At 67.5% G+C, this 56,908-nt stretch carries 52 protein-coding genes, 1 tRNA gene and 1 pseudogene; 19 read left to right on the top strand and 35 right to left on the bottom strand.

Features of this window, described 5'->3' with window-relative positions:
- Positions 1-120: 120 nt before the first annotated feature.
- Positions 121-843 (top strand): L,D-transpeptidase family protein, encoded by a 723-nt coding sequence (locus ASE86_RS09395; RefSeq protein ID WP_056425081.1) that lies wholly within the window; start codon positions 121-123, stop codon positions 841-843.
- A 28-nt stretch (positions 844-871) separates the two neighbouring features.
- Here ASE86_RS09395 and ASE86_RS09390 read toward each other — a convergent pair whose 3' ends face one another.
- The 3 genes and pseudogenes from ASE86_RS09390 to ASE86_RS09380 all read right to left on the bottom strand — a co-directional run.
- On the bottom strand, positions 872-1,396 hold the full coding sequence (locus tag ASE86_RS09390; RefSeq protein WP_056425078.1) for a gamma carbonic anhydrase family protein: 525 nt from the start codon (positions 1,394-1,396) through the stop codon (positions 872-874).
- A gap of 4 nt (positions 1,397-1,400) precedes the next feature.
- Positions 1,401-2,408, bottom strand: coding sequence for an inorganic phosphate transporter (locus tag ASE86_RS09385; protein ID WP_056425076.1), 1,008 nt, complete (start codon positions 2,406-2,408; stop codon positions 1,401-1,403).
- A 10-nt stretch (positions 2,409-2,418) separates the two neighbouring features.
- Positions 2,419-3,066: pseudogene (locus ASE86_RS09380) on the bottom strand (DUF47 domain-containing protein); the annotation flags it as partial.
- 199 nt (positions 3,067-3,265) lie between these two features.
- Here ASE86_RS09380 and ASE86_RS09375 point away from each other — a divergent pair.
- Positions 3,266-3,341 (top strand) — tRNA-Lys (locus tag ASE86_RS09375).
- Positions 3,342-3,446: 105 nt separating this feature from the next.
- On the opposite strand, the gene ASE86_RS09370 is transcribed toward ASE86_RS09375, so the two are convergent.
- From ASE86_RS09370 to ASE86_RS09340, 7 genes are all read right to left on the bottom strand, one after another.
- Positions 3,447-4,394, bottom strand: coding sequence for an FAD:protein FMN transferase (locus tag ASE86_RS09370; protein WP_321162985.1), 948 nt, complete (start codon positions 4,392-4,394; stop codon positions 3,447-3,449).
- Between the two features lie 14 nt (positions 4,395-4,408).
- Complete coding sequence (locus ASE86_RS09365) at positions 4,409-5,251, bottom strand: DUF4198 domain-containing protein (RefSeq protein ID WP_056425070.1); 843 nt, start codon at positions 5,249-5,251, stop codon at positions 4,409-4,411.
- Between the two features lie 34 nt (positions 5,252-5,285).
- Positions 5,286-5,765, bottom strand: coding sequence for a DUF2271 domain-containing protein (locus ASE86_RS09360; RefSeq protein WP_056425067.1), 480 nt, complete (start codon positions 5,763-5,765; stop codon positions 5,286-5,288).
- 12 nt (positions 5,766-5,777) lie between these two features.
- Positions 5,778-6,404 (bottom strand): PepSY-associated TM helix domain-containing protein, encoded by a 627-nt coding sequence (locus tag ASE86_RS09355; RefSeq protein WP_056425064.1) that lies wholly within the window; start codon positions 6,402-6,404, stop codon positions 5,778-5,780.
- Positions 6,401-7,084: a Fe2+-dependent dioxygenase gene (locus ASE86_RS09350; RefSeq protein WP_056425061.1), complete on the bottom strand. Its 684-nt coding sequence runs from the start codon at positions 7,082-7,084 to the stop codon at positions 6,401-6,403. Before ASE86_RS09350 ends, ASE86_RS09355 begins: the two co-directional genes overlap by 4 nt.
- An 18-nt stretch (positions 7,085-7,102) precedes the next feature.
- Complete coding sequence (locus ASE86_RS09345; protein WP_056425059.1) at positions 7,103-9,475, bottom strand: TonB-dependent receptor; 2,373 nt, start codon at positions 9,473-9,475, stop codon at positions 7,103-7,105.
- A gap of 84 nt (positions 9,476-9,559) precedes the next feature.
- On the bottom strand, positions 9,560-10,621 hold the full coding sequence (locus ASE86_RS09340; protein WP_056425055.1) for an endonuclease/exonuclease/phosphatase family protein: 1,062 nt from the start codon (positions 10,619-10,621) through the stop codon (positions 9,560-9,562).
- Positions 10,622-10,876: 255 nt separating this feature from the next.
- On the opposite strand from ASE86_RS09340, the gene kdgD reads away from it, so the two are divergent.
- The 3 genes from kdgD to ASE86_RS09325 are packed head-to-tail and all read left to right on the top strand — an operon-like array spanning position 10,877 to position 14,235.
- Positions 10,877-11,791, top strand: a complete 915-nt coding sequence (kdgD, locus tag ASE86_RS09335) for a 5-dehydro-4-deoxyglucarate dehydratase (RefSeq protein WP_056425052.1) — start codon at positions 10,877-10,879, stop codon at positions 11,789-11,791.
- Positions 11,792-11,809: 18 nt separating this feature from the next.
- Complete coding sequence (locus ASE86_RS09330; RefSeq protein WP_056425049.1) at positions 11,810-12,700, top strand: LysR family transcriptional regulator; 891 nt, start codon at positions 11,810-11,812, stop codon at positions 12,698-12,700.
- Positions 12,697-14,235 carry a carboxylesterase/lipase family protein gene (locus ASE86_RS09325; protein ID WP_056426944.1) on the top strand — a complete coding sequence of 513 codons (1,539 nt, stop codon included), beginning with the start codon at positions 12,697-12,699 and terminating at the stop codon, positions 14,233-14,235. The genes ASE86_RS09330 and ASE86_RS09325 overlap by 4 nt, the downstream gene beginning before the upstream one ends.
- Positions 14,236-14,328: 93 nt before the next feature.
- Here the strand turns inward: ASE86_RS09325 and ASE86_RS09320 are convergent, their stop codons facing one another.
- Positions 14,329-16,152: a hypothetical protein gene (locus tag ASE86_RS09320; protein WP_056425046.1), complete on the bottom strand. Its 1,824-nt coding sequence runs from the start codon at positions 16,150-16,152 to the stop codon at positions 14,329-14,331.
- Positions 16,149-17,459, bottom strand: coding sequence for an MFS transporter (locus ASE86_RS09315; protein WP_056425043.1), 1,311 nt, complete (start codon positions 17,457-17,459; stop codon positions 16,149-16,151). The genes ASE86_RS09320 and ASE86_RS09315 overlap by 4 nt, the downstream gene beginning before the upstream one ends.
- 355 nt (positions 17,460-17,814) lie before the next feature.
- Between ASE86_RS09315 and ASE86_RS09310 the strand changes: the two genes are divergently transcribed.
- The gene (locus ASE86_RS09310) at positions 17,815-20,694 is read left to right on the top strand and encodes a TonB-dependent receptor (protein WP_056425036.1); all 2,880 of its coding nucleotides are present in this window, start codon (positions 17,815-17,817) and stop codon (positions 20,692-20,694) included.
- Between the two features lie 25 nt (positions 20,695-20,719).
- On the opposite strand, the gene ASE86_RS09305 is transcribed toward ASE86_RS09310, so the two are convergent.
- Entirely contained in the window at positions 20,720-21,394 is a 675-nt protein-coding gene (locus ASE86_RS09305) for an arylesterase (RefSeq protein WP_235524027.1), read from the bottom strand.
- Positions 21,395-21,444: 50 nt separating this feature from the next.
- Here ASE86_RS09305 and ASE86_RS09300 point away from each other — a divergent pair, with 50 nt between their 5' ends.
- Both ASE86_RS09300 and ASE86_RS09295 read left to right on the top strand, forming a co-directional pair.
- A complete protein-coding gene (locus tag ASE86_RS09300) occupies positions 21,445-22,143 on the top strand; it encodes an ABC transporter ATP-binding protein (protein ID WP_056425034.1) in 699 nt (232 codons plus the stop codon).
- Positions 22,140-24,677 carry an ABC transporter permease gene (locus tag ASE86_RS09295; RefSeq protein WP_056425031.1) on the top strand — a complete coding sequence of 846 codons (2,538 nt, stop codon included), beginning with the start codon at positions 22,140-22,142 and terminating at the stop codon, positions 24,675-24,677. Before ASE86_RS09300 ends, ASE86_RS09295 begins: the two co-directional genes overlap by 4 nt.
- Here the strand turns inward: ASE86_RS09295 and ASE86_RS09290 are convergent.
- From ASE86_RS09290 to ASE86_RS09260, 7 genes are read right to left on the bottom strand one after another with little or no spacing between them, the layout of a single operon-like run.
- The gene (locus ASE86_RS09290; RefSeq protein WP_056425027.1) at positions 24,674-25,249 is read right to left on the bottom strand and encodes a hemerythrin domain-containing protein; all 576 of its coding nucleotides are present in this window, start codon (positions 25,247-25,249) and stop codon (positions 24,674-24,676) included. The two genes, ASE86_RS09295 and ASE86_RS09290, sit on opposite strands and share 4 nt — an antisense overlap.
- 7 nt (positions 25,250-25,256) lie before the next feature.
- Complete coding sequence (locus ASE86_RS09285; RefSeq protein WP_056425023.1) at positions 25,257-26,093, bottom strand: 3'-5' exonuclease; 837 nt, start codon at positions 26,091-26,093, stop codon at positions 25,257-25,259.
- A gap of 4 nt (positions 26,094-26,097) precedes the next feature.
- On the bottom strand, positions 26,098-27,219 hold the full coding sequence (gene rodA, locus ASE86_RS09280; RefSeq protein ID WP_056425020.1) for a rod shape-determining protein RodA: 1,122 nt from the start codon (positions 27,217-27,219) through the stop codon (positions 26,098-26,100).
- Positions 27,216-29,267, bottom strand: a complete 2,052-nt coding sequence (gene mrdA, locus ASE86_RS09275; RefSeq protein ID WP_056426935.1) for a penicillin-binding protein 2 — start codon at positions 29,265-29,267, stop codon at positions 27,216-27,218. Before mrdA ends, rodA begins: the two co-directional genes overlap by 4 nt.
- A gap of 44 nt (positions 29,268-29,311) precedes the next feature.
- Positions 29,312-29,827 carry a hypothetical protein gene (locus tag ASE86_RS09270; RefSeq protein ID WP_056425018.1) on the bottom strand — a complete coding sequence of 172 codons (516 nt, stop codon included), beginning with the start codon at positions 29,825-29,827 and terminating at the stop codon, positions 29,312-29,314.
- On the bottom strand, positions 29,824-30,699 hold the full coding sequence (mreC, locus tag ASE86_RS09265) for a rod shape-determining protein MreC (protein WP_056425015.1): 876 nt from the start codon (positions 30,697-30,699) through the stop codon (positions 29,824-29,826). Before mreC ends, ASE86_RS09270 begins: the two co-directional genes overlap by 4 nt.
- 26 nt (positions 30,700-30,725) lie before the next feature.
- Entirely contained in the window at positions 30,726-31,769 is a 1,044-nt protein-coding gene (locus tag ASE86_RS09260; protein ID WP_056426932.1) for a rod shape-determining protein, read from the bottom strand.
- 146 nt (positions 31,770-31,915) lie between these two features.
- Between ASE86_RS09260 and mutL the strand changes: the two genes are divergently transcribed.
- Both mutL and map read left to right on the top strand, forming a co-directional pair.
- Positions 31,916-33,694 carry a DNA mismatch repair endonuclease MutL gene (gene mutL, locus ASE86_RS09255; protein ID WP_056425013.1) on the top strand — a complete coding sequence of 593 codons (1,779 nt, stop codon included), beginning with the start codon at positions 31,916-31,918 and terminating at the stop codon, positions 33,692-33,694.
- Positions 33,694-34,461, top strand: coding sequence for a type I methionyl aminopeptidase (gene map, locus ASE86_RS09250; RefSeq protein ID WP_056425011.1), 768 nt, complete (start codon positions 33,694-33,696; stop codon positions 34,459-34,461). The genes mutL and map overlap by 1 nt, the downstream gene beginning before the upstream one ends.
- Before the next feature lie 187 nt (positions 34,462-34,648).
- Here map and ASE86_RS09245 read toward each other — a convergent pair whose 3' ends face one another.
- From ASE86_RS09245 to ASE86_RS09225, 5 genes are all read right to left on the bottom strand, one after another.
- The gene (locus ASE86_RS09245; RefSeq protein ID WP_056426925.1) at positions 34,649-35,734 is read right to left on the bottom strand and encodes a 2OG-Fe(II) oxygenase; all 1,086 of its coding nucleotides are present in this window, start codon (positions 35,732-35,734) and stop codon (positions 34,649-34,651) included.
- Positions 35,735-35,828: 94 nt separating this feature from the next.
- The gene (gene rplI, locus ASE86_RS09240; RefSeq protein ID WP_056425008.1) at positions 35,829-36,425 is read right to left on the bottom strand and encodes a 50S ribosomal protein L9; all 597 of its coding nucleotides are present in this window, start codon (positions 36,423-36,425) and stop codon (positions 35,829-35,831) included.
- A 13-nt stretch (positions 36,426-36,438) separates the two neighbouring features.
- On the bottom strand, positions 36,439-36,663 hold the full coding sequence (gene rpsR / locus ASE86_RS09235) for a 30S ribosomal protein S18 (protein ID WP_056425007.1): 225 nt from the start codon (positions 36,661-36,663) through the stop codon (positions 36,439-36,441).
- Positions 36,663-37,097 carry a 30S ribosomal protein S6 gene (rpsF, locus tag ASE86_RS09230; RefSeq protein WP_056425004.1) on the bottom strand — a complete coding sequence of 145 codons (435 nt, stop codon included), beginning with the start codon at positions 37,095-37,097 and terminating at the stop codon, positions 36,663-36,665. Before rpsF ends, rpsR begins: the two co-directional genes overlap by 1 nt.
- Before the next feature lie 174 nt (positions 37,098-37,271).
- Positions 37,272-37,652: an RcnB family protein gene (locus ASE86_RS09225; RefSeq protein WP_056425001.1), complete on the bottom strand. Its 381-nt coding sequence runs from the start codon at positions 37,650-37,652 to the stop codon at positions 37,272-37,274.
- Between the two features lie 201 nt (positions 37,653-37,853).
- Between ASE86_RS09225 and fabD the strand changes: the two genes are divergently transcribed.
- The 6 genes from fabD (at position 37,854) to mltG (ending at position 42,807) form a co-directional block, all read left to right on the top strand.
- Positions 37,854-38,789, top strand: a complete 936-nt coding sequence (fabD, locus tag ASE86_RS09220) for an ACP S-malonyltransferase (RefSeq protein WP_056424998.1) — start codon at positions 37,854-37,856, stop codon at positions 38,787-38,789.
- 13 nt (positions 38,790-38,802) lie between these two features.
- The gene (gene fabG / locus ASE86_RS09215; RefSeq protein ID WP_056424995.1) at positions 38,803-39,543 is read left to right on the top strand and encodes a 3-oxoacyl-[acyl-carrier-protein] reductase; all 741 of its coding nucleotides are present in this window, start codon (positions 38,803-38,805) and stop codon (positions 39,541-39,543) included.
- A 2-nt stretch (positions 39,544-39,545) separates the two neighbouring features.
- The gene (locus ASE86_RS09210; RefSeq protein ID WP_156347081.1) at positions 39,546-40,055 is read left to right on the top strand and encodes a hypothetical protein; all 510 of its coding nucleotides are present in this window, start codon (positions 39,546-39,548) and stop codon (positions 40,053-40,055) included.
- Positions 40,056-40,134: 79 nt separating this feature from the next.
- The gene (locus tag ASE86_RS09205; protein WP_056424990.1) at positions 40,135-40,371 is read left to right on the top strand and encodes an acyl carrier protein; all 237 of its coding nucleotides are present in this window, start codon (positions 40,135-40,137) and stop codon (positions 40,369-40,371) included.
- Positions 40,372-40,482: 111 nt separating this feature from the next.
- Positions 40,483-41,742 carry a beta-ketoacyl-ACP synthase II gene (fabF, locus tag ASE86_RS09200; RefSeq protein ID WP_056424986.1) on the top strand — a complete coding sequence of 420 codons (1,260 nt, stop codon included), beginning with the start codon at positions 40,483-40,485 and terminating at the stop codon, positions 41,740-41,742.
- Positions 41,743-41,838: 96 nt separating this feature from the next.
- Entirely contained in the window at positions 41,839-42,807 is a 969-nt protein-coding gene (gene mltG / locus ASE86_RS09195) for an endolytic transglycosylase MltG (RefSeq protein WP_056424983.1), read from the top strand.
- Between the two features lie 140 nt (positions 42,808-42,947).
- Here the strand turns inward: mltG and ASE86_RS09190 are convergent, their stop codons facing one another.
- From ASE86_RS09190 to ASE86_RS09150, 9 genes are all read right to left on the bottom strand, one after another.
- The gene (locus ASE86_RS09190; protein ID WP_056424980.1) at positions 42,948-43,334 is read right to left on the bottom strand and encodes a hypothetical protein; all 387 of its coding nucleotides are present in this window, start codon (positions 43,332-43,334) and stop codon (positions 42,948-42,950) included.
- Entirely contained in the window at positions 43,331-43,945 is a 615-nt protein-coding gene (gene eda / locus ASE86_RS09185; protein WP_056424977.1) for a bifunctional 4-hydroxy-2-oxoglutarate aldolase/2-dehydro-3-deoxy-phosphogluconate aldolase, read from the bottom strand. Before eda ends, ASE86_RS09190 begins: the two co-directional genes overlap by 4 nt.
- Complete coding sequence (gene glk, locus ASE86_RS09180) at positions 43,942-44,916, bottom strand: glucokinase (protein ID WP_056426922.1); 975 nt, start codon at positions 44,914-44,916, stop codon at positions 43,942-43,944. Before glk ends, eda begins: the two co-directional genes overlap by 4 nt.
- Before the next feature lie 88 nt (positions 44,917-45,004).
- Positions 45,005-46,825: a phosphogluconate dehydratase gene (gene edd / locus ASE86_RS09175; protein ID WP_056424973.1), complete on the bottom strand. Its 1,821-nt coding sequence runs from the start codon at positions 46,823-46,825 to the stop codon at positions 45,005-45,007.
- A gap of 114 nt (positions 46,826-46,939) precedes the next feature.
- On the bottom strand, positions 46,940-47,647 hold the full coding sequence (gene pgl / locus ASE86_RS09170; protein WP_056424969.1) for a 6-phosphogluconolactonase: 708 nt from the start codon (positions 47,645-47,647) through the stop codon (positions 46,940-46,942).
- Positions 47,648-47,771: 124 nt separating this feature from the next.
- The gene (gene zwf / locus ASE86_RS09165; RefSeq protein WP_056424966.1) at positions 47,772-49,229 is read right to left on the bottom strand and encodes a glucose-6-phosphate dehydrogenase; all 1,458 of its coding nucleotides are present in this window, start codon (positions 49,227-49,229) and stop codon (positions 47,772-47,774) included.
- 126 nt (positions 49,230-49,355) lie between these two features.
- Positions 49,356-50,285, bottom strand: a complete 930-nt coding sequence (gene argC / locus ASE86_RS09160) for an N-acetyl-gamma-glutamyl-phosphate reductase (protein WP_056424962.1) — start codon at positions 50,283-50,285, stop codon at positions 49,356-49,358.
- Positions 50,282-51,076 carry a hypothetical protein gene (locus ASE86_RS09155; protein ID WP_056424959.1) on the bottom strand — a complete coding sequence of 265 codons (795 nt, stop codon included), beginning with the start codon at positions 51,074-51,076 and terminating at the stop codon, positions 50,282-50,284. The genes argC and ASE86_RS09155 overlap by 4 nt, the downstream gene beginning before the upstream one ends.
- Positions 51,033-51,359: a MarR family transcriptional regulator gene (locus ASE86_RS09150; protein ID WP_056426919.1), complete on the bottom strand. Its 327-nt coding sequence runs from the start codon at positions 51,357-51,359 to the stop codon at positions 51,033-51,035. Before ASE86_RS09150 ends, ASE86_RS09155 begins: the two co-directional genes overlap by 44 nt.
- Before the next feature lie 254 nt (positions 51,360-51,613).
- On the opposite strand from ASE86_RS09150, the gene secG reads away from it, so the two are divergent.
- Positions 51,614-51,997 (top strand): preprotein translocase subunit SecG, encoded by a 384-nt coding sequence (gene secG / locus ASE86_RS09145; RefSeq protein WP_056424956.1) that lies wholly within the window; start codon positions 51,614-51,616, stop codon positions 51,995-51,997.
- An 86-nt stretch (positions 51,998-52,083) separates the two neighbouring features.
- Positions 52,084-53,718 (top strand): CTP synthase, encoded by a 1,635-nt coding sequence (locus ASE86_RS09140; protein ID WP_056424953.1) that lies wholly within the window; start codon positions 52,084-52,086, stop codon positions 53,716-53,718.
- A 90-nt stretch (positions 53,719-53,808) separates the two neighbouring features.
- Here the strand turns inward: ASE86_RS09140 and ASE86_RS09135 are convergent, their stop codons facing one another.
- The gene (locus ASE86_RS09135) at positions 53,809-54,276 is read right to left on the bottom strand and encodes an Hsp20 family protein (protein WP_056424950.1); all 468 of its coding nucleotides are present in this window, start codon (positions 54,274-54,276) and stop codon (positions 53,809-53,811) included.
- Between the two features lie 259 nt (positions 54,277-54,535).
- Here ASE86_RS09135 and ASE86_RS09130 point away from each other — a divergent pair.
- The coding region (locus ASE86_RS09130) for a TonB-dependent receptor (protein WP_235524026.1) at positions 54,536-56,908 on the top strand (2,373 nt) is incomplete at its 3' end.

Here is a 56,908-nt window from a genome sequence, read left to right as displayed (position 1 = left end):
ACCGGCTCGGCTCGGCGTAGCGTCGTATCCGTCAGGTCCCGCGGCGGGACCACGGCGCTCGCCTTAAACCCCAATATCGGTTAGGAAAATCACGGTTAACGGCGCGGGAAGGGCGGCCATATGGCGATCCGGGCGGCAATGATGGTGACGCTGGCGATGGTTGCAGCCGATTCGGCCGCAGGCGGCGTATCGGAACCACGCGTCGCGATCGTCCCGGCGTCGCTCGCCGCGGCGGCGGAAACGCTGCGGCCCGGACAATATCTGTGGCGCGACGACGACCTGTCGCTCGGCGACATCTCGGTCGTCATCGACCGATCGGCGCAGGTCGCGCTGGTCTATCGCGGCAGCACGCTGGTCGCGGTGTCGAGCGTGTCGACCGGCAAGCCCGGCAAGCGCACCCCGCTTGGCGATTTTACGATACTTCAGAAGAAGGTCTGGCACCGCTCCAACCTCTACAGCAACGCGCCGATGCCCTACATGCAGCGGCTGACGTGGGACGGCATCGCGCTCCATGCCGGGGTCAATCCGGGGTATCCCGCGTCGCACGGCTGCATCCGCCTGCCGAGCGGATTCGCGCAATTGCTGTACGGCGTGACGAAGATGGGTGCCGCGGTCGCGGTGATCGACGACACATCGGCGGCACCGGTGCCGCGCGAACGCTTGCCCCTGATCATCGCCGATGTCGGCGGACTCGACGGCGCCGCGTTCGAGCGGGTGACGTGGACGCCGGGCGTCGTCCCCGCGACCGAAGTGCGCGGGTCGACCGGGCTGGCGGTACTCGGCGACGAGTGGATGGTGCCGGACAGTCCGTTGCTGGTGCCGACCGGGCGGCGGCGATCCTGAGACTCCTCCCCGGCATGGGGCGGCCTGCCTAGTCGACCCGCGTCAATCCGGCGGCATACTCGGCAGCCTTTGTAACATAGACCGCTGCCGACGCGCGCAGCATCGCCTTGGCGGCATCATCCAGCGTCCGCACGACGCGCGCGGGGCTGCCGACGATCAGGCTACCCGAAGGGAAGCTTTTGCCCTCGGTCACCAGCGCGCCGGCGCCGACGATGCAGTCCTCGCCGATCACCGCGCGGTTGAGCACGATCGCGCCCATGCCGATCAGGCTCCGCGCGCCGACGGTGCAACCGTGCAGGACGGCGTGATGGCCGACCGTGACGTCCTCGCCCACCGTCAGCGGCGCACCGGGGTCGCTGTGGAGGGCAGCGCCTTCCTGCACGTTGCTGCGTGCCCCGATGATGATCGGCGTGTTGTCGCCGCGGACGACCGCGCCGAACCATATGCTGGCCTGCTCGCCCAGTTGCACATCGCCGATCAGGTCAGCACTCGGCGCGACCCAGGCGCCATCGCCCAGTGTCGGCGCGTGACCGGCGATGGCGTAGAGCGGCATCCTGCTATCCGCCCAAGCCTGGAATGACGCCCGCGGCGTAATAGGCGACCGCCGCCATGGCGGCCGACGCCGGCAGCGTGACGAACCAGGCGAAGACGATGTTCGATGCCACGGCCCACCGCACCGCGGTCAGCCGCTTGGCCGCCCCGACGCCGACGATCGCGCCCGTGATGGTGTGCGTTGTCGAGACAGGTACGCCGATATGCGTCGCCAGGAACACCGTCAGCGCGCCGCCGGTCTCCGCCGCAAAGCCCTGCGCCGGGGTCAGCCGTGTGATCTTCGATCCCATCGTATGGACGATCCGCCAGCCGCCCGACATCGTCCCGATCGCAATCGCGATGTAGCAGGACACCGCGACCCAGCCGGGGACGGCGAATTCGGCGATCATGCCCTGCGAATAGAGCAGCGCGGTGATGATCCCCATCGTCTTCTGCGCATCGTTGCCGCCGTGGCCGAGCGAGTACATCGCCGCCGACACGAGTTGCAGCTTGCGATAGCGCTTGTCGACACCCAGCGGCGTCAGGCGAATGCTGGTCCACGCCACCGCCAGCACGATCACCAGGGCCAGGGCTAGGCCGAGGGCGGGCGAGACAAAGATGCCCGCCACCGTCATGATAACGCCCTTCCAGACGATCGGGTCGGTGCCGGCCTTGACCAGTGTCGCGCCGAGCAGTCCGCCGATCAGGGCATGGCTGGACGACGAGGGGATGCCGCGAACCCAGGTGATGATGTTCCAGGCGATCGCGCCGCACAACGCGCCGAAGATGACGCGCGGGTCGATGACGCTCGCATCGACGATGCCCTTGCCCACGGTCTTGGCGACCGCGGTCCCGAACACGAAATAAGCGGTGAAGTTGAAGAAGGCCGCCCAGATGACGGCAACCACCGGCGACAGCACGCGCGTGGCGACGACGGTCGCGATCGAATTGGCGGCGTCGTGCAGGCCGTTCAGGAAGTCGAACAACAGCGCGACGACGATCAGAACGACCAGCAGGGTGAAGGAAATGGTCACGCGCCGGGCCTCAGGCGTGGTCGATCACGAGACCCTGGATCTCGTTCGCGACATCCTCGAACCGGTCACAGACGCGCTCCAGGTGGCTGTAGATCTCGCGACCGATGATGAAGGCCATCGGGTCGGCCTTGGTCTTGCCGAACAGCGCGCGAAGCCCGGCATCGTGCATGTCGTCGGCCTTGCCCTCGATACGGACCAGGCGCTCGGTCAGATCGTGCAGGCGGCTGGCGTTCGGGGCCAGGTTGCGCAGCAGCGGAATGGCCTCCGCGCAGGTCTGCGCCGCTTCCACGATCGCCTCGCTCATCGCCACCATCTGCGGCTCGAAGCTGGTCACTTCGTACATCGCGATGGTGTTGGCGGTCTGGTGCATCTGGTCGATGGCGTCGTCCATGACGCCGATCAGGTCGGTGATCGCGCTGCGGTCGAAGGGCGTCACGAACACGCGGCGCACATCCACCAGCACTTCGCGGGTGACGTCGTCGGCCTCATGCTCGCGGCGCACGATCTCGGCGATGTGGTCGCTCAGCGTGCCGTGCCCGTGGAACAGATGCGACAGCGCCTCGGAACCGGCGACGACGACGCGCGAATGCGCTTCGAATTGATCGAAGAAACGCCCCTGGCTGGGCATCAACTTCTGGAACCAGCCCAGCATGGGCGTTTCTCCTGGGTGAGGTGAGTCGCCGCGCCCGTACACCGGTTGCGGGGGCGCGACAATCAATGGCGGCATCCGAGGTGCCGCGATGAAAAAATCGCGGGGGCGACAAACAAACCGCTTGCACGCCGCGCGATCGATGATATTGGGCGCCCTCCCGATCGGGACGCGGCCCGCAGCGGTCGCCTACCAATCCGATCAGTGTGGACGCATAGCTCAGTTGGTAGAGCAGCTGACTCTTAATCAGCGGGTCCTTGGTTCGAGCCCAAGTGCGTCCACCACCTTTTCCTCTGAAGCTCAATTAAACGGGTCTCGGCCGCCATCTGTACGGCGAGCGTTGGCGGTGCGGTTCTGCGGCGATGCCTCGCTTTGCCGGAGACTGGCGATCACGCGACCAGCATGTCCGAGAACGCAGGGGTCAGGATTTCGCGAAAGCCTGCGCCATCGCGGACGATGATGCGCGCGGCGACGCGCATTCCTCCGGGCGCGGTTTCGGGATAGCAGACCGTCAACGCGGTCGCGAGCGCGTCGGCGAGCATTGCGCTTCCGGCGATGACGCTGACCGACAGGACGCCATTGGCCGCCGGGCGCCCCCTCCGCGGGTCGAGCGTGTGGTCGCCGCGGACATAACTGCCGGAGGTGGCGACCGCGAGCCCGTGGAGAGCGATCCGCAGGGGCGGCAACCTGCAGTCCGTCGGCGTTTCCAGGTCGACCCACCAAGGCTCGCCGTCCGGCCGGACGCCACGGCCGACCAGTTCCCCGCCGACCTCGACCAGCGCATTGGCGATACCGCGCGCCGCCAGGTGATCCGCGACGGCGTCGGCGGCATAGCCCTTTGCGATGCCGGACAGGTCGAGGGCAAGGCCGCCTGGCTGGCGCAATCGCTGCGTCGCCGGGTTCCAGCGTAGTCGGCGCCACCCCGATACCGCTCTCGCGCGGGCGATGGCGTCGTCATCCGGCTGTGGCATCGGTCCGGGTGGCCCATGGCCCCACAGGTCGACCAGTGCGCCAACCGCCGGATCGAACGCGCCGTCACTCGCCGCTGCGACCCGCAGCGCCGTGTCGATCACCGCTGCAAAGTCAGGTGGAAGCGGGACCCGATCGCCCGCCGCGGCGCGGTTGAAGCGACAAAGCAGCGAGTCCGGCGCCCAGTGGCTCATCTGTCCGACGAGCGACGCAAGCACCGCCTCGATCCCTCCACCGACGTCGTCGGCGGGCGCGTGTCCGGCGTACAGCACGCGCCACGTCGTCCCCATCGTCGGACCACCGAGTTCGACGATCGGCGCGGTACGATCGAGCCCGGCAAAGGCAGCCGAGTCGACCGTGTCGGGCAAGGCGATCCGCGGGGTCAGGGCGTCATGACCTCCAGCGTGGTCGTGTAGCTCATCCGCCGCCCGGTCGCGCGCGAGGCGGTCACCTTGGCGTCCTGATACGTCGCGTTCAGCCAGTACATGCCGGCGGCCGGCCAATCGACCGAGAGCACCCCGTCGGCGCCGGTGGTCAGCTCTCGCGCACCCTCGGCATCGCGGTAGCGCTTGCCGCCGGGGACGACCGTCACCTTAAGGCCCGCCGCGGGGGTGCCGTCGACGAGGAACCGGAACTTGGCGGGTTCGCCGGCGACCAATTCGTCCGGATGCGTGATCGCGTCGATTTCCAGGCCCTTGCCCGATGGCTTTAGGACGGTGCGGGTCGGCGCGCCGGCGGTCACGAAAATCTCGTTGCGCCCGCTGACGTCGGTGAGCTGAACTTCTGTCGCGTTGGCCGGAATGTCGGCGACGGTCAGCGGCGCGACGCGCTGGCCGTCCGGGCCCATCGCCGGGCGCCCGCCGATGCGCTTTTCGACACCGTCGACCTTGAAGCTGCCCATCAGCGCAGCGGTCTCGGTCCCGATCTTCCAAGTGCCGGGCCTGTCGAGCTGGACGTCGAAGACCGAGCGATAGCGACCGGTGGCGCCGTTCTGCACGCGACCGGGCGTCCCGTCGGGCTGCCAGACCTTCAGGCCGTCCAGCCGACCGGGTTGGTGGTCGGCGTAGAACAGGTCGTTCGACGCGGCCATGTCGACCGTCACCCAGCTGTCGGTGCCGGAAAAGATCGTACCCGACGGCAGCAGCCAGAGGCGGTGGGCGGAGAGCGCCGCGGGCGCCGACAGCAGGGCGGCGGCGACGAGCAGTTGGGTAAGGCGCGTCTTCATCAGTGGCGGTTCCTTGCGATCACGAAGGGAAGTGTCAGCGGGGCGAGAGGACGAAGGCGCCGAGCTCGTGGCTGCCGGTCGCGCGCGCTGCTTTGGTCGGTATGGTCAGTGGCACCTGCACCAGTTCGCGCCCGCCGGTTTCGCGCGCGGCCTCGACGTTCAGCGTGTACGCACCGGGTTTCAGGTCGGCGGGCAGCGGGATACTGTGGGTGCCCGGCGCGCGGGTCGCGCCGCTGATGCCGTTTGCCGGCATCTGAAGGCTGCGGCCGCCCTTGCGCCACCAGGCGCGCAGATCGGCGAGCCATTTGGTGCCGGGCTCGTTCCCGCCCTTCTTGATGTCGTACCACACCGCCAGCGTCCGTGCCGCGCCGCCGCCGGCCGGCTCGATCCAGATCGCAACGTAGGGACGGTGATATTCGGCGACGGTCAGCCGCGGGATGGTGACGCTGACTGTGCCCGCGGTCGCGGGTGCAGCCAGCACGCCGGCGAGAAGGACGGGGGAGGCGAGGTGCATGGGCGGGTCCCTTCAGTGGATCAGGAAAATGGCGATGAGAGCAGGCAGCGCGAGACCTGCGGCGACGATCGGCCAGGTGCTCGGGCGATGGCGGGCGTGAAGCTGGAGCAGCAAGAGCCCGGTCAGCGTGAAGAGAATGCAGGCGGCGGCAAAGATGTCGATGAACCAGAACCAGGCGGCGCCCGAATTGCGGCCCTTGTGCAGGTCGTTCAGGTAGCTGATCCAGCCGCGATCGGTGACCTCCGCGGTGATCGCGCCGGATGCGCGGTCGATCGACACCCAACCGTCGCCACCGGGGCGGGGCAGGGCGACATAGACGTCGCTGTCCGACCATTCGCCGGGCTTCCCCTGTGCGTCGAGCTTGACCGCGGCCTCAACCGCGTCGGCCACCGCCGCCGGCAGCGGCGCGTCGCCGGACTTGCCCCCCAGTTGCCGCAACAGCGACGGAGGCAGGGTACCCTGACGTTCGACCGTCTCCGGCGTGGCCGAGATGGTCGCGGCGTGGTTCAGCGTGATGCCGGTGACCGAGAACAGCAGCATGGCGACCAGCGAGATCGCCGCGCTGACCCAGTGCCAGGTGTGGAGCTGCTTCAGATACCAGCTGCGCCAGCGGCGCTTCGGCTTCGCGGGGGTCGTCATGCGTCGGCCCAGCGACGCAGAAGGTTGTGATAGACGCCGGTCAGTTCGACCGTTGCTCGATCGCCCGCACCTTGCGTGACGGCGACGCGCTGCACCGCGCGATCGAGGTCGAACAGGATGCGGCGCGCGCCGTCGTCGCGGACCATCGACTGGACCCAGAAGAAGCAGGCGACCCGCGTCCCCCGCGTCACCGGCTCGACACGGTGCAGGCTGGATGCGGGATAGAGCACGGCGTCGCCGGCCGCCAGCTTCACGCGTTGTTCGCCGAACAGATCCTCGACCACCAGCTCGCCGCCGTCATAGGCGCCTGGGTCTTCCAGGAAGAGCGTGCACGACAGGTCGCTGCGCAGGCGAAAGTCGGTACCGCGCTTCAGCCGGATCGCATTGTCGACATGCGCGTCGAACGCCTGTCCGCCAGCGTAGCGATTGAACAGCGGCGGAAAGATCTTGAGCGGGAGTGCGGCGGCGATGAAAGTCGGCGATCGGCCGAGCGCATCGAGCACAAGTCCGCCCGCCTCCACGGTCGCCGCCGCGTCCTCGGCCAATTGGTCGTTGCGCTTGGCCAGCGCTGCCTGCGGACCGGAGGTCGCGTTGCCGTCCCACCAGTCGCCCGCATCGATCACGCGCCGCACGCGTGCGACGCTGGCGGGATCGAGAAGGGAGGGCAGGGTCAGCAGCATCTGAAAGGGCCTAGCAGATCAGAAATTGTGGAACAGACTGAGCGTCGCCTGCCGGCGATCGCCTGGGGTCGCCCAGCCGCCGGTGACGCCGCTCGTCGTGCTGACGTTGTTGCGGACGCCGGTGACGTATTTCTCGTCGGTCAGGTTCTGGACGTTCAGCTGCACCGTCCAGCGCGCGGCAAGGGTATAGGCGGCAAAGGCGCGGTGGATGAGATAGTCCGGCGCCCGGAACTCCGTCAGCGTGCCCGCGACCGGGACGTTGGTCGAGAAGCTGCCCTGGTAGGTGAGGCCGTAGCCAAGCTCCAGCCCAAACGGAAGCTTGTAGCTGGTGAACAGGCTGCCCGAATGTTCGGGCGTCTGCACCAGCCGCCGACCCGCCTGGAGATCGACGATGCCCGCCGCCTTGTCGCGGTCGGAAATGCTCTGGCGCACCCGCCCGTCGAGATAGGTGTAGTTGGCAAAGATCGTCCACCCCGTCGTAATTGTGCCCGAGGCGCCGAGTGCGATGCCGTCGACCCGGCTGCGCCCGTCGAGGACCTGCAGATTGGCGGGCAGCGCCGGGTCGTTCGACGGCACGCGGTAGTTGGTGCGTTCGTTGCGGAACAGCGCGGCGGTCAGCTCCAGCCGGCGATTGAAGACGCCGGCCTTCACACCGACTTCGTAATTGCGTGCGGTCTCGGGCGCCACCGCACACGGATCGGCGGCGGTGGCACTGGCGGGCACGCCACAGCCGAGGCGGACGGTCGCCGAGGACGGCGTCTTCGCGTTGCCGTAGCCCCCATAGATGCTGACGTCGCGCACCGGGTGGAAGACGACGCCCGCCCGCCACGAGAACAACCGTTCGTCGCTGGTCTGCGGTCGCGCCTGGAGTGCCGTCAACGCCGTGGTGCCCGGTGGGACGAGCAGCAGGGGGACGCTGCGGAACGTCGCCTTCTGGTGCTCCCAGCGGACGCCGCCGTTCAGTTCGACGAAACGGTTCAGCTCCAGCGTATCGAAGGCGTAGAGCGCAATATTTTGCGTCTCGCCCCGCGAGATCGCCGTGGTGATGTCGTTGACCGGGCCGGTGTAGGTGGTGTCGGGATCGGCGATGCTGATGAGCGGCAGCGGCGACACCGCGACGCCGGCCGCCGTGCGCAGCAGCGATCCCTGGCGCAGCGCATAATCCTCGATCGTGCCCGACAGACCGACGTTCAGCACGTTGCGCAAGGCGCCCTTCGCACCGCGTTCCAGCCGCAGGTCGGTCTGGTTGTAGAGCAGCTGATTCTCCTGGTCGCGAACCAGGCCGCGCGGCCCGGACGGCAGGTAAAAACCGGGCGGGACAGTCGCCGGGCAGGCCGCGCCGATCGTGGCGCCGGGCGTTGCGGTCACCGGCTGGCGGCCGGTCGAGGCGAGGCAGAACAGGCCTTGGGGTGCCGAGGTAACGCTCGACTGCCCGACGCGCTGCCAGCGGCTGAGGTTGCGCACGCTGGTGCCGCCGCCGAAATCGTGGCGGAAGGTGGCGGTCAGGCGATCGACGGTGATGTCCTGGCGGTCGAGATTGACGATGCCGTAATATGCGCTGCGATCGAAGTCGGGTGCGAACCCGTCGAGCAGGCCGTTGTCGAAATACGGCACGCCGTAGATCGGCGTGTTGCGATCCTCCTGGTGGACATAGGCGAGCGTCAGGCTGGTCGGCCCGGCGATGCCGATCGTGACCGACGGCGCCACACCCCAACGCTTGAAGCGTTCGACATCGCGACCGGGTACGTCGTTGTGGTGGTAGGCGGCGTTCAGGCGGACGGCGATCAGGTCGTTCACACGGACGTTGCTGTCGATCGCACCGCGCCAGTAGCGATCCGTCCCAACCGCGCCCTGGACGATCGTCAGCGTCTCGGGCGTCGGCACCTTGCTGACCAGGTTGATCGTACCCCCGACGCTGCCCGATCCGTTGAAGACGCTGTTCGCGCCATTGTAGACCTCGACCTGCTGCAGGTTGAACGGGTCGGTCCGGCTGTACTGGGCGCTGTCGCGGACACCGTCGATGGTGACGTCGGTGCTGGCCGAATAGCCGCGCAGGTTGATCGAATCGCCATACCCGCCACCGCCTTCGCCGGCACCGAAGGTGATGCCCGGTATCGTCTGGAGCACGTCGCGCAGCGTCTGGAGGTTCTGCTTGCGGATGGTCTGTTCGCTGACGACGGTGATCGTCTGCGGCGTGTCGAGGATGGCCGCGGTCGCCTTCGGGCTTTCGACGCCGAGCGGCTTGCCCGTCTTCTGCCCGGTCACGATCACGTCGCGGATGCCGGTCGCGGTCTGCGCGGTAGCGGCCGGGATCGGATCATCGGTCGTGGCAGCGACGGCGGGCGCGGTCGCCAGAAAGCCGACGCAGCCGAGCGCGAGATAGGTGTGCATGGACGTGATCCCCTTCGCCGTGCTCGCTATTGCGAGTCGATCGCAGAGTCAACGCAATTGCAAATCGTTATCGCCTTGACGCCGTCACTCCGTCCGCTCGTCTCGATATTCCTGCAGGATTTCCTTCACGTCGCGCCGGTCCTCCTTCGACGCGGGGTCTGGCGCGCCGCCGGGCGTGGCGGCTCCCGTCAGGCACACACGCGCGTGGATCGGCAGATGATCCGATCCGACGTCTTCCAGCACGTCCAGCGTGCGCACGCGGAACTCCGGCGTCACGAACAGATGATCGAGCGGCCAGCCGAGCAACGGCACGTGCGCAGGGAAGGTCGCATAGGTCCCGCGGCCGATCCGCGCGTCGAGATAGCCGCCCACGCGCTTGAACAGCCGCGAGGTGTGCGACCAGGCGACGTCGTTGAAATCTCCCATCGCCAATACCGGTATCCGGGTACGTGCGGCGCGACGCGCGGCGATGGCGATCTCGGCATCGCGGGCGTGGGTGTCCTGTCCGGGCAGCGGCGGGCGGGGATGCAGGGCGATGATGCGGAACGGCGTGCCTGCCGACAGCACCGCATCGATCGACGGCGTGTCCCTTTCTGCGATCGTTTCGACCCGGCCGGACTGCATCGGCAAGCGCGTGGCAAACAGGATGCCGTAGGTGTTGTCGAGCGGCCGGTCGATCCGGTGCGGGTAGCGGCGCAACTGCGGCGCAAGTGCCTGCGCCCACCGTGCATCGGTTTCCATCAGCAGCAGGATGTCGGGACGGACCCGGTCGATCAGCCGCGCGGTGCGATCATAGTCGCGGTTGGTCTGAAGGACGTTGAGCGACAGCACGCTGAAACATTGCCCGTCCCTGGCCGACACGTCGTCGGCAAAGGCGAGTTCGGTCGGCGCGAGCGGTGTGTAGGGAAAGATGCGGTAGAGCTGCCACGCCGATGCAAGCGCGCAGCCGAGCCCAAGCCAGCGCCATGCGCGCCGGTCCAGCCACAGCGACAGTCCGCCCGCCACGATCAGCCCGCCCAAAATCTGCGCGCGCGGGAAGTCCCAGATCCGGATCCACCATTCGTTGGATTCGACGATGCTCAGTCCGGTGACCAGGATCAGCAGGGCCGCCACGACCCGGAGGGCGTAGATCGCGTAGGTTTTCATCGGTCGGCACGTCCCCAGAATCGAATCACTGCCGCCCCTGCAACCGGCGCCGCGGGACCATGCGGTCGCGTCCGAGTGATGGCAACGGCGCACAGGCGGTCTGCGCCAACGCGTCGTTCCAGCTAAGCTGTGCATCGATCGATGACGGCTTTGGTTTGGACCCCGCCGGACAGTCCGGATATTGCGGGGATGCAGATACGATAAGCATCGATCGTTGTCGTCGGGAGAGAATGCGTGAGCCTAGGTCCAGTCCAGATGGCAAAGACCCTCGGGGGCGGCCTGCTGTCGTTTCCCGTCACGCATTTCGATGCCTCGGGCGGGTTCGACGAAGGTCCGTACCGCGAACATTGCGCCTGGATGCTGGGGCATGAATTGACCGGCCTGTTCGCAGCCGGCGGCACGGGCGAATTCTTTTCGTTGACCCCGGGCGAAGTCGAGACGGTCGTCGGCGCGGCCGTCAAGGAAGCTGCCGGACGCCTGCCGGTCATCTCCGGCTGCGGTTACGGCACCGCCATCGCCTGCGACATCGCGCGTGGGGCGGAGCGTGCGGGGGCCGACGGGCTGCTGCTGCTGCCGCCCTATCTGGTGGGCGCGAAGCAGGAGGGGTTGGCCGCGCATATCGAGGCTGTGTGCCGCGCGACCGGCCTGGGCGTCATCGTCTACAATCGCGACAATGCGGTGGTGAACGACGACACGCTGGCGTGGCTGTGCGACCGCAACCCGAACCTGGTCGGATATAAGGACGGGGTCGGCGATATCGAGCTGATGACGCGCATCTATGCCCGCATGGGGGACCGGCTGACCTATATCGGCGGCCTGCCGACCGCGGAAACCTTTGCCGTGCCGTACCTGACGATGGGCGTCACGACCTATTCCTCGGCGATCTTCAACTTCCTGCCCGAATGGGCGCTGGCGTTCTACAAGGCTGTCCGCGCCGACGATCGTGCCGAGGTGCTCGCCCAGCTGAAGGCGTTCGTCCTGCCTTACATCGCGCTGCGCAACCGCGGGGCGGGCTATGCCGTCTCGATCGTGAAGGCGGGATGCCGGATCGTCGGGCGCGACGCCGGTGCGGTGCGGACCCCGCTGACCGACATGACGCCAGCCGAGCACGACGAGCTGGCGCAGTTGATCGCGCGCGTCCGTCCCGGAGCCCTCGCCGCCGCGGCCTGATCGCGGTAGGCTGGCGCGATGTTCGAACTGAGCCAGCTCCGCTGCTTCGTCGCCGCCGCCGAGGAACTGCACTTCGGCCGCGCCGCGCAGCGCCTGAACATGACGCAGTCGCCGCTCAGCCGGCAGATTCAGCTGCTCGAACGCATCTTGGACGTGACGCTGCTGGAGCGGACCAGCCGGAACGTCGCGCTGACCCCGGCGGGGCGGGTGTTCCTGATCGAGGCGCGGCGCATCGTTCGGCTGGCGGAAAGCGCGCAACTGGCCGCGCGGCGCGTCGCGAAGGGGGACGCGGGCAAGGTCGCGATCGGCTTCACCGCCGTCTCAGGTTACAGCCTGGTGCCGCAATTCGTCGCCGCGGCGCGCGCCGCACTGCCCAACATCGAACTCGAACTGCGCGAGATGGTGACCGGCGATCAGGTCGATGCGCTGCTGACCGGGCTGATCGACATCGGCTTCGTCCGCCCGCCGATCGACCGGCACGAATTCGAAACGATGCTGGTGCTCGACGAAGCGCTGGTCGTGGCGCTGCCGGCCGGCGACCCGCGCGCGGGGCAGTCGGTACTGGAGCCCGCCGACTTCGATGGCCAGCCGCTCATCATGTATGCGCGGCAGGGGGCTGGATACTTCCACGACATGCTGGTGCGCCTGTTCGACGACGCCGGCGTGGCGCCCGACTATATCCAGCACGTCACGCAGATCCATTCGATGCTGGGGCTGGTCCAGGCGGGGCTCGCCGCGGCGATCGTGCCGGAGGCGGCTGCCGGGCTGCACTTCACCGACGTCCAGTTCCGGCGCCTGACGACCGCGCCGGAACGCCCGGTCGAGCTGTACATGGCGTGGCGGCGAGATAACGCGAACCCTGCGCTCGCCCCGATGCGGCGCCTGTGCGCCGAGACGGCCAGGCCATGATCGATCGGCGCGGTGTGCTGGCGGGGCTGTCGGCGGTTCCGCTGGTCGCGGCGGCGCCCGGCGATCCCGTCGCGACGACACGGTGCGGCCGGGTTCGCGGCCTGCGCGAGGGCGGGGTGCTGGTGTTCCGGGGCATACGCTACGGCGCCGACACCGCCCCGCGTCGGTTTCAGCGCGCGCTGCCGCCGACGCCGTGGTCTGACATAGCGGACGCAACCCGCTATGGCCCGGCGTCGCCACAGACGAAGGCGGATGAACCGACCAGCGAGGATTGCCTGTTCCTCAACGTGTGGACCCCTGCGCTGGACGGCGGGCGGCGACCGGTAATGGTGTACCTCCACGGCGGTGCGCACGCTCATGGTTCGGGGTCGGACCCGCTGTACGATGGTGCGAACCTCGTGCGGCGCGGGAACGTGGTCGTCGTGACACTGAATCATCGGCTGGCGGGGCTGGGCTACGCCCATCTCGCCGATCTGGGTGGGCCGGCGGAGAGCGCGAACGTCGGCAACCTCGACATCATTCTGGCGCTGACATGGGTGCGGGACAACATCGCGGCGTTAGGCGGCGATCCCGGCCGGGTCATGATCTTCGGCCAGTCGGGGGGCGGCGCAAAGGTCGTTACGCTGATGGCGATGGCGCAGGCGCGGCCGTTGTTTCACGCCGCCGCGACGATGAGCGGGCAGCACGTCACCGCGATCGGCCCCAATCATGCCACCGAGCGCGCGCGGGCCTGGATGGCGGCAACGGGCGCAAAAAGCGTGGCCGAGTTGGCGGCGCTGCCGATCGGGCGGCTGGTCGACGCCATGGCGACGACCGATCCCTATGAGCGCAAGGGCGAGATCAGTTTCGCCTCGACGCTCGACCACCGCACGCTGACCCGGCATCCCTTTTACCCCGACGCCCCGCGCGAGGCGGCGCATATCCCGCTGATCTGCGGAAATACGCGCGATGAGACGGGCTATTGGCTCGGCGCGACGCTGAAGCGCGGCGACACCACCTGGGACAACCTGCCCGAACGGTTGGGACGCGAGATGGTGAAGGACGTCGGCGTGACCCACGTCATCGACCGCTACCGCGCGCTCTATCCCGACCGCACGCCGGGCCAGATCCTGCTCGCCGCCTCCACCGCCGCGCGCTCGTGGCCGGGGCACCTGATTCAGGCCGAGGAGCGCGCGAAGATCGGAGCGGCCACATGGATGTACCAGCTCGATTATCCCTCACCCGAGGCGGGGGGCGTGCTGGGGGCTTTCCACACGCTCGATATCGGACTGGTGTTCGACAATACGCGGTTGCCGGCCGCCCGGACCGGTAACGGCCCCGATGTGCGGGCGCTGGCCGGGCGAATGGCGGATGCGTTCATCCGGCTTGCGCGGACGGGGAACCCGAACGGCGGCGATCTGCCGGAGTGGCCGCAGTATGATCTCGCGCGGCGGGGGACGATGCTCTTCGACCGGCATGTCCGCGTGGAGGACGATCCGCGGCGCGAGGAACGGCTGCTGTTCGCGGTGGCACCGTATGTGAAGCCGGGGGGCTGATCGGACGTCATGCTCCCGCGCAGGCGGGAGCCCGGAGTTACGAAGTACGTCGCTTGCGGCCCTAGGCTCCCGCCTGCGCGGGAGCACGGCGGATCATCGATCCCATGGAAACGCCAGCGACGGACGGTTGGCATAGCGTGTCATCGCCAGCGTGACTCGCGCCCCGCAACCGGGCTCCAGCCGAAGCGTGAAGCTACGTCCCCCGACCGCCTGTTGCGTGCCGTCGACAGTGACCGTATCGATCCGGTGCTCGGCATAGGCGCCGCCCTGGACAATCACCGTCCGTGCCCGCGCGCCGGTGTTGACCAGCGTCATCTCGGTCGATCGATCCCCCAAAGCCGTGACGAGGGCCGCCACATCGTCGGGCACGCCCGCCCGCCGGCGATCCGCGTCGAAATAGCGCAACCGGCAGTGAAGCGGCACGCCGCCTTGCGGAGGACTGGTCGGCGACCAGGGCGGGCGGGCGATGTGCAGGCCGCCGGTCATCGTCTGGATCAGCGCGTTGGCGCTCGCCGGGTTCTTGTCGATCGGCCAGTCGGCGAGGCGGGTCTGCGGCGTCGTCCGATCGTCGCGCATCGCGGCGACGCGTTCGGCGACGCGGTCCAGGTCGGCCTTCAGCGCCGTCTCGGCATATCCCGGATTGCGACCTTCGAGAAACGCGATCCACGGATGGTCGCCGGCCGCGGCACGGTCCTCGGGCGCCTGGGTCGCGTACCAGATCTCGAAGCCGTTGGTCCGATACGCACCGGGCTTCCATCCGTACCAGCCATCGGCACCGTACATCGTCGGCGCGGACACCTCGCCGTTCACCCGTTTCGACGCGGCGTTTATCCGTGCGGACTGGCGCCGCCACAGCTCGATCAGCGCCATGTCGCCGCTCAGCAGCAGCCCGCCGAGGAACGCCGTGATCGATCGGGGCACGCGATTGCGATTCTCGCGCTCGCCGGTCTGTGGCACGATCGGCGAAAATCCCCAGCCATAGACGCCGGCCCACCAGTCGGGCGCGGCACGACCGTCCGCCGACACCTTCGACGGCAGCATATCGCCGTTCACGCGCGCCCGTTCGGCCCAGGCGCCGAGATAATCGAGCACCCACGTCCGGAACCGGTCGCCGGCGCCCAGCGCATACGCGTTGAGCGCCAATGTCGTCGCCTGCAGGTTGAGCGGACTGTCGCAGACGACGTCCTCATAGCCGGCATAATGGTCTAGCGTCTGGGCGTAGCTCGTCTCGCCATGCTCCAAGTGGAAGGGGCGGGGGTCGAACGGATCGCCTGCCCAGTCGAGCGGTGTGGCGGCGCGTAGCATCGGCCCGCGGCTCCCCGTCATCATACTGCGCATCACCCGTACGCGCGGGTCGTAGTTCGGGGCGCTCGGATCACGCCCGGTGTAGAAATCGGCGTAGCGGCGGGTGCGATCGAACAGCCGGCGGTCCTTGGGTGCGCTCAGGCCGAAGACGTTGAACGTTGTCAGCCCCTCCGAATTATGCTGCCAGTCCATCTGGACCGGAAACTCGCGGAAATACATGCCGCCCCGTGCGATCGGCACCTCGACCGTCCGCTCGGCGGTGTACTGGCGCAGATGGCCTTCCCAGAAACGCTGCGCCATCGTCAGCAGGTTGTCGGGCGCGCCCAGCGCGTGAAGCGTCACCCAGTCGTTAGTCGCCTCTGCCGCATCGTCGGGACCGTCGTTCGCGCCCCAGCGGGGAAAGACGCGCAACTCGTCCTTCGGCCCGACATATCTGGCGTAGAAAGCGGCGCAGGCGTCGGCGTGCGCGGCGAGCAACCGGCGCTGGAGCATCGCCCATGTCGGCGTCGCCATCGGTGTCGCGATGCGGATGACCTCTGCCGTAATCCGCGCCACCGCAGGCAGCGCGGCGCCGGCCGCCGCGGCACCCAGCATCGTTCGCCGGTCGATCATGCCGGCAGCTCCAGCCGGCGGATCGGACCGACCACGACCAGGAACGCGAAGATGGTCAGCAGGCAGTGCGCTCCGACGAACACTAGGGCGAGGTCGAACGATCCGGTCGCTGCAACGATATAGCCGACGACGATCGGCGTGACGATGCCGGCGATGTTGCCGAACATGTTGAAGACGCCGCCCGACAGACCGGCGAGCTGCTTCGGCGCCACATCCGCCATTACCGCCCAGCCGAGCGACGCGACGCCCTTGCCGAAGAAGGCGACCGCCATCAGCGTGACGACCAGCCACTCCGCGTCCACCCAGACGCACGCGATGATAAGCGTCGCCAGGATCATGCCGAACACCAGCGGGCCCTTGCGCGCCAGATCCAGGTTGCCGGTCGCTTTAAGGATGCGATCGGACAGGAAGCCCCCGGCCAGCCCGCCGACAAAGCCGCACAGTGCCGGGGCGGCGGCGGCGAAGCCCGCCTCCAGGATGTTCAGCCCACGCTCCTTGACCAGGTAGATCGGGAACCAGGTGACGAAGAAATAGGTCAGCACGTTGATGCAATACTGACCGAGGTAGATGCCCAGCATCATGCGGTTGGTGAGCAGGCGGTGGACGTTGGGCCAGGTGAATGTCCGCGCGCGACCGGGCTGGGCATCCTCCATATTTACCAGGCCGCCGCCTGCCTCGATCTCCGCCAGCTCGGCGGCGTTGATCGACGGGTGCCGCGACGGTGCGTGAATGAACCGCGCGAAGGCGAGTGCGGCCAGCACGCCCAGCGTTCCCATCACGAAGAACACCGATCGCCAGCCGTGTTCATGAACCAGCCACCCCATCAGCGGGGCAAAGGCGACCAGCGAGAAATATTGCGCGCTGTTGAAGATCGCCGACGCGCTGCCGCGCTCGGCGCTAGGGAACCACGCCGCCACCAGCCGCGCGTTGCCGGGGAAGGAGGGCGCTTCGCATAGGCCGACCAGGAAGCGCAGGACGAACAGGCTTGCGACGGCGGACAGCCCCGGCAGCCAGCCGACGAAGCCCTGCATCGCCGTCATGACCGACCACAGCGCGATCGCACCGACGTAGATGCGCTTCGTTCCGAACCGGTCGAGCAGCGCGCCCCCCGGTATCTGCGCCAGCGCGTAGGCCCAGGCGAAGGCCGAGAGGATATAGCCGGTCTGGATGGGCGACAGCGCGAGCTCAGCCGACGCCGCGCTGCCCGCGATCGAAAAGGTCGCGCGGTCGGCATAGTTGATCGCGGTGATGACGAAGATCAGCGCGATGATGCGCCAGCGGACGCGCGTGGGTGTCTCGGTCGCCATCGACGCCTCTCCTTCGGGCGGCTCGGGCCGCCTTTTCCTCGGGCGACGCTACCGGCGGGGACTGGACGCGTCCAAGTCGAAATGCGGGATGATCGTGCCGGATCGCGGGATGATGGCGCGCGTCCCCCAATGATCCCCCGCGCAGACGGGTACCTTGGGCCGCCAGCGAGGTCCTTGCCGGCTCTGCGCTCCCGCCTGCGCGGAAGCACGGCGACTGTATCCTGCCGATCAGTGCATCAACCGCAACGATCGATGCCCGATTGGGATTGGCCTCGACCGCACCGGACTGGCAGGCAAGGTCGACATCGAACCGGCCCGGAAACCGAGGCCCGGACATTTGAGGAGGGGAGGGCACATGGCCATCTTTACGCGCAGGCACCGCATCGCGCTCGCAGTCACCACCGCGACGCTCAGCCTTGTGCTCGCCGAGGCGGCGCACGCGCAGGCCGCGCCCGAAACCAACGTCGAAAAGGATGCGCGCGCGCCCGGCAACCAGCAATCGACCGACGCCCCTCCTGCGTCAGCGACAGTGGCAGCGGACGAGACGGCTGCGAACGAAGTCGTCGTAACCGGCTTCCGCGAGAGCCTGAACACCGCGCTCAACATCAAGCGCAATCAGACCGCGACGGTCGATGCGATCAAGGCGGAGGACATCGCCGAGTTCCCCGATCTCAACCTGGCAGAATCGCTCCAGCGCATCCCCGGCGTCGCGATCAGCCGGGTGAACGGCGAGGGCCGCAACATTTCCGTCCGCGGTCTCGGGCCGGAATATACGCGCGTCCGCATCAACGGCATGGAGGCGATCGGCACGACCGGCGGCACCGACAATTCGGGCGGCGTCAACCGCGGCCGCGGGTTCGACTTCAACATCTTTTCCTCCGACCTGTTCAACAGCCTGGCTGTCCGCAAGACCGCGACCGCCGATGTCGAGGAAGGTTCGCTGGGCGCGACGGTCGACCTCCAGACCTCGCGTCCGTTCGATTACAAGAAGCCGACCGCGGTCCTGTCGGCGCAAGTCAGCTACAACGACCTCGCGCGCAAACCCACGCCGCGGCTGTCGGGGCTAGTGACCGCCAGCAGCAAGGACGGGCGGTTCGGTGTGCTGCTGTCGATGGCCTACGAAGAACGCAAGCTGTACGAGGAAGGCGCCAACATCACGCGCTGGACGTACGGCGGCTTCAACGGCGGGTTCAATCCGGCCTCGACGCTCGCGGGCTACACCGTTGCACAGATCAACTACGGCGCCAGCGCGACCCAGACCGACTATGCCGGACAGGCGCTGTTCCATCCGCGCATTCCGGGGCTCGTCAACTACACCATCGACCAGCAGCGGCTGGGCGCGGCGGGCTCCATCCAGTTCCAGCCGACCAGCGCCACGCTGATCTCGATCGACGGGCTGTATTCGCGGCTCGATGGAAGCCGTGCGGAATCGCAGTTGCAGGCGATCAGCTTCAGCCGGTCGGGCACCGGCAAGCCGCAGACGATCATCCGGTCGGGTACGGTCGACGGCGACCGCAACATCGTCTCCGGCGTATTCGACCAGGTCGACGTCCGCTCGCAGAGCCGCTTCGACATCCTGCGAACCGATTTCTACCAGGGCACGATCAACCTCGATCAGAAGTTCGGTGAGCGGCTGAAGTTCGTCGGGACCGCAGGCTATGCCAAGTCGGCGTTCAGCAACCCGATCCAGACCACGGTGACGATCGACGCGGTCAATTCGAACAACTTCGTCTACGACTTCTCGACGCGTTTCCCGCTGATCAAGCCCGGCTTCGACGTCACGAACGTGGCCAACTACACGTTCGCCAACGGCACGTCCGAAGTTCGCGTGCGACCGCAGACGGTCGATAACAGCTTCAAGACGGCGAAGGGCTATCTGGAATTCGAGGTGATCCCGGCGATCAAGCTGAAGGGCGGGCTCGACTGGCGGGAATTCAACTATGCGTCGACCGAAGGCCGCCGCAACGCGGGCGAGACGGTCGTCCAGACGCTGACCGGCACGCAACTCGCCGCAGCCACCAAGCTGTATTCGGGCTTCGGTCGCGGGCTCGACCTGCCGGCCGGTACGCCGACCGCGTGGGTCGTCCCCGATCTCGCCGCGTTCGAAACGCTGTACGGCATCTACACCAATCCGCTCTACGCAGTCGGGCGCCTGGATAATGCGACCGCGCGCGGGTCGTTCATCACGGTGCGCGAGCGCGATACCGGCGCCTGGGCGATGACCGAATTCAACCTGCGCGACATGGGCCTGCCGATCCGCGGCGATGCCGGCCTGCGCTATGTGAAGACCGACCAGCTGTCGACCGGCTATGCCGGGCAGGGCACGTCGATCAGCCAGGTGGTGGCCGAGCGCAACTACGACCGCTGGCTGCCGTCGGGCAACATCGTCGCCGACCTGACCGACACGCTGCTGGTCCGCTTCGGCGCCGCCAAGACGCTGGCGCGCGCCGGCATCGCGTCGCTGACGCCGGGCGGCAATCTGAACATCTCGGGGTCGAACCGCGGTTTCAGCTCGGGCAATCCGGACCTGAAGCCGACTGAATCGACCAATCTCGACCTGTCGGTCGAATGGTATCCGACGCGCGGCGCGGTGTACGCCGTATCCGGGTTCCAGAAGGATATCACGACCTTCGTTCAGACGCTGAGCGTCAACGTCCCGTTCGCCGACCTGGGTCTGCCCGCATCGCTGCTTGCCGGCAGTGCTGCGTCAGCCAACGACGTGTTCACGGTGACGCAGCCGGTCAATTCTTCGGGCGGCAAGCTGCGCGGGTTCGAAGTGAACATCCAGCAGCCCTTCACGTTTCTGGGCGGAATCTTCCGCAACTTCGGCGTGCTAGCGAACTATACGCACGTGTCGTCGAACATCCGCTACCTGCTGTCGGCGACGAGCAGCGCGACCGTCACGCAGCCGCTGGTCGGCCTGTCGAAGCACGCCGCCAACGGGACGCTCTATTACGAGGACAAGAAATTCTCGATCCGCGGGTCGGTCGCCTATCGCTCGAAATACCTGACCGCAGTGCCGGGAACCGAAGGCAACAGCTACAACGGCACGAACAGCACGCTGAACGTCGATGCGCAGGCGTCGTACAGCATCACCGACCAGCTGAAGATCAGCCTGGAGGCGATCAACCTGACCGATCAGAAGAACGACCAGTATGTCGACGTCACCAATCGCCTGAACGTGCTGACGCACAGCGGCCGGCAGTACACGCTCGGCGCCCGCTTCGCCTTCTGATCCCGGCCACGGGCGGTGCTGCCGGTCAGCGCCGCCCGCGCTTCAGCGATGTGGCGACCAGCGGGGTCACCTTTGCCACGATCGCATCGATCCCGCGCGGGTTGGGATGGATGCGATCGGGCAGCATCAACGCGGGGTCGGTGACGACCCCGTCGAGGAAGAAGGGGTAGAGCGGGGCGCCATAGGTCTTCGCCAGATCGCGATAGATCGCATTGAAGGCGTCGGCGTACGTCCGCCCCATGTTTGGCGCGGCGATCATACCCGTCAGCAGGATGGGAATACCGCGGCGCTGAAGCTCGGCGCAGATCGCGGTCAGGTTGGCGCGCGTTTCCGCCGGGTCGATACCGCGCAGCATGTCGTTGCCGCCCAGATTGACCATCACCAGATCAGGTGTGCGCGGCAGGCCGTCGAGCGTAAAGGCCAGCCGGTGGCGGCCGGCCGCTGTCGTGTCGCCCGAGACGCCGGCATTACGCACCGTCGCGGCGATCCCGCGATCGGCCAGCGCCCGCTCCAACTGCGCCGGGAAGCTCTGCTGCGGCAGCACGCCGTAGCCCGCGTACAGGCTGTCGCCGAACGCCACCACAAGCCTGCCATCGACGACCGGAATGGCGGGTGCCGGCGACGGCGTCCCTTGCGTCGCAGCGGTATTCTGCTGAGCAGCATCGGGCGAACATCCGCCCAGCCCTTGGAGGAGCAGCAACGCGCCCGCATATGGGGCAAGCCTATTGGACAAGGACGTCGTCTCCACTCATGTCGAACCCAGTGCCGCGCGATATCGCAATCCGCGCCCGGAATGTCACGCTGACGCTGGGAACGCGCGCGGCCCCGACGACGATCCTGAAGGGGATCGACCTCGACATCGTCGCCGGCACCAGCGTCGCGATCCTCGGTCCCTCGGGATCGGGCAAGTCGTCGCTGATGGCGATCCTTTCAGGGCTGGAGCGCGCGACGGCGGGCGAGGTGCACGTGGCGGGCGTCAACTACGCCGACCTTGACGAGGATGGACTGGCGAAGGCGCGGCGCGGGCGGGTCGGGATCGTGCTCCAGGCGTTCCACCTGTTGCCGACGATGACCGCGCTGGAAAATGTCGCGGTGCCGCTGGAGCTGGCCGGCGCAGACGATGCGTTCGCGCGGGCGGCGGACGAGTTGAAAGCGGTCGGGCTCGGTCACCGGACGACGCACTATCCGGTGCAGCTGTCGGGCGGCGAGCAGCAGCGGGTCGCTATCGCCCGCGCCGTTGCCGGAGCCCCGAGCATCCTGTTCGCCGACGAACCGACCGGCAACCTTGACGGGGCGACCAGCGGCACGATTGTCGACCTGCTGTTCGAGCGGCGACAGGCGGCGGGGGCGACCCTGGTTATCATCACCCACGATCCTGCGCTTGCCGCCCGTTGCGACCGCGTGCTGACGATGCGCGACGGGCTGATCGTGTCAGACAGCGCGGCATGAGCGTGGCAACGGACGATCGACGGCTCGACTGGCGGACAAGCTGGCGGATCGCCCGGCGTGATCTTCACGCCGGCTTTCGGGGCCTGCGCCTGCTGGTCGTGTGCCTGTTCCTGGGCGTGGCGACGCTGGCGGCGATCGGCAGCCTGACCGCGTCGATCACCACCGAGCTGGCCTCGCGCGGGCAGGGGCTGCTGGGCGGCGATGTCGAGATCGCGATGACCCAGCGGCAGGCGTCACCGGCCGAGCACGCGGCGTTTGCCCGAGCGGGCCAGGTCAGCGACACGATCCGCACGCGGGCGATGGCGCGGCGGACGGTGCCAGCGGTGGGCACGCCGGATGCGGTCTTGACCGAACTGAAGGGCGTCGATCCGCGCTACCCGCTGTACGGCACGCTGACGCTTGCCGGACAGCCCTATCGTCCGCTGGCGCCGGATGCGGTGCTGGTCGGGCGCGCGCTGGCCGATCGCCTGTTGCTGAAGGTCGGCGACGGCCTGCGCTACGGCGACGCGGATTTCCGGGTCGCCGGTGTCATCGCCGACGAGCCCGACCGGGTCGGCGAAGGCTTCACGCTCGGCCCCGTCGCGATCGTATCGCTCGACGGGATGCGGCGGACCGGACTGCTTCAGCCGGGTGCGCTGTACGAGAGCAAATACCGCATCCGACTGGCCCCGGACGCCGCGCCCAAGGCCGTCATCGACCGGCTGAAGGCGCAGTTCCCGAGCGCCGGGTGGGAGTACAAGGATCGCGACCGCGCCGCGCCGGGGGCCACGCGCTTTTTCGAGCGGATGGGGCAATTCCTGTCGCTGATCGGCCTCGCCGCGCTGGTCATCGCCGGGATCGGCGTCAGCAACGGCGTGGCGTCCTATCTGGGGCAGAAGCGCGCGGGAATCGCGACGCTCAAGATTCTTGGTGCGGCATCGGGCGACATCGCGCGCATCTACCTGTTGCAGCTCGCGGCGGCTGCCGGCGTGGCGGTAGCGGCAGGGCTGGTCGTCGGTGCGCTGCTGCCGCTTGTCTTCATCGCGCTCGCCGGTGACCTATTGCCGGTCGCGCCTGGCCTCGGGCTCTACCCCATTCCGCTGTCGAGCAGCGCGGCCTACGGCGTGCTGATCGCGCTGGCCTTTGCCCTACCGCCGCTGGCGCGCGCGCGGACGCATCCGGCGGCGGCGCAATTGCGCAGCGGCGTCGAAGACGCCCGGCGGATCGACCGGCGGACGCTGGCGGGCGTCGCAGTCGCCGGCCTCGCGATCGTTGCGCTGGCGCTGGGCACGGCGCGGGAGCCTATCTTCGCCGCCGCCGTGCTGGGCGCGGTCGCGGCGGTGCTGCTGGTCCTGCTGCTGCTCGGCACGCTGATCCGCCGGATCGCCGCACGCCTGCCGCGACCGCGGCGCCCGCTGTTCCGGCTGGCGCTCGCTAACCTGCACCGCCCCGGCGCGCAGACCGTCGCACTGGTCATCGCGCTGGGGCTCGCCCTTACTTTGTTCGTCGCGCTGGCCGGGATCCAGACGAGCCTGACGCGCGAGATCCGCCGCGTGGTGCCCGAACGCGCACCCAACCAGTTCGTGCTCGACATCCCGGCCGAGGAACGCGCGCGCTTCGTGTCGGTCGTGCGCGGGGCGGCTCCCGAGGCCAGGCTGAACATCGTACCCTCGCTGCGCGGGACGATCACCGCGTATGGCACGCAGCGGGTTGCCGATCTGGCGACGCTGCCCGAGGGCGCGTGGTTTCTGCGCGGCGAGCGCGGCGTGACCTATGCCGCCACCCTGCCACCGGGCAGCACGCTGGTCGTAGGCGCGTGGTGGCCGCGCGACTATGCCGGCCCGCCGCTCGTGTCGCTCGACCGCGACGCCGCGCGTGTGCTGGGGGTCGGGGTGGGCGATACGCTGACCGTCAGCATCCTCGGTCGCGAGATCACCGCGCGCATCGCGTCGCTGCGGCAGGTCAACTGGGACACGATGGGGTTCAACTATGTGCTGGTGTTCTCGCCGGTGACGCTGGCCAGCGCGCCGCACAGCCTGACCTCGACGATCGATATCGATGCGCGCCACGAAGGCGCAGTGTCGCGCGCGCTGCTCGCCGCCTTCCCCTCGGCATCGATCATCGCGGTCGGCGACGTTCTGGGGCAGGTGACGACGATCCTCGACCAGATGGCGACCGCGATCCTGATCGCAGCGTCAGTCGCGATCCTGGCGGGAATCGCGGTACTGATCGGCGCGATCGCCGCGGCGCGTGAGGCACGGATCTACGACAGCGTCATCCTGAAGACATTGGGCGCGACGCGGCGACAGATCCTTGCGGCACAGGCGATCGAGTACGCGGCGCTGGCGTCGATCCTCGCCGCGCTCGCACTGGGGCTCGGCACGCTGGCGGCGTGGTACGTCATCACCGGCGTGTTCGATTTCCGCTGGTCGCCCGACTGGTGGGTGGTGCTGACGACGCTGGGGGTGGGGGCAGTGACGACGCTGGGGATCGGCCTCGTCAGCGCGCTGCCCGTCCTGTCCGCGGCACCGGCACAGGCGCTACGACGGCTCTAGCCAAGCGCGCGTTCGCCGTGCTGGAGGATGGCGGGAATGACGAGATCCTCCTCATCGGCCAGATGCGCCAGCAGAAGGGCGACGAACGCCTCGATCTGCGGGGCGTAGCCATCCGCCGCGCGGGTGGCATCCGGCCCAGCCAGTGCCTGTAGCAACGTTCGCGCTTGCGTGACCGTCGCGACCAGCTGTTCATGGATCAACGCGTGATCGGCCTCCAGCAGGTCGAAGCCGATGACCAGCCGCGGGTCGAGCTGGCGGAACTTCGGGAAGTACGCGTGATCCTCGATCCGGTGATGCTGGTCGAGATGCTGGAGGAAACGATTGAGCCTGGTCGCAAAGCGTTGCTGGAAGTCGGCCGGGTCCAGTGTTCTCGCGCGGAACGCATTCACGGTCCAGCAGACCGCATCGCCCTCCTGCCGCAGGCTGGCGTGCACGTGCAGCCAGAAATCGGCGAGCGCCCCGAAGTTTGCATGGGTGCGCCAGCCGGTCTTCGGGAACGCGGCGCGCAAGGGGGCGATGTGGTCGGGCAAGCCGCGACGCCGGCCCAGAATCAGCGCGTCGAGATCACGCATCCGCGGGTCAGCCGCCGATTCGGGCGAGGAGCGTGTCCTCTGCCACGATCTCGATCGCGGCGCCGGCGCGTTGCAGGTCTTCGGCGCGACGATAGCTTTCATGGGCATGGACGAAGCGGCCGAATGGCTGGGCGTTGCTGATGACCAGCATGGTCGACGTCGTGCCGACCGACGCGACGATCCGCGCGCCGTGTCCTGCCAGATGTCGGGCGAGCGAGCCGTCCTTTGCCGAGCCGAGGATCGCGATCCGCTGGCCCTTCAGCGGACCGACCGCGGCGGGCTTCGGCGCGGTACGCCCGCGGTTGGTGGTGGGGGACAGCCAGCCGGCGAGGTCGATTCCCGTGTGCGTCGTCGCGCGTGCGACGATTAGGCCGGCGACGCGGGCATCGCTCAGTGCGTCGTGATGCTTGTGGCGCAGCTTCAGGAACTTCGCGAGGACGTTCAGCCGATGGCTGGGCAGTTCGGGCCACGCGCGCTTGGCGACGCGCACGCTGTCGAGCCATGTCGCCTCGATCGGGGGCAGGTCGTGCGCGCGGCACGCGGCGGCCAGCGCGCCCTTGTCGAACATCGAATGCGCGACGGTCACCCGACCCGATAGGTAACCGCTGACGGCGGCGTGGACATCGGCAAAGGTAGGCTTGCCCGCGACATGGTCGCACGTGATGCCGTGAATGCGCGTGTTGAACGACGAGAATTCGTCGCACGGATCGACCAGCGTTTCGTAGGCGAAGACCTCCACCCCGTCCCGAAAGCCGACGATGCCGATCTGGCAGATACTGCTGACGCGCGAACAGGCGGTTTCGACGTCGATCACGACGAAATCGACCGCTTCGGTCACGCTCATGCCGTCACCACCCCGGCGCGCGCCGGTTCTGCCGGTCGATCGACATCAGGATGCCGATGCAGATCATCACCGTCATCTGCGCCGAACTGCCGAAGCTGATGAACGGCAGGGGGATGCCAACGACCGGGGCCAAACCCATCACCATCATCAGGTTGATCGCGACATAGAAGAAGATCGTGGTGGCGAGGCCCGCCGCGGTCAACCGTTCGAACCGTCCCTCCGCCCGCACGCCGACCATCACGCCCCAGCGGATCAGCAGCATGAATGCGATGATGATCGCGAAGCCGCCGATCAGGCCCCATTCCTCGGCCATCGTGGCGAACGCGAAGTCGGTATGACCCTCGGGCAGATAATCGAGGTGGCTCTGGCTGCCTTGCAGGAAGCCCTTGCCGGTCAGGCCGCCCGACCCGATCGCGATCTTCGACTGGCTGATGTGATAGCCCGTGCCGAGCGGATCGCTTTCGGGATCGAGGAAGATCAGGATGCGGTTGCGCTGATAGTCGTGGAGGACATACGTGATGGCGAGCGGCACGCCCGCCGCGAACGCCGCGGCGCCTGTTACGAAAAGCCGGAGCGGTACGCCCGCCAGGAACATGACGGTCACCCCGCCGAACGCGATCATCGAGCCGGTGCCGAGGTCGGGTTGCGCCATGACCAGCAGAAACGGAAGGCCGAGCAGCAGCCCGGCCGGGACCAGCGGGCCATAGCGGCGGACCTCGGCCGGGGGCAGCATGTCGTAGAACTTGGCCATCGCCAGCACGATCATGACCTTCATCAGCTCGGACGGCTGCAACCGGATGATGCCGAGGTCGAGCCATCGCTGGCTGCCGCCCTTCACCGCGCCGAGCAGCTCGACGAGGATCAGCAGGACCAGCAGGACGACATAGCCCGGCAGCGCGAGCGCGGACCAGACCTTGGGTGATACGCGCGAGATGACGATCGCCACGCACAGGAAGGCGCAGAAGAGCGTCGCCTGCTTCAGCGCCCAGGGCGACAGGCTGCCCCCGGCGGCCGAGAACAGCACGACCCAGCCGAACCCGCCGATCGCCAGCACGAGGAAGATGATCTTCCACGGCAATTGCGCAAGCGGAGCGGGGACCAGGCCGGAGACGGGCGCGCGGATCATTGCGTGTTCCCCAGCGGCTGCGGGCCCGGCGCATCGTCCTCCAGCGGCAGCTCGGCCGTTCGGCCCTCTGCGATCCCGCTGGTCGGCGTGGTCGCATTGGATTCGGCGACGGCGGCCTCGACCACGTTGCTGGCGGCCGATTCGACGTCGGCCGGCGGGGCGGCGACCGGAGTTTGCGCGGCTTCGAACGCGGCACGCTGCGCGGCCATGCGCATACGGATGTCACCGCCCCAGGTCGGCTCGACCTCTTCCAGCGCCTGGACCGCACGTTTCTTGTCGAACAGGTATGTCATGATATCGCGACCGGTCAGCGGCGTATCGAGATTGCGGACGGTATGGCCGTTGTGTTCAAGCACGACAGCCGCAGCATAGCGCGGATTGTCCGCCGGCGCGAAACAGATGAAGTGGGCGTGGTCGCGCAGCTTGAAGGGCAGCTGGCCGTTCGACAGCACGCCCGAGCGCCGCTCGGCCATGGTGATGCGGCGGACCTGCGCGGTACCGGTCTTCGCCGCCAGCGCAACGCCCGGCACGGTCAGCCGAGACGCCCCGCCGGTGCCGCCGCCGTTGACCACCGCCCACATTGCCTCGCGCACCATCGCCAGATGCTCGGGCTTGTAGGGCAGCGCCGCCGCATTGCGGCTGTCGCGCCCGGCCAGCAGGTGCGGCTGGATCATCCGGCCCGAGGCAAGCCGCGCGGCCATCACCGCCATCTGGAGCGGATTGGCCAGCACATAACCTTGGCCGATCGAGGCGTTGAGCGAATCCGCGACCGTCCAGCCGGTCTTGTACTTCTTCTGCTTCCACGCGCTGTCGGGCACGGTACCGTAACGCTGGCTGGGATAGGGCAGGTCGAACTTCTGACCCAGTCCGACCGCGCGCGCGACCGGCGCGATGCGGTCGTATCCCAGGCGGCGGATCATCTCGTAGAAATAGATGTCGCAGCTCTGCGCGATCGCCCCCTTCAGGTCCAGAGGGCCGTGGCCACGACGCTTGTGGCAATGGAACACGCCATTGCCGACGCGCAGCGCGCCCGAACAGAATACGCGCTCGCCGGGACTGACCCCGGCGTCGAGCAGCGCCAGGCCGTTCATCGGCTTCACGGTCGATCCCGGGGGATACAGGCCCTGAAGCACCTTGTTCATCAGCGGAACATGGTCGTCGTCCGACAGCATCTTCCATTCGTTGTGGCTGATACCGTCGGAGAAGCTGTTCGGGTCGTAGGCGGGCATCGACACCATCGCCAGCATCTCGCCGGTCTGGCAATCGAACACGACGCAGCTTCCCGAGTTGGTCCCCAGCCGCCGCGCGGCGTATTCCTGGAGCCCTGAATCGATATTCAGCCGGATCGTCTGGCCCGGCACGTCGGGGCGGGTTGCCAGTTCGCGGACCAGCTTGCCGCGCGCGGTGACTTCGATGCGCTTGGCGCCGGGCTGGCCGCGAAGGCGGGGCTCCAGGCTCTTTTCCAGTCCGTCCTTGCCGAGCTTGAACCCCGGCGTGACGAGCAACGGGTCGCGGGTTTCGCGATACTGTTCCGCAGTCGCCGCACCGACATAGCCGGTCAGGTGCGCGACGGCGGCACCGAGCGGATAGTTGCGCGAGAAACCCCGCGAGGGCGCGACGCCGGACAATTCGGGCAGGCGGACGCTGATCGCGGCGAACCGGTCCCAGTCCAGGTTCTCGGCCACCTGCACCGGCTGGAACCCGACCGCACGCTTCAATTCGGCATCGATCCGGGCGCGTTCGTCGGGATCGAGCGCCAGGATGTGCTGGACGATACCGAGGACGCGATCCTTGTCGTTGTCGTGCATCCGGTCGGGGATGATGTCGACGCGGAAGTCGGTACGATTGTTGGCGATGGCGTGCCCGTGGCGATCGACGATCCACCCGCGCCGCGGCGGGACCAGGGTGGTGTTTACCCGGTTGCTTTCGCTCAGCAGCGAATAGCGTTCATTCTCCGCCACCGCGAGCCAGGTCATGCGCCCGGCCAGCAGCACGCCGACGCCGATCTGCAGCCCCGACACGACCATCGCGCGCCGGGTGAAGGTCATCGCCTGGACCGCGTCGCTGGCGATGGCGAAGGGGTTGCCGATCCTCACCGCGGCTGCTGCCCGCGAGCATCGACCCAGCCGCACAGCGCCGCCGCCAGCGGATACAGTGCGATCGCGATCGCGATCTGGATGATCAGCACGGTATCGACATGGGCCCCAAGCGACGTGCCGGCAAGCCGTGCGCCGACCAGGAAGCCGGTAAGGGCCCCCGCCGCGATCAACCAATCCTGCCAGAAGGTGCGCCACACCAAGCGGTGGTCGACGACATCGATCGCCAGAAGGATGAGCGTCCAAAGCGACATCGCGCTGCCCAGCGGGTGGCCGCTCAGCAGATCATCCCACAGCCCCAGCGGTGCGCCCGCCCAGACCGGCAGGATGTCGGGGCTGCGCTGGCGCCAGGCGACCAGCAGCAACAGCCCGAGCGGCGGCAGATACGGCACGACCGCGACGACAGGCACGATCGGCAGCAGCGATCCGGCCATCACGACGGCGGCGGCGATCAGCGACCTCTGCCGTGCGCTGACCGGCTCGCCGAACTTCGACGGCCGCGGCGGCCTCACTTGCCGGGGTCCGGCGCAGGGGGCGGGGGCAGGGGCGGAAGGAACGCCTTCTGCACGACTGCGAAGTCCAGCGCGTCGGGATCGGCCAGCGGCCGGCCGACCGCGGAGTCGCGAGCCTGGGCATCGACGCGCGCGACCGGGATATTGGGCGGATAGATGCCGCCCGTGCCCGACGTCACGAAGACGTCGCCGGCCTGGAACGGCGCATTGACCGACGCGGCCGAGCGGATGTCGAGGAAGCCGTCGCCACGCCCGGCAGCGATCGCGGGGAAGCCGTCGCGCGTGCGGCGCACCGGGACGATGCTCTCGGGATCCGTGACCAGCAGGACGCGCGCCGCGTTCAGCCCGGTTTCCAGAACACGGCCGATCAGCCCTTCCGGCCCGCGGACAGGCTGGCCCGGCTCGACGCCCTGGAACCGGCCGGCGTTCAGCGTCGCGAAGCGCCGTGTGCTCGACCCGCTGGAATTGACCAGCCGTGCGGTGACGACCGGCGCCGGATCGACGTCGCGGACGCGCAGCAGCGCGCGCAAGCGGGCGTTCTCCCGATTGATCATCCGCGCGCGCTGCACGATCGCGCGCTCAGCCTCGAGCTGCTGGCGCAGCGCGCGGATCTTGTCGGCGCCGCCGAAATAGTCGGTCAGGCCGCCCGGCACGGTCGCCGCCCGGCGCAGACCATGCAACCCGCTGGAAATGGGCGTCGTCAGTTCCGCCACGCCCGATCGCAGCGCGGCAAAGGCGGGCGGATTGAAAAAGGACAGCACGACGAGGACGATGCCGAGCAGGAACCCGATCGCCGCCGCGACATAGCCGATAAAGACCCCGTACTGCGCGCGCCGCGAAAAGCCGGTGCGTCTGGCAATCGGCGGCGCCATCCGTCCGCGCCCTTCTGACTAGAGGATCAGACCTGGATCAGGACGCCGCGGAACTGCTCGTCCTCCAGCGCGCGGCCGGTGCCGAGTGCGACGCAGGTCAGCGGATCCTCGGCGACCGTCACCGGCAGGCCGGTTTCGTCGCGCAGCACTTCGTCGATGCCCTGGAGCAAAGCGCCACCACCGGTGAGCACGATGCCCTGGTCGACGATATCGGCGGCAAGCTCCGGCGCGGTGTTTTCCAGCGCGATGCGGACGCCCTCAACGATCGTGCCGACGGGTTCGCTCAGCGCCTCGGCGATCTGGCCTTGGTTGATCTGGATTTCCTTGGGCACGCCGTTGACCAGGTCGCGGCCCTTGATGTGCAGCGTCATGCCGATGCCGTCGACCGGCGGCTTGGCGATGCCGACTTCCTGCTTGATCCGCTCGGCAGTGGCTTCGCCGATCAGCAGGTTGTGGTTGCGACGGACATAGCTGACGATCGCTTCGTCCATCTTGTCGCCGCCGACGCGCACACTGGTCGAATAGGCGAGACCACGCAACGACAGCACCGCGACTTCGGTCGTGCCGCCGCCGATGTCGACGACCATGCTGCCGACCGGCTCGGTCACGGGCATGCCTGCGCCGATCGCGGCGGCCATCGGCTCCTCGATCAGGAAGACTTGGCTGGCGCCCGCGTTCGACGCGGCGTCGCGGATCGCGCGGCGCTCGACACTGGTCGACCCCGACGGCACGCAAATGACGATCTGCGGCCAGCGCATCATCGACTTGCGGCCGCCATGCACCTTGCGGATGAAGTGCTTGATCATTTCCTCCGCGACATCGATGTCGGCGATGACACCGTCGCGAAGCGGGCGGATCGCCTCGATCGTGCCGGGCGTCTTGCCCATCATCAGCTTGGCGTCGTCACCGACCGCCCGCACCTTCTTGATACCGTTCAGGGTCTCGATCGCGACGACCGACGGCTCGTTCAGCACGACGCCGCGCCCCCGGACGTATACGACGGTGTTCGCCGTCCCCAAGTCGATCGCCATGTCATGCGACATGAATTTGAAGAAACGCGAAAACATCATCGAATTAGATTCCGTCCCATGCCGGGCGTCGCCCATGCCCGGCGATTCGCACATAAGAACGTCCCCATCCTGGCGAGCCGGGGGTCCGGCTCCGGCTGTTCGGATACGGGTCGCGGGATGGCGTCGCTTGGGCTAGAGCGTCCCCCATGTCAATACGCCGTCTCCCAAGCCACCTCGTCAACCGGATCGCTGCCGGAGAAGTGGTGGAACGCCCTGCTGCCGCGTTGAAAGAACTGGTGGAGAACGCGATCGATGCCGGCGCCACCCGGATCGCGGTGAAACTGGGCGGCGGCGGGACCGATCTGATCGAAGTCACTGACGACGGCTGCGGCATGACGCCCGCCGACATGGCCCTGGCGCTCGAACGCCACGCGACATCCAAGCTGCCTGACGAGGATATCGAAGGCGTGCGGACGCTGGGGTTTCGGGGCGAGGCGCTGCCCTCGATCGCCAGTGTCGCGCGCCTGACGCTGGAAAGCCGGGTGCGCGGGGCGGATGGCTGGATGCGGCTGGTCGACAACGGCGCGGTGGAACACGAAGCGCCGGCAGCCCTGCCCCCCGGCACGCGCGTCCGGGTCGAGGGATTGTTCGCCCGCGTGCCTGCCCGCCGCAAGTTCCTGCGATCGGCCCGCGCCGAATATGCCGCCTGCCTTGAGATCGTACGGCGTCTCGCCATGGCACGCCCAGGGATCGGCTTTTCGGTCGAACATGACGGCCGCCGGACGCTGTCGGTCCAGCCGGACGAGGATCGCCCGGCCCGCGTCGCCGCGCTGACCGACCGTGATCTGGCGGCGAACAGCGTCGGCATCGATTTCGAGCGTGAAGGGCTGCGGCTGGGCGGCGTCGCCGGCCTGCCGACCTTTCATCGCGGCATCGCCGACCACCAGTATCTGTTCGTCAACGGGCGGCCGGTGAAGGACCGCCTGCTGATCGGCGCGATCCGCGGCGCCTATGCCGAGATGATGCCGCGCGACCGTCATGCGGTGGTGGCGCTGTTTCTCGACGTGCCGGCGGACGTGGTCGATGTGAACGTGCATCCGGCTAAGACCGAAGTGCGGTTTCGTGACCCGGCACTGGTACGCGGCCTGATCGTCAGCGGCCTGCGGCGCGCGCTGGACGAGGCAGGGCATCGCGCGGTCCAGCGGCCGAGTGTCGGGGCTTTGGGGGCTTGGCAGTCCGAGCCGGCGACGCCTGGCGATCCGCCGGTGTGGGGCGCCGCCGATCTGCTCGACCGGACATTCGCGTCGTCGGGCAGTGCGGTCAACGACCGCCGCCCGACCTTCGCCATGCCGCCGCCGATGGCCCGTGCAGAGCCTGCCTACGCCCCGCCGCCGGAGACGATCCAGTACCCGCTCGGCGTCGCCCGCGGCCAGGTCGCGAAGACCTACATCGTCGCGGAAGCCGAGGACGGCCTGGTCATCGTCGACCAGCATGCGGCCCACGAGCGCCTCGTGCTCGAACGGATGCGCCGCGCCATGGCAGGTGGCGGGGTCGCGTCGCAGGCCTTGTTGTTGCCCGAGGTGGTCGAACTCGACGAACCGGCCTGCGACCGCCTGGAGGCTCGCGCGGGCGAGCTCGCCGACTTCGGGCTCGACCTCGACCGCTTCGGCCCGCGGGCGATGCTGGTGCGCGCAACCCCGGCGCTGCTCGGCAGCGGCGATGTGTCCGGCCTCGTCACCGACCTCGCCGACGAACTCGCCGCCTATGACGAGGCGCTGTCCCTGCGCGAACGCCTGGACCACGTCGCCGCAACCATGGCCTGCCACGGCTCGGTGCGGGCGGGGCGCGTGCTGTCGGTCGCGGAAATGAACGCGCTGCTCCGTGAAATGGAAGTCACCCCGCATTCGGGCCAGTGCAACCACGGGCGCCCGACCTGGGTGAAACTGGCGCACGGCGACATCGAGAAATTGTTCGGACGGAAGTGATGATCAAGACAGTGGAAGACCTTGCCATCCAGCGCGAGGCGGGGCGGTTGCTGGCGCAGGTGTTCGAGATGCTCGACGGGATCGAGCTGGCGGGCGAGACGACGCTCGCGGTCAACGACCTGGTCGAGCGCTACATCGTTGAGGAGCTACACGCGCGACCCGCGAGCAAGGGGCAATACGGCTTCGCCTTCGTCCTCAACAGCTCGATCAACCACGTCGTCTGCCACGGCGTGCCGAGTCAGGACGACATCCTGCACGACGGCGATATCGTCAATCTGGACATCACGCTGGAGAAGGGCGGCCTCATCGCTGATTCGAGCAAGACGTACATGGTCGGCACCGTCTCGCCGTCCGCGCGGCGGCTGGTAACGGTCGCGCAGGAAGCGATGTGGCGGGGGATCGGGGCCGTCCGCCCCGGCGCCCGCCTGGGCGACATCGGCGCCGCGATCGAGAAGCACGCCAGGAGGAACGGCTATTCCGTCGTCCGCGACTTCTGCGGCCACGGCATCGGCCGCGAGATGCACGAGGCGCCGGATGTGCTGCACTATGGCCGGGCCGGCACCGGGCAGGGGTTGCGCGAAGGCATGGTCTTCACGATCGAGCCGATGATCAACCAGGGAACGCACAGGGTGTCGACCGAGGACGACGGCTGGACCGTGGTGACCGACGACGGACGGCTGTCGGCGCAGTTCGAGCACACCGTCGCCGTGACACGCGACGGCGTCGAGGTCCTCACGCTGCGCAGCGACGAGCGCCGTCCAGGCTGACATGCCGGCCAATTGTGCCTAAACGAGATCAAGACCGCGTTCATCTTGCGGAAACCTTTTCTCTCCGCCGCGCATTTCACGACAAAATCTCGATTGGTCGTGCAAATGAAACAGATCGTCCCCGTTGTCCTCGCCCTGATCCCGCTGGTTGCCGTCATCGGCGCCTGTGTCACCTGTCCGTGATCGTTCAGCCGGCGGCCTGATCGGCCAGATACGCGATGTTGGTGCGGCGAACGCGGGCGGCCGCTTCATCATAGAGGAACGGGAGCGTTGCATAGCGCCGGCCACGGATCATCGGCGTGGCTTCGTGAAGTAGCGAACAGGAAAAGACGACCGCACCCCCTTTGGGCGCACGATAGGTACGTTCGCCGAACTCGGGAAAGCGCAGGTCGCCGCCGTCATATGTGTCGTTGAGGTTGATCGTGACCGCGAACCTGCGGTGGGCGGTGCCCTTCGTCGTATTGTCGCGATGGGCATTGAAGAAACCGCCCTCGTCGGCATCATAGGCCGCGACGATGTACCGCTCGATCCGCGTCGCCGCGAACTGGAAGGTGCGTTGGATCGCTGGTGCGAGGCGCGTGCGAAGGCGGATCGCAAGAGCATCGCGCAGGCGCGGATCGTCGATATCGGCATCGCGGCGGCGCTTGAACGTGGGATCGGAAATCAGCGTCGTCTTGCCATCGACTTCGCGCATGAAGCCGGATTCGGTACCGCCCTGACGATCATAGACATCGATCAGCGCGGCGCAGACATCCTCTTCCAGGATGTCCGGCACCGTCAGGACCGGCGCCCAGTCCTGCGCAGGCCGGCCTGACAGCCTGTCGAGCGCAGCGAACACATCCGCCGCCGCGTCGATCGAGATCCGCGCAAAGACCTGGAGCGTACGGTCGAGCACCAGGATGTGCGGCTGGTACCTGTCGCTCCCGGGCAGCGCGGCGCCGTACAGCGTGCTGATCGTGCGGTCATAGTCGAGGAAGTGGCGGATGCCGGGCATCCGCTGCGCGATCCGTCGGTCGGCCACGTCCGCCGGATCGCACGTCACGCCGAACAGGCGAGCGCCGATGTCGTCGAACCGCTCGTGTCGAGCAAGCAAGGTCGCCAGCGCCTGCGCGACGATCGGTATGGCGGCGCTGCCCATGAAGAACAGCACGACCGGCACGCCGGCGGCGGCGCCGAACGACCAGTCGGGGCGACCGTCAAGTATCGGGGCCTTGAAGAAGGGAGCGAAATCGCCGCGGTCGAGCAGGCGGGCGGGGAGCGTCGAAACCGTCATCACAGCCATGACTATCGCGCGCCGTGCCCAAACGAAAGGAGCCGCCCGTATCGCTACGGGCGGCTCCTCGCATTTCGGCTCGGGTCGGAGTGGATCAGCCCTGCTGGGCGTCGCCCTCATCCGACTGCACGTCGGCAGTCGCGCCCGGCTCGGCGTTGGGATCGTAATCCTCGGTGAAGCCGGCTTCGTCCTTTTCGAACATCGCCGACATCACGTCGACGCCCGATGCCTGCATCTCGGCTTCTTCCGGCGAACGTGCGACGTTGACCTTGACGGTCACCGCCACTTCCGGGTGCAGCGCGACGCGGACTTCCGACAGGCCGATCGCCTTGATCGGACGGTCGAGCACGACCTGGCTCTTGGTCACCTTGTGACCATCGGCTTCCAGCGCCTCGACGATGTCGCGCACCGCGACCGAGCCGTACAGCTGGCCAGTGTTCGACGCCTGACGGATCAGGGTGACCGTGGTGTCCTTGAAGCTCGCCGCTTCCTTCTCGGCATCACCGCGACGGTTGGCGTTGTCCGATTCGATCCGCGCACGGTTCGATTCGAACACCTTCTTGTTGGCTTCGTTGGCGCGCAGCGCCTTCTTGCGCGGCAGCAGGAAGTTGCGGGCGAACCCGTCCTTGACCTTCACCACGTCGCCGATGGCGCCGAGCTTCTCGACGCGCTCAAGCAGAATGACGTCCATGACTGCTATTCCCTCACTTCACGATGTAGGGCAGCAGGCCCAGGTGACGCGCACGCTTGATCGCGGTCGCGAGCTCGCGCTGCTTCTTTGCGCTCACGCTAGTGATACGCGACGGGACGATCTTGCCACGCTCGGACACGAAGCCCTGGAGCAGACGGACGTCCTTGTAGTCGATCCGGGGCGCGTCCTTCGCGGAGAACGGGCAGCTCTTGCGGCGGCGGAAAAATGCACGAGCCATTATGCGGCCTCCTCTTGAGCGTCACGACGGGGACCACGATCACCGCGGTCGCCGCGGTCGGGGCGGTCACCGCCACGCTCGCCGCGCTCGGAACGACGCTCACGGTCGCGCTCCTGCTTGCGCATCATCACGGTCGGACCCGCTTCATGCTCTTCGACCTTCACGGTCATGTAGCGGATGATGTCTTCGTTGATGCCGGCCTGACGCTCCAGCTCGGCGACGGTGTCACCGGGGGCATCGATTTCGAGCATAACGTAATGTGCCTTGCGGTTCTTGGCGATCCGGTAGGCGAGGCTGCGAAGACCCCAGGTCTCGGTCTTGACGACCTTGCCACCCTTGTCTTCGACGATCTTGGTCGCGGCTTCCGCCAGCGCGTCCACTTGCGCCTGCGCCAGATCCTGGCGCGCAAGGAACGTATGCTCGTAAAGAGCCATGCGTCTTTCTCACTGTTGGCCGATCGCTGACATGGCCCCATGCCATGCCCCTCCGGCTGTCGTTCGTATCAAGCTGTCGTTCGTACCAGACAGCACAGGGGCGGGGGAGACTGGCTCCTCCGCCCCGGCTGACGGGCCCTTAGCTAGTTCCCGTCAAAAGGCAAGCGCTATGGCTTAGTTGAACACCCCGCCGAGCACCGCGCCGATCACGCCGCTGGCGACCGCGACCAGCACCGCATCATTGCCCGACTGCACCCACTGATAGCCGCGGGGCGGAGCGTAGAGGCGGCGGTTCTGATACTGGCGCCAGTTGCTGATCTGGCGATAGTTGCGCGCCTCCGCCCGGTTGAACCGCTGACCCTTAGCCCATTTCGCGCGGTACTGGGGGCGGGCCGGCGTCTTGCGCACCGTCTGCTTCTTCACGACGACCGTGCCGTTGGGCCTGTACTTCACGGTCTGCTGCGTCTGGTGCACCTGCGCGGCGGCGGGTGCGGCGGCGAGGACCGGAGTCGCGACCAGCGACGTGGTCAGCGCGGCGATCAGGAACTTCTTCATGTCGAAACCTCCTTGTGTCTGGTGCCGGATAGCCCGGCGTCGAGAGACAAGATGGGCAGCACCTGTCTTCCCCGTGTGTCACCCGACCGGGAATTTCGTGTCGAAATGTCGCAAGACGGCAGTTCTACTGACATCTCGTTCAGCTTGCCCTGTGGCGCCGCCGTCCCTAGTCCGCGCGGCACATTCGCTTTGGAGACGGTCATGCGCGCATTCATCTTCCCCGGACAGGGCAGCCAGTCGGTCGGCATGGGCAGCGCGCTCGCCGCGGCCAGCCCCTATGCGCGCGAAGTCTTTCAGGAAGTCGATGATGCGCTCGGCCAGCATCTCTTCAAGTTGATGTCGGCAGGACCGGACAGCGACCTGATGCTGACCGAGAACGCGCAGCCGGCGATCATGGCTAATGCCATCGCCACACTGCGTGTGCTGGAGCGGGAAGGCGGTGTGCGGTTGGCCGACAAGGCGGACTTCGTCGCCGGCCATTCGCTCGGAGAGTATACGGCGCTCTGTGCCGCAGGCGCGTTCGACCTGCCGACGACCGCGCGACTGTTGAAGCTGCGCGGCCAGGCGATGCAGGCGGCGGTGCCGGTGGGTGAGGGCGCGATGGCCGCCATCCTGGGCGCCGACCGTGACAAGGCGCAGGCGATCGCCGACGCGGCGGCCGAGGGCGAAGTCTGCACCGTCGCGAACGATAATGACCCTTCGCAGGTGGTGATTTCCGGGGCCAAGGCCGCGATCGAGCGGGCGGTGCCGTTAGCCAAGGAGATGGGGGCGAAGCGCGCGATCCTGCTGCCGGTGTCGGCGCCATTCCACTGTCCGCTGATGCGCCCCGCCGCCGATGCGATGGCGGACGCGCTGGAGAAAGTCACGCTCCAGTCGCCGCTGGTTCCCCTCTATGCCAACGTCACTGCCGCACCGGTCGCCGATCCCGCGATGATCGCATCGCTGCTGGTCGAACAGGTCACCGGCATGGTGCGGTGGCGCGAATCGGTGCTGGCGATGGTCGCGGGCGGCGTTCATGATTTCGTCGAACTGGGCGGCAAGGTGCTCGGCCCGATGGTGAAACGGACTGCCCCGGACGCGACCGCGACCAGCGTGGTGACGATGGACGACATCGAAGCGCTGCTTAAGGCGCTGTGAGGAGGTTCTGAATATGTTCGATCTGACAGGTATGACCGCGCTTGTGACCGGTGCATCGGGGGGTATCGGCTCGGCCATCGCCCGGGCGCTGGCGACGCAGGGTGCCAGACTGGCGGTTTCGGGGTCGAATGCCGAAAAGCTGGAGGCGTTCCGTACCGGGTTGGGCGGCGATCACGTCGCGGTGCCGTGCAATCTTTCGGATGCCGCGGCGGTCGACGCGCTGGTGCCGCAGGCGGTCGAGGCCCTGGGCGGGCGGCTCGACATCCTGGTCAACAACGCCGGCGTGACGCGCGACAACCTCGCCATGCGGATGAAGGACGAGGAGTGGGATCAGGTGATCCGCGTCAACCTGGAAGCAGCGTTCCGCCTCTGCCGCGCCGCGGCCCGGCCGATGATGAAGGCGCGTTTCGGCCGTGTCGTCTCGATCACGTCGGTCGTGGGCGCGACCGGCAATCCGGGGCAGGCGAACTATGCGGCATCGAAGGCCGGTCTCGTCGGCATGTCGAAGGCGCTGGCGCAGGAACTGGCGAGCCGCGGGATCACCGTCAATTGCGTCGCGCCGGGGTTCATCCGTTCGGCGATGACCGATGGCCTGCCCGACGCGCAGAAGACCGCGTTGCTGACCAGGATCCCCGCCGGTGACCTCGGCACGGGCGACGACATCGGCGCGGCGGTCGTCTATCTCGCGTCGAGGGAGGCCGGCTACGTCACCGGCCAGACGCTGCACGTCAATGGTGGGATGGCAATGCTATGAGTGTGATGCTTTCAATCGCGATGCTGGTGGCGGCCGACGACGGCGCCATGGTCCGGTGTGCTTTGGCCAAGACGCCGGCGGCGGAGCGGACCGCGATGCAGAATGCGACGCTGGCCTCCGTCACGCGCGGCACGCCGCCGACCTCGCAGACGGAGGCGCTGATCGGCAAGCTTCGCGGGCGTGCGGGCGAATGCCAGCCCGGCAGCGGCGCGGTCGATTCGCGCGCGGGCGAGATCGCGGTCGCCAGCCTGGTGGTCGAGACGCTGTCCAACGCGTTGCAGTCACAGGGCGTCGACGTGCTGGCGATCAACGCCAGGCTGACGCGCACGCCCCCAGCGACGCTCGACGCGCTGCTTGCCAAGAAGCGATCGGCCGAGGTCGGGGCGATGATGACCGGGTTGCAGGCCGCGGCGGGTCCCAAGGGCAAGACCGCAACGGTATCGCGCCTGCTGGCCGGATACGCGTTCAATGCGGCCCGGCTCGGCAAACTCTTCAAGTCGACCGCCGGCTGACGCCGCGGGCCCTTGCGCAGGCCGGGACCGCGTTCTACGTGCGTTCAGGAATTTGAAATTTCACAAGAAGGAACTGGGTATGAGCGAAACCGCCGACCGCGTGAAGAAGATCGTCGTGGAGCATCTGGGCGTCGAAGCCGACAAGGTGACCGAGGATGCGAGCTTCATCGACGACCTGGGCGCGGACAGCCTCGACATCGTCGAGCTGGTGATGGCGTTCGAGGAAGAGTTCGGGGTCGAAATCCCGGACGACGCCGCCGAGAAGATCGCTACCGTCAAGGACGCGATCACCTATATCGACGAGCACAAGGGCTGATCGCCCTTGGCGCTGCCGCCAAACGGGCAGTGCCACTCGATTTCCAGCGGCTCCTCGTCCCGGGTCCGGGGCCGGGAGCCGTTGTACGTTTGAGCTGATACGGAGAGCAGTATGCGCCGCGTAGTCGTGACCGGGCTGGGCCTGGTGACCCCGCTGGGGGCGGATGTCGAAACCGCCTGGGCCAACATCATCGCGTCGAAGTCGGGCGCGGGAACGATCACGCGGTTCGACGCGACCGAGTTCCAGTCGAACTACGCGTGCGAAGTGAAGCCCGCCGACCACGAATACGGCTTCGACGCCGGCAAGCGCGTGGATCACAAGATCCAGCGCCAGGTCGATCCGTTCATCGTCTATGGCATCGACGCCGCGGGCCAGGCGCTGGAAGACGCAGGGCTCACCGAAATGAGCGAAGCGGAGCGGTTCCGCGCCGGCTGCTCGATCGGATCGGGCATCGGTGGCCTGCCGGGCATCGAGAGCGAATCGCTGGTGCTCGCCGCCAAGGGGCCGAAGCGCGTTTCGCCGCACTTCGTCCACGGCCGTCTCATCAATCTGATCTCTGGTCAGGTCAGCATCAAGTACGGCCTGATGGGCCCGAACCACGCGGTCGTCACGGCGTGCTCGACCGGCGCGCATTCGATCGGCGATGCCGCACGGATGATCGCGATGGACGATGCCGACGTGATGCTGGCGGGCGGGGCCGAAAGCACGATCTGCCCGATCGGCATCGCCGGCTTTGGGCAGGCGCGTGCGCTCTCGACTGCTTTCCGCGACGAACCGTGGCGCGCGAGCCGTCCCTGGGATCAGGGCCGCGACGGTTTCGTGATGGGCGAAGGCGCAGGCGTCGTCGTGCTCGAGGAATATGAGCGGGCGAAGGCACGTGGCGCCAAGATCTACGCCGAGGTCATCGGTTACGGCCTGTCGGGCGACGCCTACCACGTCACCGCCCCACACCCGGAAGGCTCGGGCGCGTTCCGCTCGATGGAAATGGCGATGAAGAAGTCGGGCCTGGCGTTGGAGGACATCGATTACATCAACGCCCACGGCACCTCGACGCCGCTCGGCGACGAGCTGGAGCTGGGCGCGGTGCGCAAGCTGTTCGGCTCGGCGCTCGACGGCCTCAGCATGTCGTCGACCAAGTCGGCGATCGGCCACCTGCTGGGCGGTGCCGGCGCGGTCGAGAGCATCTTCTGCATCCTGGCGATGCGCGATGGCATCGTGCCGCCGACACTGAACCTCGACAACCCCAGCGAGAATTGCGCGGGCGTCGACCTGGTCCCGCACACCGCAAAGAAGCGGTCGGTGAAGGCGGTGCTGAACAACTCGTTCGGCTTCGGCGGCACCAACGCGTCGCTGGTGATGCGGGCGATCTGATCCTGACTTCGTTCGCCCTGCGCTTGTCGAAGGGCCGTTCTTGTTTGCGAGGAAGTACGGTGCGTCGACAATCTCAGCACGAACGGGGAGGGGACATTGCGTAAGCTCGGTTGCCTTGGCCTGATTCTCGCTCTCGCCGCGATCGCCGGCGTTTTCCTGGTCGTACAGAGCTGGGGCGGGGCGGGGCCCCTGCCGCGCAATAGCTCGGTGCAGATCGCGCAAGGGTCGACGCTGACCAGCGCGGCGGACGATCTCGAAAAGGCCGGCGTCATCCCGTCGGCCAGCCGCTTCCTGCTGTTTGCAAAGATCTTCGGTGGAAACGAACCGATCCGTGCCGGCGAGTATCGCTTTCCGGCCAAGATCAGCCAGGCCGACGCCCTGAAGCTGATGCAGGGCGGGCGGACGCTCCAGCGGTTCGTGACGGTGCCCGAGGGCTGGCCGTCGGTCCTTGTCCACGACGCGGTGATGGCGGCACCGCAGTTGGCGGGCAAGGTTGACGTGCCAAGCGAAGGTTCGGTGCTGCCGGACAGCTACAGCTATGAACGCGGCGACACACGGGCCTCGCTCGTCCAGCGGATGCAGGCGGCGAGGACGCGGTATCTCGATGCGGCCTGGGCCAAGCGCAAGCCGACCACCGTCGCCAGGACAAAGCAGGAGGCGCTGATCCTCGCCTCGATCGTCGAGAAGGAAACCGGCAAGCCGTCCGAGCGGCGGACCGTGGCCGCGGTGTATTCCAACCGCCTGCGCAAGGGAATGCCGCTCCAGGCCGATCCGACAACGATCTATCCGATCACCAAGGGCCGGCCGCTCGGCCGCCGCATCCTGCGGTCGGAATTGCAGGCGAAGAACGGGTATAACACCTATGCCATGCCCGGCCTGCCGATCGGGCCGATCGCGAACCCGGGGCGCGCGAGCATCGATGCGGTGCTCGATCCCGCACCATCGAACGCGCTGTATTTCGTGGCGGACGGGACGGGCGGGCATGTATTCGCCGACACCCTGGAACAGCACAACGCCAACGTGCAGGAGTGGTACGCCATCCGCCGCGCGCGCGGCGAGATGTAGCTTCCCGAAATCTGACCCAACAGGGGGAGGGCGGCCAGTCCAAGGCCGGTGGAAGGTGGGTGCCGCAGGTGGTTCGTTCTGAGAAGCCGCCTCTCCACCACCGCTACGCGGCGGTCCCCTCCCTCGCGAGGGGGAAGGATTTATTGCCGCAACCAGTCCCGTGCCACCACCGCATCGGTGAACAGGCCAAAATCGTCGCGGCTGGCCAGCCGCGTGATCTGCAGTTTCGACAGAAAGCTTGCGATGACGAACGCATTGCGGTCCCCCGGGCGCTTCAGCGCCATCGCGCGGTCGCGGACATGAAGGGCGACGGAGGGCGATTGCACCATCTCAACGCGGATCAGCGCGCGCACCCGCGAAAAGCGCGCACGGCAGATGTGATGCAGCGGCAGGATCGCGACGTAGAAGCGATCGACCTGATCGATGGTCCAGAATCCGCGTATGACGATCTCGAACACACCGTCGTCGGCGATCGCGGCGGTGAAGTCGCCGTCGCCGGCCGCCCGATCGCCGTGGATCGGCGTCATGGGCGGAGCGCCGACGCCTCGCGTGCCAGCCGCTCGACCTCCGTCATCGATGCGCCCTTCGGCGTTACCCAGCTGCCGCCGACGCAGCGGACAGGTCTAAAGCCGAGATAGGTCGGCGCGGTTTCCGCGGTGATTCCGCCGGTCGGGCAGAACTGCGCCTCATAAAAGGGCGCCGCGAGCGCTTTCAGCGCGGGCAGGCCGCCATTGGCTTCGGCCGGGAAGAACTTGAAGTGGCGCAGGCCCAGTTCGTAGCCGCGCATGATATCGCCGGCGTTGGCGACGCCGGGCAGATAGGGCACGCCGCTCTGCACGATCGCCTCGCCGAGATCGGTGGTCAGGCCCGGCGACACGATGAATTCGCCACCGGCATCCATCACCTGCGCGAATTGCTCCTTCGAAACGACCGTGCCGGCGCCGACGATCGCACCGGGCACCTGCTTCATCTCGCGGATCGCGTCGAGTGCGGCGGGCGTGCGCAGCGTAACTTCGAGCACCTTCAGGCCGCCCGCGACCAGCGCCTCGGCCAGCGGCCGCGCGGTCGCGATATCGTCGATGACCAGGACCGGGATGACGGCGCTGGTACGCATGATCGCTTCGATATCGTGGCTCATTGGGCGTGCTCCTGGGCGTAGGCGGCCGCGGCGCCGAACAAGCCGGGCTGGGGATGAGTGATCAGCTTGACGGGGATGCCCGCCATAAGGTTGCGGAAACGGCCCTTGGCGACGAACCGATCGGCGAATCCCGAACGCAGCAAATGGTCTTTCAGCCGCAGCCCAAGACCGCCGGCGATGACGACGCCCCTGGGACCATGGCTGAGTGCCAGGTCGCCCGCGACCGCGCCGAGCGACAGGCAGAAGCGGTCGAGCGCGGCCATCGCCAGGCTGTCGCTCCCCTCCAGCGCCATCGTCCAGATCGCCTTGTCGTCAAGCCGCTGGACGGCGCGCCCTTCGATCGCGGCCAGCGTCTCGTAGATCAGGACGATCCCCGGCCCGGCGACGATCCGCTCCACCGACACGCGGTTGAAGATGCTACGCGCGTGGGCGAGGATCGCGTCCTCGATCCGGTCGAGCGGCGCGAAATCGGTGTGGCCGCCTTCCGTCTCGACGACGTGGTAGCCGCCGTCGGCCGCGCGCAGGACACCGGCGACGCCCAGCCCGGTGCCGGGGCCGCAGACCGTGATCATGCCCCTGTCAGGCAACGGGCCGTCCGGACCGCAGAGGTGAAGGAAGTCGCTGTCGGGTACCTGCGCAACGGCATGGCCGACCGCGCCGAAGTCGTTGACCAGAGTCCAGGTGTCGACGCTCAACCGCTCGTTGATAAGGGCCGGGCGAATGATCCACGGATTGTTGCTCAGCCGGATCATGTCGCCGCCGACCGGTGCGGCGACCGCGATCGCCGCGGCGCGGGGCAGGGTGCCACCCTGTGCGGCGGCATACGCCTCCCAGGCGAGTTGCAGGCTGCCGTGCTCGGCCGTCTTCATCGTGGTCGGCTCGCCGAGCGACACGACGCGTCCGTCCCCGACCTCCGCGATGGCAAAGCGGGCGTGGGTTCCCCCGATATCGACGGATACGACTTTAGCCACAAAACCTCCGTTCGTGCTGAGCTTGTCGAAGCACGTGCCCGCTAACACGCCCTTCGACAAGCGCAGGACGAACGGGTGGCTGTTACGCCTAGAACCCGCCCGCCGCGAGCATCGCCGATCCGCCCTCCTCGGCGGTCGAGCACCCTTGGCGCAACAGCGCGAAGAGTTCGCGACCCGTGCCTTGCGCGGGCGGCGGTGCCTCCGCTGGCGTACGCGCGTCCCATTCGGCCGCATCCACCAAGGCCTCGATCACGCCGGTCTCGGCATCGACCCGCACCACATCGCCATCGCGCAGTCGGGCGATCGGACCTTCGGCGAGCGCTTCGGGCGACAGGTGGATCGCGGCCGGCACCTTGCCGCTGGCACCCGACATGCGGCCGTCAGTGACCAGCGCGACGCGGTAGCCGCGGTTCTGAAGAACGCCGAGCGGCGGGGTCAGCTTGTGCAGTTCAGGCATCCCGTTGGCGCGCGGCCCCTGGAAGCGGACGACGACCACCACGTCGCGGTCGAGTTCGCCAGCCTTGAACGCGTCCTGCACGTCCTGCTGGGTGGCGAAGACGCGGCACGGCGCTTCGATGACCCAACGATCACGCTCGACCGCCGAAACCTTGATGCAGGCACGGCCCAGGTTGCCGGACAGGATGCGGAAACCGCCCTCAGGTGCAAAAGGTGCATCGACGGTGCGCAGGATCGTGTCGTCGCCCGATACCTCGGGCAGGTCGCGCCACACGAGCGTATCGCCGTCCATGTCGGGCTTGCGGCCATAGTCGGTCATGTCGCCGGCCACGGTCAGGATGTCGCCGTGCAACAGCCCACCCTTCAGCAGTTCGCGCAGGGTGAAGGCGGTTCCGCCCGCATCCTCGAACCCGTTCACATCGGCCGACCCGTTGGGATAGACGCGCGCGAGGAGCGGCACGACGCTCGACAGGCGGTCGAAATCATCCCAGTCGATGACGATACCGGCGCAGCGCGCAATGGCGGGCAGGTGGATCAGGTGATTGGTCGAGCCGCCGGTCGCGAGCAGCGCGATCGCGGCGTTGACGATCGCCTTTTCATCGACGCACGCGCCGATCGGACGATAATCTTCGCCGTCCCAGCCGATCTTCGCGAGGCGATGGACGGCGGCGCGCGTCAATTCCTGGCGCAGCTTCGTGCCCGGATTGGCAAAGGCGGCGGCGGGCATGTGCAGCCCCATCGCCTCGACCATCATCTGGTTCGAATTGGCCGTGCCGTAGAAGGTGCAGGTGCCCTTGCCATGATAGGCGGCGATCTCGGAATCGAGCAGTTCTTCTCGGGTTGCCTCGCCCACCGCGAAACGCTCGCGGACCGCGGCCTTCTGCTTGTTCGAGATGCCCGACCGCATCGGCCCGCCGGGAATCAGCACCATCGGCAGGTGGCCGAAGCGTAGCGCGCCCATCAGCAGGCCCGGCACGATCTTGTCGCAGATGCCGAGCAGCGCTGCGCCTTCGAACATGCCGTGGCTCAGCGCGATCGCGGTCGACAGCGCGATCGTGTCGCGGCTGAACAGCGACAGCTCCATGCCCGGATACCCCTGCGTTACGCCGTCGCACATCGCCGGAACGCCGCCTGCGACCTGTGCGGTCACCCCCGCCTCGCGCGCCCAGACCTTCATCTGCTCGGGGTAGCGATAATAGGGCGCATGGGCCGACAGCATGTCGTTGTAGGCGGTCACGATCCCGATGTTCATGGACTGGCCGCGGCGCATGTCGTCGCGCTGTTCCTCCGTCCCGGCATAGCCGTGGGCGAGGTTGGCGCAGCCCAGGCGCGGACGATCGACCCCGCCCTCGCGCTCGCTGGCGATCAGCGCGAGATATGCCGCCCGCTTGTTCCGCGATCGATCGATGATGCGGTCGGTGACGGCAGCGACTTGGGGGTGCAGGTTCGGCATGGCAACTTCCTATTCCCGTTCGCCCTTAGCTTGTCGAAGCCCTGCCCTTCTCTTCTACGCAGAAGAAGGGCAGCCCTTCGACAAGCTAAGGGCGAACGGAATGTTATGTACGCGTTACGGCGCCCAGTGGATGTCGACCGGCAGTTCGACGTCCGCCAGGATTCGCCCTATCGGATATGGGGACGATTGTCCGGCCTTCACAGCTTCCTCGATAACGGCGCGCTTGGCGTCGCCCGTCACCGCGATCATCATCGCGCGCGCCGACGTGAGTGCTGCCTTGCTGAGAGTCACGCGGGCGACCGGAGCCTCCGGCGGCAACGGGTCGGGCATGACGCCCAGCGCGCGGCGTTCCTTCGGGCCGTTCAACGCTTCGTCGAAGTCGGGGCCGGGGAAGATCGATGCGGCATGGCCATCGCCGCCGACGCCGAGCAGGACGAGATCGAGCGGCCAGTGGAGATCCTGAAGCAGGGCATCCGCCGCACGGCCGGCCGCCTTGTAATCGGGCGCGGTCGCGGAGACGAGCGGAATGACCCGCGCCCCCTTGGGCAGAAACGCCTTGCCGATCGCAGTGACGTTCGACAGCGCGTCGCCCAGCGGTACGATGCGCTCGTCGCCGGGGATGATCGTCACGCGCTTCCAGTCGATCTTTGCCCTGGCCAGCTTTTCGTAGATCGGCAGCGGCGTCTTGCCGCCGGCCAGCGCGATCACGGCGGCACCGCGCGCATCGATCGCGCTTTCGATGATGAAGCCGATGTCACCTGCGACAGCGTCGGCCATTTCGGCCGCGTCGTCGTAATCCCACCATTCGATTTCGGTCGTCATGTCATCTCTTCTTGGTCGTCGTCCCCGCGAAGGCGGGGATCAATTCTAGCCGAACGATCTGCGTCTCACGTCGTTCAGCGGCTGTGTCCCCCCGCTGACGCGAAGGGCACGGTGCCTGGGAGGGTCATTCCGTCCACGTCACGCCGTCGCGCTCAGTCAGCGCGATCCCCGCGCTCGGCCCCCAGCTCCCGCTCGGATAGGGCTTGGGCTTCACGTCGTTCGCTTCCCAGCCGGCGCGGATGCCGTCGATCCAGCGCCACTGCGCCTCCACCTCGTCGCGGCGGACGAACAGGGTCGGGTCTCCCTCGATCAGGTCGAGCAGCAGCCGTTCGTAGGCGATGCGGCGGCGCGTTCCCGCGAACTCGGTGTCGAGGCTGAGGTTCAACGGGACTTCGCGCAGACGAATCCCGTCACGGTCCAGGCCTGGCTGCTTCGCCATCACCAGCAGGCGGACATATTCCTCCGGCTGCAACCGGATGACCAGCGTATTGGACTGCAACTGCCCCCCGCGGTCGGCAAAGATCGAATGCGGCACCGGCTTGAACTGGATCGCGATCTCGCTCTGGCGTGCGGGCAACCGCTTGCCGGTGCGCAGGTAGAAGGGCACGCCCTGCCAGCGCCAATTGTCGACATGCGCCTTGATCGCGACAAAGGTCTCCGTGGTCGACGAGCGACCGAGTTCGTCGGCGTAACTCTTCACGACCTTCTCGCCGACCGCGCCCGCGCCATATTGGCCGGTAACGGTCAGGTGCCCGGCGTCCTTTGGGTCGATCGGGCGGAGCGAGCGGAGGACCTTCACCTTTTCGTCGCGGATCGCGGTGCCGTCGAAGCGGGCCGGCGGCTCCATCGCGATCAGCGCGACAAGCTGCAGGATGTGGTTCTGCACCATGTCGCGCAGCGCGCCTGCACCCTCGTAATAGCCCGCGCGATCTTCCAGCCCGACCGTCTCAGCGATGGTGATCTGGACGTGGTCGATCCCGCGCGCGTTCCACACCGGCTCGAACAGCGAGTTGCCGAAGCGCAGCGCCAGGATGTTCTGGACGGTTTCCTTGCCCAGATAATGGTCGATCCGGAACGTCCGCTCCTCGGGGAAGGCCGCCGCAACCGCGTCATTGATCTCGCAGCTGGAGGCGAGGTCGTGGCCGAGCGGCTTTTCGAGGCTGATCCGAACCGTCTCACCGGCGAGGCCCGCCGATTCGAGGCCCTTGATCGTCGGCTCGAACAGCGACGGCGCGGTCGACAGGAAGATGGCGAGGCCATTCGACACGTCACCGATCTTCTCGGCCAGCGCCGGGAAGCCGTCGAGCGTCGAGGCGTCGAGCGCCTGATACTGGAGTCGCTGGAGAAAGGACGCGATCTGCTCCGCATCCTTGCGGTCGGCGGGCAGGAATTCGTCGAGCGCCGCTGCCGCGAACTCGCGGAAGCCGGCGTCGTCATGCTCCGATCGCGCGGTTCCGGTGATCGTGAGCCCCGGGGGCAGCAGGCCATCGGCGTGCAGTCCGAACAGCGACGGGATCAGCATCCGCCGGGACAGATCCCCGGTCGCTCCGAACAGCAGCAGCTTGCCAACGGCTCCGGTCACACGCGCGTCCCCCAAAGAATGCGCCACCTCCCTAACGGGATGGGGGCAGGGGGCAAGACCGCCGCGCCCAAGAAATCGTATGCAGGGGCCAAACGACTTGTGAGCGCTACCAATCGCGCGATGAACTCAGAGCACAAGTCCCGCGGCCGGGTCGAAACCGGCCATGACGTTCAGGTTCTGCACCGCCGCGCCCGCCGCGCCCTTACCCAGATTGTCGAGCGTCGCGATCAGCCGGGCGTGGCCGCGGTCGGCATTGCCGGTGACGCGCAGGGTCAGCCGGTCGGTGCCGGCATCGTCCTCCACCCGCACCAGCGATGCGCCATCGTCGACGACACGCACGATCCGGCTGCCGTCATAGGCGGCGGCCAGCGTGTCGCGCAGGGCGTCGATGCTCGGCCGGCGGGGGAGTGCGTGAAGCGCCAGCGGCACCTCGACGACCATGCCGCGATGAGTGCGGACGACCGAGGGGGTAAAGATCGGCGGATGCTCCAGCCGTGCGTGGCGCTGCATCTCGGGCACATGCTTGTGTTCCAGCGTCAGCGCATAGCCGCGCCACGCGCTGTCCTCCGCGCCGCCCTCGTAATCCTCGATCATCTGGCGACCGCCGCCCGAATAGCCCGACACGGCGTTGACAGTGATCGCACCATCGACCGGGATCAGGCCGGTACGGACCAGCGGGCGGACGAGCGCCAGAAAGCCGGTGGGGTAGCAGCCCGGATTGGTCACGCGCGGCGCGTCGGCGATCAGCGCAGCCTGGCTCGGCTCCAGTTCGGGAAAGCCGTAGGTCCAGCCATCGGCGGTCCGGTGCGCGGTCGACGCGTCGATCACCCGCGTGCGCGGATTGTCGATCATCGCCACGCTTTCTCGTGCGGCATCGTCGGGCAGGCAGAGGATGACGAAATCGGCGTCGTTCAGCACCGCGCGCTTGGCCGCGACATCCTTGCGAAGGTCGTCGTCGAGCGTCAGCAACTCGATCTCCGGCCGGCCGCTCAGCCGTTCGCGGATTTCCAGACCGGTGGTGCCGACCGCGCCATCGATGAAGACAGACCGCCTCATGGCAGGCGCCGCCGTGCGACGAGCGAGCCGAGATCGCCGATCGCGACACTCTCGACGCCGGTTTCGCCGACGCGGATCGCATGGGCGTCGTCGGTCGCGATTGCTACGTCGCCGTCGGTGAACAGCAGGTCACCGCGCAGGACCGGCGCGGTGTCGCTCACGTCGTGACCCAGGTCGTGCGCCTGGATATCGACGAAGCGCGCGACCTTCAGGCCGGTCAGCGACAGGGCGAGCGACACCAGACCGCCGCCGTCGATGCCCGTGCTCGACCGGCCGCCGGCCACGGCGGGAATGCCGACCAGCGATTCGGCGACCGTGACGAAGTCCTTCGGCAGCGCGTCGAGCGGACGAACCGTCGCGGCATCTACCTGCGCCGCCTGTTGCCCGGTCAGGCGCGCGCCGACGGGCTGTTCCGAACCGGGTGCGCAGACGATGTGAGTCGCCGCGATCGGCGCGCCCAGCGCATCGACCGCGACGAACCCGACGGTGCCATCGACTCCGCCGACGCCCCAGGCATAGCCGTGCGACAATTCGAGCACGTCGAACGTTTCGCCAGGCAGGATTTCGGAAATCGGAGCGCCGCCATGTGCGGCCAGGATCGGCGCGCGCCTGACCGCGCTACGCTGGACAGCGGCGGCATAGTGCGGAGCAAACACGCGGTCGGCTAGCCGGACGTCGGCCAGATCGCCGCGCGCCGCCTCCACCCGCGGGTCGACGCTTTGGCTGCGCCCGGTGAGTGCGAACCGCTTACGCGTGCGCTGGCTGGCGCTGGGCGGCGCCTGGTTCGTCACCGGAGAGGAAATGCCCGAATTCTGCAAGAAAGTCTGCCCCCTTAGGCGTGCGCGCGACGAAGATGTTGCGCTTGTCGGTATCGTCGCGTTGGCGGCGCAGATAGCCGAGAGCACCCAATCGATTCAAGGCGCGCGTGACGACGGGCTTCGACACGTTCAGTGCGCGCGCCAGTCCGCGGACGGTGTGGGGGCCTTTTTCCAGATAGACCAGCATCAGCAGGGCCATCTGGCGGTTAGTCAGGTCGGGTTCGCCCGAACGCACGTAGTCGACGAGGGTGTGCATCCAGGTGAACAGCGACTTTTCGGAGATTGCGTTCACGATTTCGGGTCCGCTTCTTACCGTTGCGAGCCCGTCACGTCGGGCGGTCTTGCGGCATTAACGCGACGATAAGCCTCGGGTTTCCGTGCGTTCGCGAAATGTTTGCGCTTTCATGACACCGCTCCGTTGGACGTACGGCAGCGCGCGCGGTTGATCGCAGCCCAAGCGTCGCCTATGTGCGCCGCCAGTCCATTCTAATCGATCGGTTTGCGCGTCCCATGTTCACCTTCCTGCTCGTCGTCCAGGCGATCATCGCCGCGCTGCTCGTGACGGTGATCCTGATGCAGAAGTCGGAAGGCGGCGGGCTGACCACCGGCGGCAGCCCGTCGGGCCTGATGTCGGCACGCGGCGCCGCCGATTTCCTGACGCGGGCGACGGCGATTCTCGCCGGTCTCTTCATCGCCATGTCGATCGGCCTTGCCTTTCTGGCGGCGGCGAACAAGACGTCGACCGTCGACACCAGCCTGGCCCGCACCGCACCTGCGCCGCAGCAGGCTCCTGCCGCGGGCGGCAACCCCGACGCGCTGAAGGCCGCCGCCGATGCGGCCGCCCAGAACACGACTGCGCCCGCCAACGGCAGCGGCGTTCCGCTCCAGCAGTAATCGCACACGCATTACCGCTTTCATCGGCAGGCGCGGCGCTTCCGCGCTTGCCCAACACGCATGTTCAAGGTTAGGCGCATCCTCCCATGGCGCGGTATATCTTCATCACCGGCGGCGTGGTCTCGTCGCTCGGCAAAGGCCTCATGGCGGCCTCTCTCGCAGCTCTGTTGCAGGCACGCGGCTACCGCGTCCGCATCCGCAAGTTCGATCCGTATCTGAACGTCGATCCGGGCACGATGAGCCCGTACCAGCACGGCGAAGTCTATGTGACCGACGACGGGGCGGAAACCGACCTCGATCTCGGCCACTATGAACGCTTCACCGGCGTGCCGAGCCGGCAGAGCGACAACATCACGTCAGGTCGCATCTACCAGACGATCATCGCCAAGGAACGCCGCGGCGACTATCTGGGCGCGACCGTCCAGGTCATCCCGCACGTCACGGATGCGATCAAGGAATTCGCCCGCAACGAAACCGAGGATCTCGATTTCGTGCTGTGCGAAATCGGCGGGACCGTCGGCGACATCGAATCGCTGCCGTTCATGGAGGCGATCCGCCAGCTTCGGAACGACATCGGGCGCCAGAATACGTGTTTCGTCCATCTGACGCTGGTGCCGTACATCGCGGCGGCGGGCGAACTGAAGACCAAGCCGACGCAGCATTCGGTCCGCGACATGACCGCGCTCGGCATCCAGCCGGACGTGCTGGTCTGCCGCTGCGAACGTCCGCTGCCGGCAGGCGAGCGGGCCAAGATCGCGCTGTTCTGCAACGTGCCGACCGAGGCGGTCATCCCCGCGCTCGACGCCAAGACCATCTACGGCGTGCCGCTGCAATATCATGCCGAAGGGCTCGACCGCGCGGTTCTCAACAGCTTCGGCCTGCCGTCCGAAGGCTCGCCCGAGCTGACCCGCTGGGACGACATCATCGACCGGCTGTCGAACGTCGAAGGTGAAGTGTCGATCGGCGTCGTCGGCAAATATGTCGGCCTGCAGGATGCGTACAAGTCGCTGCACGAGGCGCTGGTCCACGGCGGCATCGCCAACCGCGTGAAGGTCAACATCCGCTGGCTGGACGCCGAGCTGTTCGAGCAGGCGCCCGACGATATCGCCGTGACGCTTGAGCCGCTGCACGCCATCCTGGTCCCCGGCGGGTTCGGCGAACGCGGGTCGGAGGGGAAGATCGCCGCGGTCCGCTTCGCCCGCGAACGCAAGGTGCCGTATTTCGGCATCTGCCTGGGTATGCAGATGGCCTGCATCGAAGGTGCGCGGAACACCGCGGGGATTGCGGAGGCTTCGACTACCGAATTCGGCCCCACGGCCGAGCCCGTCGTCGGTCTCATCACCGAATGGATGACCGCCGAAGGGCTGCAACAGCGGCAGGAGGGCGGCGACATGGGTGGCACGATGCGCCTGGGCGCCTATGACGCGACGCTGGCGAGCAACAGCCATGTCGCCAGCATCTATGGCCAGACCGCCATCAGCGAACGGCACCGCCATCGCTACGAAGTCAACGTCCATTACAAGGATGCGCTGGAGGCGGGGGGCTTGCGCTTCTCCGGCATGTCGCCCGACGGCGCACTGCCGGAGATCGTCGAGCGGCCGGACCATCCCTGGTTCGTCGGCGTGCAGTTTCACCCGGAACTGAAGTCGAAGCCGTTCGAGCCGCACCCGCTGTTCGCCAGCTTCATCGCCGCCGCGGTCCAGCAGAGCCGTCTGGTCTGACGCAAAAGCGCCCGGACCGTTGCCGATCCGGGCGCCCTCTGGGCGACGCTCAAAGGGAGGAAAGCGCCGCTAGCCGGGTGTTAGATGGCGTTATGCCGCCTTGGCTTCGATCGCCGGAGCGGCATCGGTAGCCGACGTCCCGCCGATCGCGACCTTCTTGGGCTTCATCGCCTCGGGCACTTCACGCACGAGGTTGATGATGAGCAGCCCGTCCTTCAGGTCGGCATCCGCCACGCGGATGAAGTCGGCGAGTTCGAAGCGACGCTCGAAGCTACGGTTGGCGATGCCCAGATGGAGCATCTGCGCCGCATTGTCCTGCGTCTCGCTCTTCTTGCCCGCAACGACCAGCAGGTTCTGCTGCGCGGTGAGGTCGAGTTCCTCGGCGCGGAAGCCCGCGACCGCCAGCGTGATGCGATAGCGGTCCTCGGCCACGCGCTCGAGATTGAACGGCGGATAGTTCTCGGTCGGCGCGCCGCGCGTGCCCTGTTCGAGCATGTCGAACAGCCGGTCGAAGCCGATGGTCGAGCGGCGGTACGGGGTGAAATCGATCTGACGCATGGTTCAAAGCCTCCAGTCATGAGCGTTCTGAAACGTCCAGTCCGGCGCCCGCTGTTGCGCGACACCGGATGTCGCCGCGGCCCGCCCTGCGGCACCGCGTGGGCCTTATCTTGGAAGCCCGAATTCGCCTTTCAAGTGGGGGTAAGTTGTTGAGAAGGCGTAAGTCGTAGCGAAGCTTGTCAGGGGCATACTCGATCTTCCTGTCAAACCCCACGCGATCGATAGGATATGGCGGCGAACAGATAAGGGGTCTCTCACCATGTCGTCCGTCCTGCCGCTCGTGCTGATACTCCAATCGACGACGGCAGCGCCGCCGCCGCCCGTCGTCGTCCAATCGACGCCGACCGTCACGACGGCGCCCGGCGATCCGCAGCGGACCGAGGAGGAGGTACAGCGCAGTTCGGTCGCCGCCGACATCGTCGTCACCGCCCGCCGCCGCGAAGAGCGCGCGCAGAACGTGCCGATCGCGCTGTCGGTGGTGGGCGTGAAGGAGATCGACGACACCGGCAGCTTCAATGTCGCGCGGCTGCAGCAACTGCAGCCGACGCTGCAATTCTATTCGACCAACCCGCGCAATTCTTCCGTAAACATCCGCGGTCTCGGCGCGCCGCTGGGCCTGACCAACGACGGGATCGATCAGGGCGTCGGCGTCTACATCGACCAGGTGTATCTCAGCCGGGTGGCGGCGGCGACGCTCGATTTCCTGGACGTCCAGCAGGTCGAGACGCTGCGCGGGCCGCAGGGCACGCTGTACGGCAAGAACACCGTCGCGGGCGCGATCAACATCACCAGCCGTGCGCCGAGCTTCGATTTCGAGGGGCGGGCGGAGGTCAGCGCCGGCAACCTGGAATTCAAGCAGGCGAAGGCATCGGTGTCCGGCCCGCTGGGCGATCGCGTCGCGGCGCGCCTGGGCCTGGCGACGACCAGCCGGCGCGGGACGGTCTTCAACGTCCGCACCGGCACCTATGTGAACGAGCAGGACAATCTGGGCGTGCGCGGCGCGTTGCTGTTCCGCGCCAGCGACAGCCTCGACCTGACGCTCAGCGGCGATTACTCGCGCCAGAACCCCGAATGCTGCGCGCAGATATTCGTCCGCGTCGGCAGTACCCAGCGCCCGCTCAACCGCCAGTTCGACGCGCTGGCCCGCGCGCAGGGCTACGAGCCGGTCAGCCGCAACCCGTTCGATCGCCTGACCGACCTGGATGCCGAGCTGAACGCGGGAAATATCCTGGGCGGCGTGTCGCTGCGCGGCGAACTGGAAACCGGGGCGGGACGGCTGACCTCGATCACGGCGTGGCGCTTCTGGGACTGGAAGCCGGCGAACGATCGTGACTTCACGGGCCTGCCGATCACGACCAAGTCGAACAACCCGACGAAGCAGAACCAGTTCACGCAGGAATTCCGCTTCGCCGGCGATGGCAGGAGCTTCGACTATGTCGTCGGTCTCTTCGGCTTCTATCAGGACATTCACACGACCGGCATCCAGCAGCAGGGCGCAGCGGCGAGTCGCTGGCTGATCAACCCGACGAGCGCGCTGGCGAGCGATCCGAGCGTGCTGAACGGGCTGACCGCGAACAACGACATCCGCCTGAAGAACTTCAGCGGCGCGCTGTTCGGAAAACTTAACTGGCGCTTCGGCGACCGCTTCACGCTGTCGCCGGGCTTCCGCGTCAATTACGACGACAAGGTCGGTAGCTACGTCAGCATCGTCCGCGATGCGCAGGGCAACCTCGTACCATATTCGGGCGGGACCGCGCGCCAGGCGGCGCAGCGCGACGCGATCCAGCCGCAGGCATTCACTGGCGAGGCCTATCGCGCCTGGAACGTATCCTATGACCTGACCGGATCATACAAGCCCGCGCAAGATGTCATGCTCTATGCGACGTATGCGCACAGCTTCAAATCGGGCGGGCTCAACCTGAACGGCGTGCCGGTGGTGAACGGCGTCGTCCAGACGCAGCTTGCCCAGATCGCGCCGGAAAAGGTCGATCATTTCGAAGCGGGGGTGAAGTCGCAGTTCTGGGACCGGCGCGTGACGTTGAACGTGACGGGGTTCTGGACGACGATCCGCGATTACCAGGCGATCGTGAACAACCAGTCGACGTCCACGTTGCGCGGCTATCTAGCGAACGCGGGCAAGGTGCGGGTGCGCGGGATCGAAGCGGACTTCTCGATCCGTCCCTCGGACCGCCTGACTGCCTACATCAACGGCGCATTCAACGACGCGCGCTACCTCGATTTCCAGAACGCGCCATGCCCGCCGGAACTGTCGGGCGGCGGCACGGGCACCCCGATCGGGGCGCCGGGCGCGCCGGGCACGAACAGCCCCATCGTCTGCGATATCTCCGGCCAGCGTCTGCCGGGCGTGTCGAAATGGGCGTTCTCGGCGGGCGGCGAGTACAACATACCGGCGCGGGTGTTCCGCCTCGACGGGCAGGCGTATCTCGGCGTCGATGCCAGCACGCGGACGACGTTCTCGTCGAACGCCTCGCGGTCGATCTACACCGATATCGACGGTTACACGCTGACCAACCTGCGCGCCGGCTTCCGAAGCTCGGACGGCTTCAACGTGTTCGGTTGGGTGCGTAACGTGTTCGACACCAAGTATTTCGAGGTGCTGGCAACGACGCCG

This window comes from Sphingomonas sp. Leaf33 (assembly GCF_001421785.1).
GTDB lineage: Bacteria > Pseudomonadota > Alphaproteobacteria > Sphingomonadales > Sphingomonadaceae > Sphingomonas.
This window is presented reverse-complemented; position numbering and strand designations above follow the sequence as displayed.

Excerpts from the sequence above, each read along its gene's own strand:
- ASE86_RS09350 (WP_056425061.1), bottom strand. The coding sequence starts at position 7,084 with ATGCTGCTGACCCTGCCCTCCCTTCTCGATCCCGCCAGCGTCGCACGC.
- ASE86_RS09320 (WP_056425046.1), bottom strand. The coding sequence starts at position 16,152 with ATGATCGACCGGCGAACGATGCTGGGTGCCGCGGCGGCCGGCGCCGCG.
- ASE86_RS09285 (WP_056425023.1), bottom strand. The coding sequence starts at position 26,093 with ATGAGCGTGACCGAAGCGGTCGATTTCGTCGTGATCGACGTCGAAACC.
- ASE86_RS09300 (WP_056425034.1), top strand. The coding sequence starts at position 21,445 with ATGTCGAACCCAGTGCCGCGCGATATCGCAATCCGCGCCCGGAATGTC.
- rpsR (WP_056425007.1), bottom strand. The coding sequence starts at position 36,663 with ATGGCTCGTGCATTTTTCCGCCGCCGCAAGAGCTGCCCGTTCTCCGCG.
- ASE86_RS09345 (WP_056425059.1), bottom strand. The coding sequence starts at position 9,475 with ATGCACACCTATCTCGCGCTCGGCTGCGTCGGCTTTCTGGCGACCGCG.
- ASE86_RS09395 (WP_056425081.1), top strand. The coding sequence starts at position 121 with ATGGCGATCCGGGCGGCAATGATGGTGACGCTGGCGATGGTTGCAGCC.
- ASE86_RS09205 (WP_056424990.1), top strand. The coding sequence starts at position 40,135 with ATGAGCGAAACCGCCGACCGCGTGAAGAAGATCGTCGTGGAGCATCTG.
- rplI (WP_056425008.1), bottom strand. The coding sequence starts at position 36,425 with ATGGACGTCATTCTGCTTGAGCGCGTCGAGAAGCTCGGCGCCATCGGC.
- ASE86_RS09355 (WP_056425064.1), bottom strand. The coding sequence starts at position 6,404 with ATGACGACCCCCGCGAAGCCGAAGCGCCGCTGGCGCAGCTGGTATCTG.
- ASE86_RS09295 (WP_056425031.1), top strand. The coding sequence starts at position 22,140 with ATGAGCGTGGCAACGGACGATCGACGGCTCGACTGGCGGACAAGCTGG.
- ASE86_RS09360 (WP_056425067.1), bottom strand. The coding sequence starts at position 5,765 with ATGCACCTCGCCTCCCCCGTCCTTCTCGCCGGCGTGCTGGCTGCACCC.
- fabD (WP_056424998.1), top strand. The coding sequence starts at position 37,854 with ATGCGCGCATTCATCTTCCCCGGACAGGGCAGCCAGTCGGTCGGCATG.
- ASE86_RS09225 (WP_056425001.1), bottom strand. The coding sequence starts at position 37,652 with ATGAAGAAGTTCCTGATCGCCGCGCTGACCACGTCGCTGGTCGCGACT.
- ASE86_RS09365 (WP_056425070.1), bottom strand. The coding sequence starts at position 5,251 with ATGAAGACGCGCCTTACCCAACTGCTCGTCGCCGCCGCCCTGCTGTCG.
- ASE86_RS09190 (WP_056424980.1), bottom strand. The coding sequence starts at position 43,334 with ATGACGCCGATCCACGGCGATCGGGCGGCCGGCGACGGCGACTTCACC.
- ASE86_RS09315 (WP_056425043.1), bottom strand. The coding sequence starts at position 17,459 with ATGGCGACCGAGACACCCACGCGCGTCCGCTGGCGCATCATCGCGCTG.
- mreC (WP_056425015.1), bottom strand. The coding sequence starts at position 30,699 with ATGGCGCCGCCGATTGCCAGACGCACCGGCTTTTCGCGGCGCGCGCAG.
- kdgD (WP_056425052.1), top strand. The coding sequence starts at position 10,877 with ATGGCAAAGACCCTCGGGGGCGGCCTGCTGTCGTTTCCCGTCACGCAT.
- ASE86_RS09330 (WP_056425049.1), top strand. The coding sequence starts at position 11,810 with ATGTTCGAACTGAGCCAGCTCCGCTGCTTCGTCGCCGCCGCCGAGGAA.
- ASE86_RS09340 (WP_056425055.1), bottom strand. The coding sequence starts at position 10,621 with ATGAAAACCTACGCGATCTACGCCCTCCGGGTCGTGGCGGCCCTGCTG.
- edd (WP_056424973.1), bottom strand. The coding sequence starts at position 46,825 with ATGCCGAACCTGCACCCCCAAGTCGCTGCCGTCACCGACCGCATCATC.
- fabG (WP_056424995.1), top strand. The coding sequence starts at position 38,803 with ATGTTCGATCTGACAGGTATGACCGCGCTTGTGACCGGTGCATCGGGG.
- ASE86_RS09325 (WP_056426944.1), top strand. The coding sequence starts at position 12,697 with ATGATCGATCGGCGCGGTGTGCTGGCGGGGCTGTCGGCGGTTCCGCTG.
- ASE86_RS09260 (WP_056426932.1), bottom strand. The coding sequence starts at position 31,769 with ATGATGTTTTCGCGTTTCTTCAAATTCATGTCGCATGACATGGCGATC.
- ASE86_RS09245 (WP_056426925.1), bottom strand. The coding sequence starts at position 35,734 with ATGACGGTTTCGACGCTCCCCGCCCGCCTGCTCGACCGCGGCGATTTC.
- eda (WP_056424977.1), bottom strand. The coding sequence starts at position 43,945 with ATGAGCCACGATATCGAAGCGATCATGCGTACCAGCGCCGTCATCCCG.
- secG (WP_056424956.1), top strand. The coding sequence starts at position 51,614 with ATGTTCACCTTCCTGCTCGTCGTCCAGGCGATCATCGCCGCGCTGCTC.
- ASE86_RS09140 (WP_056424953.1), top strand. The coding sequence starts at position 52,084 with ATGGCGCGGTATATCTTCATCACCGGCGGCGTGGTCTCGTCGCTCGGC.
- mutL (WP_056425013.1), top strand. The coding sequence starts at position 31,916 with ATGTCAATACGCCGTCTCCCAAGCCACCTCGTCAACCGGATCGCTGCC.
- rpsF (WP_056425004.1), bottom strand. The coding sequence starts at position 37,097 with ATGGCTCTTTACGAGCATACGTTCCTTGCGCGCCAGGATCTGGCGCAG.
- ASE86_RS09135 (WP_056424950.1), bottom strand. The coding sequence starts at position 54,276 with ATGCGTCAGATCGATTTCACCCCGTACCGCCGCTCGACCATCGGCTTC.
- mrdA (WP_056426935.1), bottom strand. The coding sequence starts at position 29,267 with ATGACCTTCACCCGGCGCGCGATGGTCGTGTCGGGGCTGCAGATCGGC.
- argC (WP_056424962.1), bottom strand. The coding sequence starts at position 50,285 with ATGAGGCGGTCTGTCTTCATCGATGGCGCGGTCGGCACCACCGGTCTG.
- rodA (WP_056425020.1), bottom strand. The coding sequence starts at position 27,219 with ATGATCCGCGCGCCCGTCTCCGGCCTGGTCCCCGCTCCGCTTGCGCAA.
- map (WP_056425011.1), top strand. The coding sequence starts at position 33,694 with ATGATCAAGACAGTGGAAGACCTTGCCATCCAGCGCGAGGCGGGGCGG.
- ASE86_RS09290 (WP_056425027.1), bottom strand. The coding sequence starts at position 25,249 with ATGCGTGATCTCGACGCGCTGATTCTGGGCCGGCGTCGCGGCTTGCCC.
- fabF (WP_056424986.1), top strand. The coding sequence starts at position 40,483 with ATGCGCCGCGTAGTCGTGACCGGGCTGGGCCTGGTGACCCCGCTGGGG.
- ASE86_RS09310 (WP_056425036.1), top strand. The coding sequence starts at position 17,815 with ATGGCCATCTTTACGCGCAGGCACCGCATCGCGCTCGCAGTCACCACC.
- ASE86_RS09150 (WP_056426919.1), bottom strand. The coding sequence starts at position 51,359 with ATGCACACCCTCGTCGACTACGTGCGTTCGGGCGAACCCGACCTGACT.
- pgl (WP_056424969.1), bottom strand. The coding sequence starts at position 47,647 with ATGACGACCGAAATCGAATGGTGGGATTACGACGACGCGGCCGAAATG.
- ASE86_RS09390 (WP_056425078.1), bottom strand. The coding sequence starts at position 1,396 with ATGCCGCTCTACGCCATCGCCGGTCACGCGCCGACACTGGGCGATGGC.